55 protein-coding genes and 2 tRNA genes (1 of these 57 cut by a window edge) are annotated in these 56,469 nt (G+C 68.6%); 34 read left to right on the top strand and 23 right to left on the bottom strand.

Annotated elements, in window-relative coordinates:
- The 4 genes from HT102_RS03900 to HT102_RS03885 form a co-directional block, all read right to left on the bottom strand.
- Positions 1-875: the 5' portion of a sulfate adenylyltransferase subunit 1 gene (locus HT102_RS03900; RefSeq protein ID WP_192038114.1), read on the bottom strand. 418 nt of this gene lie to the left of the window's left edge; only the first 875 of its 1,293 coding nucleotides appear in the window; the start codon lies at positions 873-875; its stop codon lies off the left edge, out of view.
- Positions 876-877: 2 nt separating this feature from the next.
- The gene (gene cysD / locus HT102_RS03895) at positions 878-1,903 is read right to left on the bottom strand and encodes a sulfate adenylyltransferase subunit CysD (protein WP_408611299.1); all 1,026 of its coding nucleotides are present in this window, start codon (positions 1,901-1,903) and stop codon (positions 878-880) included.
- Positions 1,882-2,583: a phosphoadenylyl-sulfate reductase gene (locus tag HT102_RS03890; RefSeq protein WP_192038113.1), complete on the bottom strand. Its 702-nt coding sequence runs from the start codon at positions 2,581-2,583 to the stop codon at positions 1,882-1,884. Before HT102_RS03890 ends, cysD begins: the two co-directional genes overlap by 22 nt.
- A 227-nt stretch (positions 2,584-2,810) precedes the next feature.
- Positions 2,811-4,526: a nitrite/sulfite reductase gene (locus tag HT102_RS03885; RefSeq protein WP_192038112.1), complete on the bottom strand. Its 1,716-nt coding sequence runs from the start codon at positions 4,524-4,526 to the stop codon at positions 2,811-2,813.
- A 410-nt stretch (positions 4,527-4,936) separates the two neighbouring features.
- Between HT102_RS03885 and hemW the strand changes: the two genes are divergently transcribed.
- From hemW to HT102_RS03805, 16 genes are all read left to right on the top strand, one after another.
- Positions 4,937-6,136, top strand: a complete 1,200-nt coding sequence (gene hemW, locus HT102_RS03880) for a radical SAM family heme chaperone HemW (protein WP_192038111.1) — start codon at positions 4,937-4,939, stop codon at positions 6,134-6,136.
- Positions 6,137-6,322: 186 nt separating this feature from the next.
- The gene (gene hrcA / locus HT102_RS03875) at positions 6,323-7,357 is read left to right on the top strand and encodes a heat-inducible transcriptional repressor HrcA (protein ID WP_192038110.1); all 1,035 of its coding nucleotides are present in this window, start codon (positions 6,323-6,325) and stop codon (positions 7,355-7,357) included.
- 117 nt (positions 7,358-7,474) lie between these two features.
- Positions 7,475-8,629, top strand: a complete 1,155-nt coding sequence (gene dnaJ, locus HT102_RS03870; protein WP_192038109.1) for a molecular chaperone DnaJ — start codon at positions 7,475-7,477, stop codon at positions 8,627-8,629.
- Positions 8,630-8,633: 4 nt separating this feature from the next.
- Positions 8,634-9,398, top strand: a complete 765-nt coding sequence (locus HT102_RS03865; RefSeq protein ID WP_192038415.1) for a 16S rRNA (uracil(1498)-N(3))-methyltransferase — start codon at positions 8,634-8,636, stop codon at positions 9,396-9,398.
- Between the two features lie 205 nt (positions 9,399-9,603).
- Positions 9,604-10,635: a PhoH family protein gene (locus HT102_RS03860; RefSeq protein WP_192038414.1), complete on the top strand. Its 1,032-nt coding sequence runs from the start codon at positions 9,604-9,606 to the stop codon at positions 10,633-10,635.
- A gap of 101 nt (positions 10,636-10,736) precedes the next feature.
- Complete coding sequence (ybeY, locus tag HT102_RS03855) at positions 10,737-11,282, top strand: rRNA maturation RNase YbeY (protein ID WP_192038108.1); 546 nt, start codon at positions 10,737-10,739, stop codon at positions 11,280-11,282.
- Positions 11,283-11,311: 29 nt separating this feature from the next.
- Complete coding sequence (locus HT102_RS03850) at positions 11,312-12,667, top strand: hemolysin family protein (protein WP_192038413.1); 1,356 nt, start codon at positions 11,312-11,314, stop codon at positions 12,665-12,667.
- A complete protein-coding gene (gene era, locus HT102_RS03845) occupies positions 12,657-13,565 on the top strand; it encodes a GTPase Era (RefSeq protein WP_192038107.1) in 909 nt (302 codons plus the stop codon). Before HT102_RS03850 ends, era begins: the two co-directional genes overlap by 11 nt.
- Before the next feature lie 184 nt (positions 13,566-13,749).
- Positions 13,750-14,820 carry a phosphate ABC transporter substrate-binding protein PstS gene (pstS, locus tag HT102_RS03840; protein WP_192038106.1) on the top strand — a complete coding sequence of 357 codons (1,071 nt, stop codon included), beginning with the start codon at positions 13,750-13,752 and terminating at the stop codon, positions 14,818-14,820.
- A gap of 130 nt (positions 14,821-14,950) precedes the next feature.
- Positions 14,951-15,940, top strand: coding sequence for a phosphate ABC transporter permease subunit PstC (gene pstC / locus HT102_RS03835; RefSeq protein WP_192038105.1), 990 nt, complete (start codon positions 14,951-14,953; stop codon positions 15,938-15,940).
- Entirely contained in the window at positions 15,937-16,848 is a 912-nt protein-coding gene (pstA, locus tag HT102_RS03830) for a phosphate ABC transporter permease PstA (RefSeq protein WP_192038104.1), read from the top strand. Before pstC ends, pstA begins: the two co-directional genes overlap by 4 nt.
- A 5-nt stretch (positions 16,849-16,853) precedes the next feature.
- Positions 16,854-17,678 (top strand): phosphate ABC transporter ATP-binding protein PstB, encoded by an 825-nt coding sequence (gene pstB / locus HT102_RS03825; RefSeq protein WP_192038103.1) that lies wholly within the window; start codon positions 16,854-16,856, stop codon positions 17,676-17,678.
- 76 nt (positions 17,679-17,754) lie between these two features.
- Positions 17,755-18,648 carry a phosphate ABC transporter ATP-binding protein PstB gene (gene pstB, locus HT102_RS03820; RefSeq protein WP_225443212.1) on the top strand — a complete coding sequence of 298 codons (894 nt, stop codon included), beginning with the start codon at positions 17,755-17,757 and terminating at the stop codon, positions 18,646-18,648.
- Positions 18,649-18,714: 66 nt separating this feature from the next.
- Positions 18,715-19,524 (top strand): response regulator transcription factor, encoded by an 810-nt coding sequence (locus HT102_RS03815; RefSeq protein WP_192038102.1) that lies wholly within the window; start codon positions 18,715-18,717, stop codon positions 19,522-19,524.
- A gap of 31 nt (positions 19,525-19,555) precedes the next feature.
- A complete protein-coding gene (gene recO / locus HT102_RS03810; RefSeq protein WP_192038101.1) occupies positions 19,556-20,332 on the top strand; it encodes a DNA repair protein RecO in 777 nt (258 codons plus the stop codon).
- A gap of 59 nt (positions 20,333-20,391) precedes the next feature.
- A complete protein-coding gene (locus HT102_RS03805; RefSeq protein ID WP_192038100.1) occupies positions 20,392-21,216 on the top strand; it encodes an isoprenyl transferase in 825 nt (274 codons plus the stop codon).
- A 223-nt stretch (positions 21,217-21,439) separates the two neighbouring features.
- On the opposite strand, the gene HT102_RS03800 is transcribed toward HT102_RS03805, so the two are convergent.
- Together HT102_RS03800 and HT102_RS03795 are read right to left on the bottom strand one after the other, a co-directional pair.
- Positions 21,440-21,877: a Fur family transcriptional regulator gene (locus tag HT102_RS03800; protein WP_192038099.1), complete on the bottom strand. Its 438-nt coding sequence runs from the start codon at positions 21,875-21,877 to the stop codon at positions 21,440-21,442.
- On the bottom strand, positions 21,874-22,299 hold the full coding sequence (locus HT102_RS03795) for an ArsR/SmtB family transcription factor (RefSeq protein ID WP_225443211.1): 426 nt from the start codon (positions 22,297-22,299) through the stop codon (positions 21,874-21,876). The genes HT102_RS03800 and HT102_RS03795 overlap by 4 nt, the downstream gene beginning before the upstream one ends.
- A 156-nt stretch (positions 22,300-22,455) precedes the next feature.
- On the opposite strand from HT102_RS03795, the gene HT102_RS03790 reads away from it, so the two are divergent.
- A complete protein-coding gene (locus HT102_RS03790) occupies positions 22,456-23,844 on the top strand; it encodes a glycine--tRNA ligase (protein WP_192038098.1) in 1,389 nt (462 codons plus the stop codon).
- 252 nt (positions 23,845-24,096) lie between these two features.
- Here HT102_RS03790 and HT102_RS03785 read toward each other — a convergent pair whose 3' ends face one another.
- Genes HT102_RS03785 through HT102_RS03760 form a run of 6 tightly spaced genes read right to left on the bottom strand, consistent with a single transcriptional unit; the run spans position 24,097 to position 29,495 of the window.
- The gene (locus HT102_RS03785; protein WP_192038097.1) at positions 24,097-24,747 is read right to left on the bottom strand and encodes a DNA-3-methyladenine glycosylase I; all 651 of its coding nucleotides are present in this window, start codon (positions 24,745-24,747) and stop codon (positions 24,097-24,099) included.
- Positions 24,744-25,406 (bottom strand): alpha-ketoglutarate-dependent dioxygenase AlkB, encoded by a 663-nt coding sequence (locus HT102_RS03780; protein WP_192038096.1) that lies wholly within the window; start codon positions 25,404-25,406, stop codon positions 24,744-24,746. The genes HT102_RS03785 and HT102_RS03780 overlap by 4 nt, the downstream gene beginning before the upstream one ends.
- Positions 25,399-26,016: a methylated-DNA--[protein]-cysteine S-methyltransferase gene (locus tag HT102_RS03775; RefSeq protein WP_192038095.1), complete on the bottom strand. Its 618-nt coding sequence runs from the start codon at positions 26,014-26,016 to the stop codon at positions 25,399-25,401. The genes HT102_RS03780 and HT102_RS03775 overlap by 8 nt, the downstream gene beginning before the upstream one ends.
- Entirely contained in the window at positions 26,013-26,513 is a 501-nt protein-coding gene (locus HT102_RS03770) for an RNA polymerase sigma factor (RefSeq protein ID WP_192038094.1), read from the bottom strand. Before HT102_RS03770 ends, HT102_RS03775 begins: the two co-directional genes overlap by 4 nt.
- Before the next feature lie 46 nt (positions 26,514-26,559).
- Complete coding sequence (locus HT102_RS03765; RefSeq protein WP_192038093.1) at positions 26,560-27,396, bottom strand: GumC domain-containing protein; 837 nt, start codon at positions 27,394-27,396, stop codon at positions 26,560-26,562.
- Positions 27,397-27,425: 29 nt separating this feature from the next.
- The gene (locus HT102_RS03760; RefSeq protein ID WP_192038092.1) at positions 27,426-29,495 is read right to left on the bottom strand and encodes a TPM domain-containing protein; all 2,070 of its coding nucleotides are present in this window, start codon (positions 29,493-29,495) and stop codon (positions 27,426-27,428) included.
- Between the two features lie 84 nt (positions 29,496-29,579).
- On the opposite strand from HT102_RS03760, the gene HT102_RS03755 reads away from it, so the two are divergent.
- The 3 genes from HT102_RS03755 to dnaG are packed head-to-tail and all read left to right on the top strand — an operon-like array spanning position 29,580 to position 33,538.
- Complete coding sequence (locus tag HT102_RS03755; RefSeq protein ID WP_192038091.1) at positions 29,580-30,254, top strand: YdcF family protein; 675 nt, start codon at positions 29,580-29,582, stop codon at positions 30,252-30,254.
- Positions 30,255-30,289: 35 nt separating this feature from the next.
- Positions 30,290-31,576: a deoxyguanosinetriphosphate triphosphohydrolase gene (locus tag HT102_RS03750; protein ID WP_192038090.1), complete on the top strand. Its 1,287-nt coding sequence runs from the start codon at positions 30,290-30,292 to the stop codon at positions 31,574-31,576.
- A 45-nt stretch (positions 31,577-31,621) separates the two neighbouring features.
- Positions 31,622-33,538, top strand: a complete 1,917-nt coding sequence (gene dnaG / locus HT102_RS03745; RefSeq protein ID WP_192038089.1) for a DNA primase — start codon at positions 31,622-31,624, stop codon at positions 33,536-33,538.
- Positions 33,539-33,872: 334 nt separating this feature from the next.
- Here the strand turns inward: dnaG and HT102_RS03740 are convergent, their stop codons facing one another.
- Positions 33,873-34,160: a hypothetical protein gene (locus HT102_RS03740; RefSeq protein ID WP_192038088.1), complete on the bottom strand. Its 288-nt coding sequence runs from the start codon at positions 34,158-34,160 to the stop codon at positions 33,873-33,875.
- A gap of 182 nt (positions 34,161-34,342) precedes the next feature.
- Between HT102_RS03740 and HT102_RS03735 the strand changes: the two genes are divergently transcribed.
- Positions 34,343-34,415: transfer RNA gene (locus HT102_RS03735), tRNA-Asn, on the top strand.
- Between the two features lie 66 nt (positions 34,416-34,481).
- Positions 34,482-34,555 (top strand) — tRNA-Ile (locus HT102_RS03730).
- Positions 34,556-34,570: 15 nt separating this feature from the next.
- Here the strand turns inward: HT102_RS03730 and HT102_RS03725 are convergent.
- From HT102_RS03725 to HT102_RS03715, 3 genes are read right to left on the bottom strand one after another with little or no spacing between them, the layout of a single operon-like run.
- The gene (locus HT102_RS03725; RefSeq protein ID WP_192038087.1) at positions 34,571-35,626 is read right to left on the bottom strand and encodes a sulfate/molybdate ABC transporter ATP-binding protein; all 1,056 of its coding nucleotides are present in this window, start codon (positions 35,624-35,626) and stop codon (positions 34,571-34,573) included.
- Complete coding sequence (locus HT102_RS03720) at positions 35,623-36,381, bottom strand: ABC transporter permease (protein WP_192038086.1); 759 nt, start codon at positions 36,379-36,381, stop codon at positions 35,623-35,625. Before HT102_RS03720 ends, HT102_RS03725 begins: the two co-directional genes overlap by 4 nt.
- The gene (locus HT102_RS03715) at positions 36,381-36,779 is read right to left on the bottom strand and encodes a TOBE domain-containing protein (protein WP_192038085.1); all 399 of its coding nucleotides are present in this window, start codon (positions 36,777-36,779) and stop codon (positions 36,381-36,383) included. The genes HT102_RS03720 and HT102_RS03715 overlap by 1 nt, the downstream gene beginning before the upstream one ends.
- A gap of 36 nt (positions 36,780-36,815) precedes the next feature.
- Between HT102_RS03715 and modA the strand changes: the two genes are divergently transcribed.
- Entirely contained in the window at positions 36,816-37,616 is an 801-nt protein-coding gene (gene modA, locus HT102_RS03710; RefSeq protein ID WP_192038084.1) for a molybdate ABC transporter substrate-binding protein, read from the top strand.
- Here modA and HT102_RS03705 read toward each other — a convergent pair.
- Positions 37,613-38,296, bottom strand: a complete 684-nt coding sequence (locus tag HT102_RS03705) for a TetR/AcrR family transcriptional regulator (protein ID WP_192038083.1) — start codon at positions 38,294-38,296, stop codon at positions 37,613-37,615. The genes modA and HT102_RS03705 overlap by 4 nt on opposite strands.
- A gap of 151 nt (positions 38,297-38,447) precedes the next feature.
- Here HT102_RS03705 and HT102_RS03700 point away from each other — a divergent pair, with 151 nt between their 5' ends.
- From HT102_RS03700 to HT102_RS03660, 9 genes are all read left to right on the top strand, one after another.
- Positions 38,448-39,305 carry a GNAT family N-acetyltransferase gene (locus tag HT102_RS03700; RefSeq protein ID WP_225443209.1) on the top strand — a complete coding sequence of 286 codons (858 nt, stop codon included), beginning with the start codon at positions 38,448-38,450 and terminating at the stop codon, positions 39,303-39,305.
- 290 nt (positions 39,306-39,595) lie between these two features.
- The gene (locus HT102_RS03695; protein ID WP_192038082.1) at positions 39,596-40,450 is read left to right on the top strand and encodes an SDR family oxidoreductase; all 855 of its coding nucleotides are present in this window, start codon (positions 39,596-39,598) and stop codon (positions 40,448-40,450) included.
- Complete coding sequence (locus HT102_RS03690) at positions 40,447-41,388, top strand: patatin-like phospholipase family protein (protein WP_192038081.1); 942 nt, start codon at positions 40,447-40,449, stop codon at positions 41,386-41,388. Before HT102_RS03695 ends, HT102_RS03690 begins: the two co-directional genes overlap by 4 nt.
- Positions 41,385-42,839, top strand: a complete 1,455-nt coding sequence (locus tag HT102_RS03685; protein WP_192038080.1) for a flavin-containing monooxygenase — start codon at positions 41,385-41,387, stop codon at positions 42,837-42,839. Before HT102_RS03690 ends, HT102_RS03685 begins: the two co-directional genes overlap by 4 nt.
- Positions 42,840-43,031: 192 nt before the next feature.
- Positions 43,032-44,117 (top strand): S-(hydroxymethyl)mycothiol dehydrogenase, encoded by a 1,086-nt coding sequence (locus HT102_RS03680; protein WP_192038079.1) that lies wholly within the window; start codon positions 43,032-43,034, stop codon positions 44,115-44,117.
- Positions 44,114-44,746 (top strand): MBL fold metallo-hydrolase, encoded by a 633-nt coding sequence (locus tag HT102_RS03675; protein WP_192038078.1) that lies wholly within the window; start codon positions 44,114-44,116, stop codon positions 44,744-44,746. Before HT102_RS03680 ends, HT102_RS03675 begins: the two co-directional genes overlap by 4 nt.
- Before the next feature lie 162 nt (positions 44,747-44,908).
- A complete protein-coding gene (locus tag HT102_RS03670) occupies positions 44,909-45,340 on the top strand; it encodes a very short patch repair endonuclease (protein ID WP_333473269.1) in 432 nt (143 codons plus the stop codon).
- A 154-nt stretch (positions 45,341-45,494) separates the two neighbouring features.
- Complete coding sequence (locus HT102_RS03665; protein ID WP_192038408.1) at positions 45,495-46,310, top strand: serine hydrolase domain-containing protein; 816 nt, start codon at positions 45,495-45,497, stop codon at positions 46,308-46,310.
- 273 nt (positions 46,311-46,583) lie between these two features.
- Positions 46,584-47,084 carry a DUF3145 domain-containing protein gene (locus tag HT102_RS03660; protein ID WP_225443245.1) on the top strand — a complete coding sequence of 167 codons (501 nt, stop codon included), beginning with the start codon at positions 46,584-46,586 and terminating at the stop codon, positions 47,082-47,084.
- Here the strand turns inward: HT102_RS03660 and HT102_RS03655 are convergent, their stop codons facing one another.
- The 6 genes from HT102_RS03655 to aceE form a co-directional block, all read right to left on the bottom strand.
- A complete protein-coding gene (locus tag HT102_RS03655; protein WP_192038076.1) occupies positions 47,085-48,536 on the bottom strand; it encodes an acyl-CoA carboxylase subunit beta in 1,452 nt (483 codons plus the stop codon).
- A 133-nt stretch (positions 48,537-48,669) separates the two neighbouring features.
- Entirely contained in the window at positions 48,670-49,941 is a 1,272-nt protein-coding gene (locus HT102_RS03650; protein WP_192038075.1) for a KasA/KasB family beta-ketoacyl-ACP synthase, read from the bottom strand.
- Between the two features lie 2 nt (positions 49,942-49,943).
- The gene (acpM, locus tag HT102_RS03645; protein WP_149361367.1) at positions 49,944-50,243 is read right to left on the bottom strand and encodes a meromycolate extension acyl carrier protein AcpM; all 300 of its coding nucleotides are present in this window, start codon (positions 50,241-50,243) and stop codon (positions 49,944-49,946) included.
- A gap of 55 nt (positions 50,244-50,298) precedes the next feature.
- Entirely contained in the window at positions 50,299-51,231 is a 933-nt protein-coding gene (locus tag HT102_RS03640; protein WP_192038074.1) for an ACP S-malonyltransferase, read from the bottom strand.
- 143 nt (positions 51,232-51,374) lie between these two features.
- Positions 51,375-52,619, bottom strand: coding sequence for a PucR family transcriptional regulator (locus HT102_RS03635; protein WP_192038073.1), 1,245 nt, complete (start codon positions 52,617-52,619; stop codon positions 51,375-51,377).
- Positions 52,616-55,411 (bottom strand): pyruvate dehydrogenase (acetyl-transferring), homodimeric type, encoded by a 2,796-nt coding sequence (gene aceE / locus HT102_RS03630; RefSeq protein WP_192038072.1) that lies wholly within the window; start codon positions 55,409-55,411, stop codon positions 52,616-52,618. The genes HT102_RS03635 and aceE overlap by 4 nt, the downstream gene beginning before the upstream one ends.
- A gap of 436 nt (positions 55,412-55,847) precedes the next feature.
- On the opposite strand from aceE, the gene HT102_RS03625 reads away from it, so the two are divergent.
- Both HT102_RS03625 and HT102_RS15815 read left to right on the top strand, forming a co-directional pair.
- Positions 55,848-56,237, top strand: a complete 390-nt coding sequence (locus HT102_RS03625) for a DUF3052 domain-containing protein (protein ID WP_225443243.1) — start codon at positions 55,848-55,850, stop codon at positions 56,235-56,237.
- The coding region (locus HT102_RS15815) for a redoxin domain-containing protein (protein WP_225443208.1) at positions 56,234-56,469 on the top strand (236 nt) is incomplete at its 3' end. The genes HT102_RS03625 and HT102_RS15815, both read left to right, overlap by 4 nt.

Genomic DNA, 56,469 nt, shown 5'->3' with positions numbered 1-56,469 from the left:
AGCAGGAGGGTGACGGACCGGCCCGCCTCGGCGTGGTCGAGCTCGCCATCCATGGTGTCGATCTTCGCGATGGTGCTGCGGATCCCCGCGGGCAGCACGAGCACCTCATCGCCGGGGCGGACTTCTCCAGCGGCGATCTGGCCGGCGTAGCCGCGGTAGTCGGGGTGCTCGGCGGTGCGGGGGCGGATGACGTATTGCACGGGGAAGCGCAGGCCCACGTTGTGCGGCTCGGCATCGACGGGCACGGACTCGAGGTGCTCGATGAGGGTGGGGCCGCTGTAGTAGGGGGTGCGGTCGGACGGGCTGGCGATGTTGTCGCCGTGCAGGGCGGAGACGGGGATCTCTTGCACGTTCTCCGGCGCCCATCCGAGCTGGGTGGTCAGCGCGGTGAACTCGGTGCAGATCTGGATGAAGACCTCGCCAGGATTGTCCACGAGGTCGATCTTGTTGACCGCGAGCACGAGGCGGGGCACCCCGAGGAGCGCCATCACCGCGGCGTGGCGGCGCGTCTGCTCGATGACGCCCTTGCGCGCGTCGACGAGGAGGATCACGAGCTGCGCGGTGGATGCGCCAGAAACGGTGTTGCGCGTGTACTGGACGTGGCCGGGTGTGTCGGCGAGCACGAAGGAACGACGCGGGGTGGCGAAGTAGCGGTAGGCAACGTCGATGGTGATGCCTTGCTCCCGCTCGGCGCGCAGGCCGTCGACGAGCAGCGACAGGTCGGGCGTGGAGAGGCCGCGATCCACGGACGCGCGGGTGACGGCGTCGATCTGGTCGGCGAGCACGGACTTGGTGTCGTAGAGCAGCCGCCCGACGAGCGTGGACTTGCCGTCATCGACGCTGCCGGCGGTGGCGAGGCGAAGTAGGTCGCTCATGCTCAGAAATATCCCTCTCGCTTGCGGTCTTCCATGGCGGCCTCGGAGACGCGGTCGTCGCCGCGGGTCGCGCCTCGCTCGGTGAGCCGGGACGCGGCCACCGCGGCGAGGATCGCGAAGTTATCGGTGGCGCCCGAAAGCACCGCGCCGGTAGTGGATCCGTCGCCCACGGTGCGGTAGCGCACCGAGAGGTGCTGGAGCTGCTCGCCGTCGGCGGGCCCGCCCCAGGGGCCGGGAGCGAGCCACATGCCGTCGCGCTGGTAGACCTCGCGCTCGTGCGCGTAGTAGATCGGGCAGAGCTCGACGTTGTCGCGCGCGATGTAGCGCCAGATGTCGAGCTCGGTCCAGTTGGAGAGGGGGAATACCCGGACGTGCTCGCCGGGGGAGTGGCGGCCGTTGTAGAGGTTCCATAGCTCGGGGCGCTGCTTCTTGGGATCCCACTGGCCGAAGGCGTTGCGGAGGCTGAAGATGCGCTCCTTGGCGCGGGAGCGCTCCTCGTCACGGCGGCCGCCACCGAACACGGCGTCGAAGCGGTGCTCGCTGATCGCGTCGAGCAGGGGAACGGTTTGCAGCGGGTTGCGGATGCCGTCGGCGCGCTCCTCGAGGCGCCCGTCGGCGATGTACTCCTCGACGCTGGCGACGTGCAGGCGCAGGTTGTACCGCTCGACCATGCGATCGCGGAAGTCGAGCACCTCCTGGAAGTTGTGCCCGGTGTCGACATGGAGGACGGGGAAGGGCAGCGGTGCTGGCCAGAACGCCTTGATGGCGAGGTGCAGCAGCACGGTGGAGTCCTTGCCACCGGAGAAGAGGATGACGGGGCGCTCGAACTCGCCCGCTACCTCGCGGAAGACGTGGATCGCTTCTGATTCGAGGGCGGTCAACGTGTCGAAGTCCGTTGCTGCCGCGTGGTGCTGTGGTGAATCTTCGTCAGCGCTGTGCGTGCCCACGTCAGGCAACACCCCGTTCATCTCTCGTGCGGACGCCAGTCCGGTGGTCTGTGATGGTGTCATGATGCGTGCAGGCCGCATTCGATCTTGTTCTTGCCCGCCCAGCGCCCGCTGCGCGGGTCGGTGCCAGGCGCGGGCTTTGCCGTGCACGGCGCGCAGCCGATCGAAGGGTAGCCTTCGTCGACCAGTGGGTTCACCAGTATGCCGTGCGTGTCGATGTAGTCCTGCATCTGCTCGTCGGTCCAGGCCGCCAGCGGGTTGATCTTCACGAGTCCGAAGCCCTCGTCGTAGGACACCAGCGGCGCATTGGCACGGGTGGGCGCCTCGACGCGGCGGATCCCGGTGACCCAGGCATCATAGCCCGCGAGGTTCTCGCGCAGCGGCATGACCTTGCGCAGGAAGCAGCACCGGTTGGGCTCGCGCGCGAACAGGTCCTTGCCCTCGATGCTGTCCTGCTCGGCGACCGTGTGCTCGGGCGTGGCGTTGATGATGTTCACGCCGTAGACCTGCTCGACAGCATCGCGGGTGCCGAGGGTCTCGGCGAAGTGGTAGCCCGTATCGAGGAATAGCACGTCGACGCCGGGGTGGATCTTCGCGGCCAGATGCACGAGCACGGCATCCTGCATGTTGGAGGCCACGATGTAGCGGGATCCGAAGGTGTCCTCGGTCCACTGGAGCAGTTCCTCGGCGGAGGCGCCGTCGAGATCGGCAGCGCCGCGCTCCGCGATGCGGCGCAGCTCGCTCTCGGTCGCGATACTCATGATCTCACCTTTCGGTCGGGAACGGGCCCGTGGCCGACGGTGCCGGCCGCATGACCCTGTTCCGGGTGCCGGCCAGCGGGGCTGCGCTGCCGGCCACGTGCGTTCGAGGGGCGCGGGAGGGGGCAATACGTTGGAACGGCGCGGGGGCGGGTTCTGTTCCCGCCGCCCCGCTGCCGGGGGCCGCCGCTATCCGTTCTCATGCGTGCCTCTTCCTCGATCGTTCCTGCTCAGCGCAGCTTGTCCTCGCCGGCCCGCAATACCCAGTCAGCGAATCGCTCGCCCTGGTGGCGGTCGTCGATGAACTGTCGCACCACGCGGTCGACGTAGTCACCGAGCTCGTCGGTGGTGACCTTGTGCTGGCGCAGCTTGCGACCGAAGTCCGCAGCGAGGCCGAGGTGGCCACCGAGGTGCACCTGGAAGCCCTCGACCTGGTTCTCGTCCTCGTCGAGCACGAGCTGGCCCTTGAAGCCGATATCGGCGACCTGGGCGCGCGCGCACGAGTTGGGGCAGCCGTTGATGTTGATCGTCACCGGCACGTCGAGCTGGTCGTTGAGGTCCTTGAGCCGTTCCTCGAGCTCGGGGACGAGATCCTGCGAGCGCTTGCGCGTCTCGACGAACGAGAGCTTGCAGAACTCGATGCCGGTGCAGGCCATGAGGTTCTTGCGCCACAGCGACGGCCGGGCGGGCAGTCCGAGCTCGGCGAGCTCCGCGACGAGCGCCTCGACCTTGTCCTCGGGCACATCAACGATGATCAGCTTCTGGTAGGGCGTGAGCCGCACCGCATCCGAGCCGGCCCGCTCGGCGGCATCCGCGACCGCGAGCAGCTTGGTGCCCGAGACGCGGCCGGCGATCGGGGCCACGCCCACCGAGTAGTTGCCGTTCTTGAGCTTCTGGATGCCGACGTGGTCGCGCGGCATGGTCTGTTCCTCGGGCGCGGGGCCGTCGAGGAGCTTGCGCCCGAGGTACTCGTCCTCGAGGACCTGGCGGAACTTCTCCACGCCCCAGTCCTTGACCAGGAACTTCAGGCGTGCCTTGCCGCGCAGCCGCCGGTAGCCGTAGTCGCGGAAGATCGCGACGATGCCCTCCCACACGTCCGGAACCTCGTCGAGGGGCACCCAGGCGCCGAGGCGCTGCGCGAACATCGGGTTCGTGGAAAGGCCGCCGCCGACCCACACATCGAGGCCGGGCCCGTGCTCGGGGTGGTCCACTCCGATGAACGCGCAATCGTTGATCTCGTGCGCGACGTCCTGCAGGCCCGAGATGGCGGTCTTGAACTTGCGGGGGAGGTTCGAGTAGCGCGGGTCACCGACGTAGCGGCGGGTGATCTCCTTGATCGCCGGGGTGGGATCGATCACCTCGTCGACGGCGAGCCCGGCGAGCGGGGAGCCGAGGATGATGCGCGGGGTGTCGCCGCACGCCTCGGTGGTGGTCAGGCCGACGCCCTCGATGCGCCGCCAGATCTCGGGCATGTCCTCGACGCGGATCCAGTGGCACTGCACGTTCTGGCGATCGGACAGGTCCGCGGTGTCGCGGCCGAACTCCTTGGAGATCCCGCCGATCACGCGCAGTTGCGCGAGGTCGAGCAGGCCGCCATCGCAGCGGATGCGCAGCATGAAGTGGCTGTCCTCGAGCACATCGATGTTCTCGTCGCCCGTCCACGTGCCGTCGTAGCCCTGGGCGCGCTGGGTGTAGAGGCCGTACCAGCGGAACCTGCCGCGAAGGTCGGCCTTGTCGATGCTGTCGAATCCGCGCACCGCGTAGATGTTCTCGATGCGCTGGCGGACGTTGAGGGGGTTGTCGTCCTTCTTGGACTGCTCGTTGGCATTGAGCGGCTCGCGGTAGCCGAGCTTCCACTGGCCCTCGGACTTGCGGCGGCGCGGCCGCGTCGAGCGGGCACGGCCGCCACGGTCACTGCGCGCGGTGGCGTCGTGGGCTGACGACATTCAAGTCTCCTGGGAAATGGTGTGCTGGGGACGATGCCACGGGGCGGTGCAGGGCATGCACGGCACTCCCTGGCAGCAAGCGGAAAACTGCGGGGCCAAGGGCCAGGCGCGCGGGCTCGGCCAGCCACGCAAGGGGGAGCGGACGCGCGTTCAGGCAGGCATGCTGCGACAGCAGCAGCTGCAAACACGCTTGAAATCGATATGGCGGCGCTGCACCAGGTGCATCCCTGCCAGCCATTCTCGTGGTCCACTCACGCGTTCATTGTGCCATGAACACCGACGACCACCACAACGTGCAGCTAGAACACCGATTTCCAAGCAGGGTCGCGGGCGGGCACACTGGCACGAGGGGCCCGCAGCGAGCCCCGGCAGGCCCGGCCAGAACGACAGCCCAGAACGACAGCGAGGACATGCCCGTGAGCAGCGACGCCCGATCCGTCTTTCCCGAGCGGGCGCGCGCCAGCCTGCCGGACCGGCCGCTCGGGATCTATGTGCACGTGCCGTTCTGCGCCACGCGCTGCGGGTACTGCGACTTCAACACCTACACCGCGGGCGAGCTCGGCACCAGCGCCTCGCCGGAGTCCTGGTTCGGCGCGCTGGCCCACGAGCTCGAGCTCGCAGCGACGGCGTGCGCGCCGGATGCCCCGGCGGCGAGCACGGTGTTCATCGGTGGCGGGACCCCGTCGCTGATCGGCGCGGACATGCTCGGAGACGTCCTCGGCGTGATCCGTCGCACCCTGGGGCTCGCCGAGGGAGCCGAGGTCACCACTGAATCCAACCCCGAGTCGCCCCCGCCGGAGTTCTTTGGCTCGCTGCGCGAGGCAGGATTCACCAGGGTCTCGCTGGGCATGCAATCGGTCGCCCCGCACGTCCTTGCCGTTCTCGACCGCACGCACACGCCGGGGCGGGCGGTGGCCGCGGCCCGGGAGGCGCGGGCAGCGGGATTCGAGCACATCAACCTCGACATGATCTATGGCACGCCGGGGGAGACCGATGCGGACCTCGCGGCCACCCTCGATGCGGTGCTCGACGCGGGGGTCGACCACGTCTCCGCGTACGCGCTGATCGTCGAGGAGGGCACGGCGCTGGCCCGGCGCGTCCGCAAGGGCGTGGTGCCCGCGCCCGATGATGACGTGCTCGCCGCCCGCTACGAGCTGATCGACGAGCGGCTGTCCGGCGCGGGGCTCGAGTGGTACGAGGTCTCCAACTGGGCCTCGGGCCCGGATGCCCAGTGCCGGCACAACCTGGGCTACTGGAACGGCGACAACTGGTGGGGCGCGGGCCCGGGGGCGCACGGTCACCTCGGGGGCGTCCGCTGGTGGAACGCCAAGCATCCGGCGCGCTATGCCGAATCCCTCGCCAGTGGCGCGCTGCCCATCGCCGGGCGGGAGGAGCTCACCACGGACGATCAGCATCTCGAGCAGATCATGCTGCAGGTCCGCATGCGGCGCGGCCTCGATCTGTCGTTGCTCGGGGCCCACGAGCTCGCGGTCGCGCGGGCGTGCATCGACGAGGGCCTGGGCGTCGAGGACGGCGACCGGCTGGTGCTCACCGGCCGGGGGCGCTTGCTCGCCGATGCCGTGGTGCGGCGCATCGCGAGCGCAGGCTGAGCCGCGGCGGGGGCGGGTGTGTCCGAGGCAACCCCGGCAGCATCGTCGGTGGCGCTAAAATAGGAGGTCGACCACGGATCGCTCGGCGACAACGCCGGAGCCTCCCTCGCAGGGGTGCCCGGCCAGGGCGATCCGGATGTTAGCGAGGCCGAGGCAGACCAAGGAAAACGGGGAGGTGGTGGACGCATGCCAAGCCCGGAGGACAGGCGATTTGCCGTGCTGCAGGCGATCGTGTCCGACTACATTTCCACGCATGAGCCCGTGGGCTCGAAGACGCTCGTGGACCGGCACAGCCTGGGGGTGTCCTCGGCGACGGTGCGCAACGACATGGCCGTGCTCGAGGCCGAGGGCTACATCCGGCAGCCCCACACCTCCTCGGGGCGCGTGCCGACCGACCGGGGCTACCGCCAGTTCGTCGACCGGCTCGCCGAGATCAAGCCGCTCTCGCCGCCGGAGCGCCGCGCCATCATGGAGTTCCTCGAGGGCGGCGTGGACCTCGATGACGTGCTGCACCGCGCCGTCCGGCTGCTCGCGCAGCTCACCCGGCAGGTAGCGGTGATGCAGTACCCGCGATTGACCTCCTCCACGGTGCGCCATATCGAGGTGGTGCCGCTGAACCCGGCGCGGCTGCTGCTCGTGGTCATCATGGACACCGGGCGCGTGGACCAGCGCCTGGTCGAGCTGGGCGATGTCATCAACGACGAGCAGGTCTCCCGGCTGCGCTCGCTGCTCGGCACCGCGCTGGAGGGCAAGCGGCTCGCCGCGGCATCCGTGGCGGTGGCGGAGCTCGCCTCGCAGGCGCCGCACGACGTGCGCGATGCGGTCGTGCGCTCGGCAACGGTGCTGGTGGAGACGCTCGTGGAGCGCAGCGAGGACCGGCTGGTGCTCGGCGGCACCGCGAACCTCACCGCGAACGCCGCGGACTTCGGCGGCACGCCGACCGGAATGCTCACGGTGCTCGAGGCCCTCGAGGAGCAGGCCGTGGTGCTCAAGCTGCTCGCGGCGGTGCAGCAACCAGGCATGGTGACCGTTCGCATCGGCGAGGAGATGGAGGACGAGCAGATCCGGAGCGCGTCCATGATCACCACGGGCTATGGGTCCGCGGGCACCACCTTCGGTGGCGTGGGCGTGCTGGGACCAACCCGGATGGACTATCCGTGGGGCATCGCGGCGGTCTCCGCGGTGGCCCGATACGTCGGCGAGGTGCTGTCAGCGCGATGACGGAGCGCTGGCGATGTGGCAACTCGGGCATGAGCGAGTACCGTCGGTCAATGGCCGTCGTCCGCTGCGGCGGCAGGCCAAACGATCCGCAGAGCGAGAACAGGACGAGACACAGACGTGGCACGTGACTACTACGGGACGCTGGGACTGACTAAGTCGGCGACCGAGCAGGAGATCAAGCGCGCGTATCGCAAGCTCGCGCGCGAGTATCACCCGGACGTCAACCCTGACCCAGCCGCGCAGGACCGCTTCAAGGAAGCCACCACGGCCTACGAGGTGCTCAGCGACCCCCAGAAGCGCAAGATCGTGGACATGGGCGGCGACCCGCTCGAGGGACCCGCCGGCGCGGGCGCTGGCGGCGGCTTCAACGGCCAGGGATTCGGCGGCCTCGGCGACGTGTTCGAGGCGTTCTTCGGCGGCCAGGGAATGGGTTCGCGCGGGCCTCGCAGCCGTGTGCAGCCCGGTGCCGATGCCCTGATCAAGGTTCGCCTCGATCTCGCGGAGTGCGCGCGCGGCGTCACCAAGCAGGTCACCGTCGATACCGCCATCCTGTGCGACACCTGCCACGGCTCCGGCTCCAACGGCGACTCCAAGCCCGTGCAGTGCGATACGTGCCGTGGTGCGGGCGAGATCCAGTCGGTGCAGCGCAGCTTCCTCGGCCAGGTCATGACCAGCCGGCCCTGCCCCACGTGCAACGGGTTTGGCAGCATCATCCCTGATCCTTGCCGCAAGTGCAGTGGCGATGGGCGCGTGCGGGCCCGCCGCGACATCAGCGTGCGCATTCCCGCCGGGGTGGCCAATGGCATGCGGGTCCGGCTCGCCAGCCAGGGCGAGGTCGGCACGGGCGGCGGCCCCGCTGGTGATCTCTACGTCGAGGTCGTCGAGCAGCCCCATGACACCTTCGTCCGTGATGGCGATGCCCTGCACTGCACCGCGCGCGTGCCCATGGTCGATGCCGCGCTCGGCACCACCGTCACCCTCGAGAGCCTCATTGATGGGCCGATCGAGATCGATGTCGAGGCCGGCACCCAGCCGGGCGCGGTGGCCACTGTCCCGCGCCAGGGAATGCCCCGGCTGCGTACCGATAGCCGCGGCGATCTCTACGTGCATCTCGAGGTGGTCGTGCCGACCAAGCTCGATCACAAGCAGGCTGACCTGCTGCGATCGTTCCGTGATTCCCGCCACCGTGATACTGCCGAGGTCGTGACCAGCGGCTCCCACCATGGGAGCAAGATCTTCTCGAAGCTGCGCGACTTCGTGAGTGGTCACTAGCACCGTGGCCGCATCGATCTTTCACCTTGATGTCCTGCCCGAGCACAATGGCGGGCTCGTGGTGCTCGCGGGCCCGGAGGGCCACCACGCGGCCACCGTTCGCCGCATGCGCGTGGGCGAGGAGCTCGTGCTCACCGACGGGACGGGCGGCACCGCGCGGGGCATCGTGGAGCGCACCGCGAAGGATCTCGTCGAGATCCGCGTGACCGAGCGCGCGCAGGTGCCGCCGCACGGTCCGCGCATCACCATCGTGCAGGCCCTGCCCAAGTCGGAGCGATCCGAGCTCGCGGTAGAGCTCGTCACCGAGGCCGGGGCCGATGTGATCGTGCCGTGGTCGGCATCGCGCTGCGTGGCCCGGTGGGACGGCCTGAAGATGAAGAAGGGCGTGGACAAGTGGCGCAAGACCGCGTTCGCCGCGGCCAAGCAGGCCCGCCGCACCCACTTCCCCGAGGTCCGCGACCAGCACTCGTCGCGGCAGGTCGTTGAGCTCATCGAGGCCACCGTCGGCGCGGGCGGCATCGCCCTGGTCCTGCATGAGTCCTCCATGCGCCACATCAATGACATCCCGCTCGCGGAGGCTTCCGAGCTGCTGCTCGTCATCGGCCCCGAGGGCGGGGTCGCGCCGGAGGAGCTCGACCTGTTCGTGGGCGCGGGCGCGCGCTGCGCGCTGCTCGGGCCGACGGTCCTGCGCACCTCCACCGCGGGGGCGGTCGCGCTCGGTGCGCTCGGCGTGCTGACCTCCAAGTGGAGCACCACGCCCATCGACTGATTCTGCTCGCGACATGGGCGCGCGGGGATTCTCGCGCGACGCCGGGCGGCAACCCGGCATAGACTGATTCCATCCGATCACGCGCCCCGCGTGGTCCCCGTATCGCTACCAGGAAGCAGGTTCGCGACCCATCGTGTCGGCCCAGGACGATGACCAGAACGCGTCGACCCCTTCGGCGTCCCTCCAGTCGGCGGCGCGCGCTGCCATGGAGCGCTCGGTGCGCTCGAGCGTGCAGCTCCCGCCCCACACAGTGCTCCCGCTGCTCGGCTCGGCCGACGAGAACCTTCGCCTGCTCGAGCGCTTGCTCCACGCCGATATCCATGTGCGTGGCAACGAGGTGACCCTCACGGGCCACGCCTCGGACGTGGCGCTCGCCGAGCGCGTGCTCGATGAGCTGCTCACCATCGTGGGGAGGGACCAGGCGCTCACCCTCGATGCCGTGGAGCGCAGCGTGGCGATGCTTACTGAGGGCACGCATGATTCGCCCGCCGAGGTGCTCAGCCTCGATATCGTCTCCCGCCGCGGCAAGACGATCCGCCCGAAGACCGTCAACCAGAAGACCTATGTCGATGCGATCGACGAGTCCACGATCGTCTTCGGGGTCGGGCCGGCGGGCACGGGCAAGACGTACCTTGCCATGGCCAAGGCCGTGCAGGCGCTGCAGGCCAAGAACGTCACGCGCATCATCCTCACCCGTCCCGCGGTGGAGGCGGGGGAGCGGCTCGGGTTCCTGCCGGGCACCCTCAACGAGAAGATCGACCCCTACCTGCGTCCCCTCTACGACGCGCTGCATGACATGCTCGATCCCGCTGCGATCCCCAAGCTCATGCAGGCAGGGGTGATCGAGGTGGCGCCGCTGGCCTACATGCGCGGCCGCACCCTCAACGATGCTTTCATCATCCTCGACGAGGCACAGAACACGACCCCCGAGCAGATGAAGATGTTCCTCACCCGCCTCGGCTTCGGCTCGAAGATCGTCGTCACCGGGGACGTCACGCAGGTGGACCTGCCCTCGGGCACGCGGTCTGGCCTGCACGTGGCCTCGGAGATCCTCGACGGCATCGATGGCATCGCTCGCATCCACCTCACCAGCAAGGATGTGGTGCGCCACCGGCTCGTCTCTGACATCGTCGACGCCTACGCGCGGTTCGAGGATGCCGAGCGCTCCACCGGGCCGCGGCCGGTCGGGGATGGTCCGCGCCGTCGTGGTCCTGATCACCGGTTGCCGCGCAGGTAGGAGCCGCCCCCGGCGGGCGGTAGGGTATGAGCACCGTCGGCAGCGCATCGCGCGCGGCACGGGCATTGGGCCAGCAGAACCATGAAAGGTAGCACCGCAGGGTGAGCATCGAAGTCAGCAACGAGAGCGGCACGGCAGTACCGGCGAAACGCCTCATGGCGGTGGCCCGGTACGTCCTCGACCGCCTTGATGTGCACCCGGCGGCGGAGTTGTCGATGGTGTTCGTGGACAAGGACACGATGGCCGAGCTGCACGTCCAGTGGATGGACCTGCCCGGGCCGACGGACGTGATGTCCTTCCCGATGGACGAGCTGACCCCGGGCGGGCGCCCCGACGCCGCGGATCCCGGTCCAGCGATGCTCGGCGACATCATCATCTGCCCCCAGGTGGCGGCGGAGCAGGCCGAGCAGGCTGGCCATTCGCCGGAGCACGAGCTCGCGGTCCTCACCGTGCACGGGGTGCTGCACCTGCTCGGCTATGACCATGCCGAGCCGGACGAGGAGAAAGAGATGTTCGGGCTGCAGAACCAGTTGCTCGCGGACTGGGTCGCGGCGCAGGAGGAGAAGGCCCGCAAGGCCGCGCAGGTCGAGCGGGACCGGCGGCTGCTTGGCAAGGTCGGCCTGCTCGACGACTCCTCGGATCGGTGACGGGACCAGCCACGGAAAGCCTCGACGTCATGCTGCTCGCCACCATTGTCCTTCTTGTCCTCCTCGGCGGGGTCTTCGCCGCCATCGATGCCGGTCTCAATACGTTGTCCGTGGCTCGCGTTCAGGAGCTCGCCGAGACGGGCGCCACCGGTTCCCGGGCGCTGCGCCGCCTCGTCGATGATCGCGCGCAGTACGTCAACCTCGCGGTGCTTCTCCGGGTGGTCTGCGAGATCGCCTCGACAGTGCTCCTCGCCTCCCTTCTTCTCGACCAGCTCGAGACGCATTGGGCGCTCGTGCTCAGCGCGATCATCATGGTCGTGGTGTCCTACGTGCTCATCGGCGTGGGGCCGCGCACCCTGGGCAGGCAGCACGCCTACATGGTCTCGGTGGCGGTCGCGATCCCCCTGCGCATCCTGGGCACGCTGCTCGGCCCACTGATGCGAGGCATGATCCTGCTAGGCAATGCCGTCACGCCGGGCAAGGGCTTCCGGCATGGCCCGTTCACCTCCGAGATCGAGCTCCGCGAGCTCGTGGACCTCGCGCAGGAGCGGGGAGTCGTCGCGGACGACGAGCATCGCATGATCCAGTCCGTGTTCGAGCTGGGTGACACGATCGCGCGCGAGGTGATGGTGCCGCGCACCGAGATGGTGTGGATCGAGCAGGACAAGCATGCGGGCCAGGCGACCTCGCTGGCGATCCGCAGCGGTCACTCGCGCATCCCTGTGGTCGGCTCGAACATCGACGACATCACCGGTGTCGTCTACCTGAAGGACCTCGTGACCAAGACTTACACGGCCGTCGATGGCGGGCGCAGCGTCCTGGTGCGCGAGCTCATGAGGCCCGCGGTGTTCGTCCCGGACACCAAGCCGCTCGATATCCTGCTCGCTGACATGCAGCGCGATCGCAACCATATGGTCGTGCTGGTCGATGAGTATGGTGGCGTGGCGGGCATCGTGACGATCGAGGACATCCTCGAGGAGATCGTGGGCGAGATCGCCGACGAGTACGATACGGACGAGACGCCGCCCGTGGTCCCGCTCGAGGACGGCATGTTCCGTGTATCGGCGCGCATCTCCATCGACGACCTCGGCGAGCTGTTCGACGGGCGGATCGAGGAGGATGTCGAGACCGTGGGCGGGCTGCTCGCGCACGAGCTCGGACGTGTCCCGCTGCCCGGTTCCGAGGTGCGGATCAACGGCATCAAGCTGGTGGCCGAGGGCGGCAAGGATCTACGCGGGAGGGTCCGGATCCATACCGTGCTCGCGAGCCGGGACCTCGACGATGAGCTCGAGGCTGCCGAGCGCGACGAAGCTCTCCCGCGCGATGCCACGGCTAGCGTGGGCCCGCACCTGGACGAAACGAAGGAACACCACCATGACCACTGACTTCCGATCCGGGTTCGTGTGCCTCGTGGGCCGCCCCAACACGGGCAAGTCAACGCTCACCAATGCGCTCGTGGGCGCCAAGATCGCGATCACCTCCTCGCGCCCGCAGACCACCCGGCACACCATCCGCGGCATCATCCATCGCGAGGACGGGCAGATCGTGATGGTCGACACCCCCGGCCTGCATCGCCCCCGCACGCTGCTCGGCCAGCGGCTCAATGACCTCGTGCGCGATACCTATGCAGAGGTCGATGCCGTGGGCGTGTGCATCCCGGCGAACGAGAAGATCGGCCCGGGCGATCGCTGGATCCTCGAGCAGCTCCGGTCGGTGGCCCCCCGCACGCCCGTGCTCGGGGTGGTCACCAAGATCGACAAGGTGTCGAGGAACGAGGTCCTCGAGCAACTGGTCGCTGTGTCCAAGGAGCTCGGGGACAAGGCCGCGGTCATCCCGGTCTCGGCGAAGACCGGCGAGAACGTCGAGCGCTTCACCGAGCTGCTGCGCACGATGATGCCCGAGGGCCCGGCTCTGTATCCCGAGGGCGAGCTGACCGACGAGCCCGAGACGGTGCTCATGGCGGAGCTGATCCGCGAGGCCGCCCTCGAGGGCGTGCGCGAGGAGCTGCCCCACTCCCTCGCGGTGGTCATCGAGGAGCTCAAGGACAGCACCAACAAGAAGGGCCAGCCGGTGCTGACGATCTTCGCGAACCTGTATGTCGAGCGGCCCAGCCAGAAGTCCATCATCATTGGCAAGGGCGGCACCCGGCTGCGTGCCGTGGGAAGCGCGGCGCGGGCGCAGCTCGAGCGGATCTTTGGCACCAAGGTGTTCCTCGATATGCATGTCAAGGTGGCAAAGGATTGGCAACGGGATCCCAAACAGCTCGGAAAACTGGGCTTCTAGGACTATTGGGATGAGCCTGTCCTAGTGTTCCAGGACACGTCCCGAGCAGGGGTTCATGACGGCGATCAGCTCTGTTCACCTTTCGTTTGCCTACAGGCACTCCTCGTTCATGCGAACCGGATACGTTCACGTTGGTTGGCGAAACCGCCGAAACCGAGAACGAACTCTTCCAAGGAGAAAAAGCATGGGCAAGTGGCGTTCCCTGGTCGCCCTCGGCGCGACCGTGCCGGTCGTTGCATTCGGCGCGGCCTGCGGCAGTGATAACGGCGGGGGCGAGGGCTCGCTCAACGGCACCCTGACTGGTGCCGGCGCATCCTTCCCGAACCCGGTCTTCCAGGAGTGGGCTGCTTCCTACCAGCAGACCCAGCCTGGTGTGCGCATCAACTACCAGAGCATCGGCTCCGGCGGCGGCATCGAGCAGTTCCTGCGCCAGACGGTCGACTTCGGCTCCTCCGAGCGATTCCTCACCGACGAGGCCCTCCAGGAGGCCTCCGACGGCCGCGGCTGCGAGGCCATCCAGTTCCCCGTCATCTTCGGTTCCGTTGCCATGGTGTTCAACGATCCCGCGCTCGATGGCCTGGTGCTCACCCCCGCGGTGATCGCTGACATCTACGCACGTGACATCACCAACTACAACGACCAGGCGATCCAGGAACTGAACCCAGACATGGATCTGCCTGACCTCGACATCATCCCCGTGCACCGGTCCGACGGCTCCGGCACGACCTTCGTGTTCACCCACTTCCTCACCACCGAGGACGAGGACTGGGCCAGCGATTTCGGCGAGGGCACCGAGGTCCAGTGGGCCAACGGCACCATCGGTGGACAGGGCAACGAGGGCGTCTCCGGACAGGTCGAGCAGAACAATGGCGCGATCGGCTACGTGAACCAGGCGTACGCGCTCGAGCTGGGCCTGCCGCAGGCTGCTGTCGTCAACTCGGATGGCAACGAGATCTACCCGACCCTCGAGGCCACCACCGCGGCCTCCGAGGAAGCGGAGATCCCCGAGTCGTTCCAGTTCACCATCGATGGCATCGGTGGCGAGGGCTACCCGATCACCGGCACCAACTGGATCTTCGCGTACGAGTGCGGCTACGACGACAACACCGCTGAGATGCTCAAGGACTACTGGACCTGGGTGCTCACCGACCAGGAAGCGGATGACCTCGCCCTCGAGCTTGGCTACGCCCCGATGGGCGACGGCCTCAAGGATCGCGTCCTTGAGCAGGTCGAGCGCATCAACTCGCAGAACTGACGTCCTCGAGACCTGAGCGCAGTGACTGCTAGGCGGTAGAACCCCAGCGCGGTCGGTGATCGCCGGCCGCGCTGGACCGCGTCCCCAGCACCACCCTTGCCCCGACGCAGACATACGGAGACAAGACCCCATGTCGGTACTCACACCACCTAGTGGTCCCGAATTGCGAAACCGCTCCCGCGGCCGATTCGCAGACCCCATCTTCCGCTGGACGATGGCCATCGCGGCCACCACCGTCCTGATCATCCTGGCGCTGATGGTCATCCGCACCACCCAGGACGCAATGCCGATCTTCCAGAAGGAAGGCTTCTTCGGCTTCCTCTTCGGCCAGGACTGGGAAGCCGGGTACTCCCGCAACGAGATCACCGGCACCTATGGTGCCTGGCCGTTCATCTACGGAACGCTGGTCACCTCGCTGATCGCCATCGTCATCGCGCTGCCGCTCGCCATCGCGGTCGCGCTGTACCTCACCCAGCTCGCCCCGAACAGGCTTCGTGGCCCGCTCTCCTACAGCGTCGAGCTGCTCGCCGCGGTGCCGTCCATCATCTTCGGCATGTGGGGCTTCTTCTGGTTCATGCCCAACGTGCTCCGGCCCTACGTGCTCGAGCCGCTCGCGGATGTGTTCGGCTGGTTCTTCCTCCTCGACGGGCCTGTCTTCGGTACTAGCTACCTCAGCGCTGGCATCGTGCTCGCCATCATGATCCTGCCGATCATGACCGCGATCTTCCGCGAGGTATTCCTCGTCAATCCGATCGAACAGCAGCACGCCGCCTACGGCCTCGGGGCGACCCGCTTCGAGGTCATCCGCAAGGTCATCCTGCCCTCGAGCTTGTCCGGCATCGTCGGTGGAAGCATGCTCGGGCTTGGCCGCGCGCTCGGCGAGACCGTCGCCGTCCTGTTCCTCATTGGCAGTACCCAGAAGGTCAGTTCCAGCCTGGTCCAGGGCGGTGACTCCATGGCGGCGCACATCGCCGCGACCTTCCAGGACGCTGCCCCCGAGGCCATCCGGGGCCTGATGGCGATCGGTGTCGCACTGTTCGTCGTCACCATGATCGTCAACGTTGTCGCTCGCCTCATTGTGTGGCGGCTCGGTCGCATGACGGGAGACTCAGCAGTATGACCACCCAGCTTGATAGACCTACCCCCCGTGCGGAGCATCGCAGCCTGCGCAACCGGGCCGGCAATGCCGGTCGGCGCACCGTATCGAACAAGGCATTCAGCAGCCTGCTCACCGTGGGCATGGCGATCGCGGTGATCCCGCTGTTCCTCATCATCGCCTATGTCGTCTACCGCGGCGCGGGCGTGATCGGCATCGAGTTCTTCACCGAGAACGAGCCTCCCTACACCCGCGAGGGCGGCGGCTACCTGGCCGGCTTCTTCGGTACCCTCTACATCATGGCCCTCGCCATCCTCATGGCTGTGCCACTGGGCATCGCCACTGCGATCTACCTGGTGGAATACGGCACGGGCAAGCTGTCCACGGTGGTCCGGTTCTTCACTGACGTCATGACCGGCATCCCCTCGATCTTCGTGGGCCTGTTCGTCTATGGCCTCATGGTCTCGGGCTGGATCTCGCTCGGCTTCGGTACCTTCGCTGCCGCCGTCGCCATCGCCATCATCATGCTGCCGATCGTCACCCGCTCGGCCGAGGAAATGCTCAAGCTCGTCCCCGACGAGTGGCGCAACGCCTCCTACGGCCTCGGTGCGGGCAAGGCGCAGACCATCATGCGGACCGTGCTGCCCGCTGCGGCACCGGGACTCATCACCGGCTCCATGCTGGCGGTTGCGCGAGGCATCGGCGAGACCGCGCCGCTGATCCTCACCGCGCTCGGCTCCGTGTTCCTCGTCACAGCCTTCCAGGGCGATCCCCAGGCCGCCGTGCCGCTGCAGATCTACAACGGTGCCCGGCAGCCCTTCGAGGCGGGCCTCGAGCGTGCCTTCGGTGGTGCACTGAGCCTGTTCGGGCTTGTCCTGTTCATGATCATCGCCGCCCGCGTCATCGGTGCCCGGGCCAACAAGCGGAAGTGATAGCCATGACAGTGCAGGAATCCACCGGCTCGACCGTCTCGCCCGCGGGCGCTGACGATGCCGTGTTCGAGATCGACCAGGTATCGGTCAAGTACGGCAGCTTCACAGCGCTCCGCGATGTGAGCTTCGCCATTGCCCGCAACGAGGTCACCGCGTTCATCGGCCCCTCGGGCTGCGGCAAGTCCACGTTGCTCCGGTCGCTCAACCGCATGAACGATCTTGTGCCCGGCGCCAGCGTCGACGGCGAGATCCGGTTCAATGGCGAGAACATCTATGAGTCCGATATCGACGGGGGAGAGGTGCGCCGCCGCATCGGCATGGTCTTCCAGCGCCCCAACCCATTCCAGATGTCGATCTACGACAACGTCGCCTTCGGCCCCCGCCTCAATGGCTACAAGGGCAACATGGATGACCTCGTCGAGCAGTCGCTGCGGCGCGCTGGCCTCTGGGACGAGGTGTACAAGAAGCTCAAGGAAAGCGGCACCGCCATCTCCGGCGGGCAGCAGCAGCGCCTGTGCATCGCGCGCGCGATCGCGGTGGAGCCGGAAGTGCTGCTCATGGACGAGCCCTGTTCAGCGCTCGATCCGATCGCTACCCTGAAGATCGAGGATCTCATCCGGGAGCTCGCGGGATCCTTCAGCATCGTGATCGTGACGCACAACATGCAGCAGGCGGCGCGCGTATCCGACAAGACCGCCTTCTTCAGCGTCGAGGATGGCGATGGCGACCGCCGCGCGGGAGAGCTCGTGGAGTTCGCTAGCACCGACTACATCTTCACCAAGACCACCAACAAGCGGACCGAGGACTACATCAGTGGCCGCTTCGGCTGATGCCGCGTCACCGGACGGGCAGGGGACCCCTACCGTCCGGACCGACGAGAACCCCACCACCCGAGGAGCAAACCCCATGGCCCACGTGACGTCATCCGGCAAGGACCTGTCCCAATCCACCGACGCTGGCGAGAAGCCTGGCGTCCGTCTTGACCTGGGGCATGCACGCCCGGCGCGCTCCGCGAGCCGCAGCGGCCCCGCCATCACCTGCGACGACGTCCGGGTCTTCTACAAGAAGCACCTTGCCGTGCGCGACGTGAACATGACCTTCGCGCGCAACGAGGTCTCCGCGCTCATCGGCCCCTCGGGCTGCGGCAAGTCCACCGTGCTCCGGGCGCTCAACCGCATGAACGACCTCATCCCCGGCGCCCGCGTCGAGGGCATGATCCGCTTCGAGGGCACCGACATCTACGGCGAGGGCGTCGACGCCACCGAGGTGCGCCGCCGCATCGGCATGGTCTTCCAGAAGCCCAACCCGTTCCCCAAGTCGATCTACGAGAACGTCGCCTACGGCCCCCGGGTGACCAACATGCAGGTCGACAACATGGATGACCTCGTCGAGGAGGCGCTCCGCAAGGCCGCCATCTGGGACGAGGTGAAGACGATGCTCAAGGACAGTGCCCTCGCGCTCTCCGGCGGGCAGCAGCAGCGCCTGTGCATCGCTCGGGCCATCGCCACCAAGCCCGAGGTCATCCTCATGGATGAGCCTTGCTCCGCGCTCGATCCCATCGCCACCCTCAAGATCGAGGACCTGATGGCCGATCTCGCCGAGGAGTTCACCATCGTCATCGTCACCCACAACATGCAGCAGGCCGCGCGCGTCTCGCAGCGCACTGCCTTCTTCACCGCCGAGGCCGATGAGCATGGTGATCGCACCGGTCGCCTCGTCGAGTACGACGACACCGCCAAGATGTTCTCCAACCCCAGTGACCAGCGGACCGAGGACTACATCTCCGGTCGCTTCGGCTGATGGTCCGCTCCCTCGCCGTTCGCTACAGGCAGGGCCCCGAGCAGAAAGTGAAGTGACAACGCGGTGGTGGCGAACATCGATGTCGCGTTCGTGGGCGCGCGCAAGCTTTCCGAGCTCAGTGATCCGGCAACCGTCCGCCACCATCCGATGGTCCTCGTCGTCGACGATGACAAGGACGCCGTCACCGCGCTCGCCGAGGGCCTGCGCGGGCAGTCCTACACCGTTCACGCGTGCCTCGAGCCCGCCGAGGCGCTCCTCATCGTCGGCAGGCTCCGGCCCGACCTCGTGGTCCTCGCCCCCGTCGGCGGCCTGATCAGTTCCCTGGAGTTCCTCGACCTCGTGCGCCAGGGCGACCCGGACCTGCCGATCCTTGTCGCCGCGGCACCCAGCGACGGGGACTTCGTCGCCCGGGCCTCCGCCGCGGCGAACATCGTGGTGCCCAAGCCGTACCGCACCCAGGAGCTCGCGGTGATCGTGCAGTCCTACCTCAACAACGTCGTTGCCCACGAGGCCCGGCGGAGCACCATAGATCTCGGCAGGCTCCGCATCGATGGCGCGGCGCCCCAGATGTGGATCGACGGTGACTGCCTCCGCCTGCCACCGCGCGAGTATTTGCTGCTGCGCTACCTCGCCGAGCGGCCCGGCATGGTGGTGCCCCGCACCGAGCTCGTTCACGCCGTGTGGGGGAGCAGCGCCACCAACAGCAATACCCTTACCGTGCACATCGCGCGGCTGCGCAAGCGCTTCGGCGATGACGAGCATGATCCGCAGTGGCTGCGCGCCATCCGCGGGCTCGGCTACCAGTTCCAGGTGCCCGAGCGGCACCCCTCATCCCCGGCGAGCCACGCGATCCCCGCCCAGCGCGAGCCGCGCTGAACATGTCCGACCACGGTGGCACACTAGGGACGTGAGGTTATACCGGGAACGCGCGATCGTGCTTCGCCAGCACAAGCTGGGCGAGGCTGACCGTATTCTCACCCTGCTCACCCGCGAGCACGGCATTGTCCGTGCCGTCGCCAAGGGGATCCGCCGCACCCGCTCCAAGTTCGGCGCGCGGCTGGAGCCCGGCAACCACGTCGATGTGCTGCTCTACCCCGGCCGCAACCTCGACATCGTCACCCAGGTGCAGGTGCTCGACGGGTTCGCCGCCGAGACCGTCACCGACTACGGCATCTACACCACCGCCTGCGCGATCCTCGAGACCGCTGAGCGCCTCGCCGGGGAGGAGCATGCCCCCGCTCCGCGACTCTTCCACCTCACCGTCGGCGCGCTGCGTGCCCTCGTCGCCGAGGAGCGCCCCACCGAGCTGATCCTCGACGCCTACCTCCTGCGCGCCATGGGCCTCGCCGGATGGGCGCCCGCACTGTGGGACTGCGCGCGCTGCGGCACCAGTGGCCCGCACCGCGCCTTCCACGTCGCCGCGGGCGGCATGGTGTGCGTGGCCTGCCGCCCCGCCGGTGCTGCCACGCCCAGCGCGGACGTGCTCGCCCTGATGACCGCGCTGGTGCACGGCCACTGGGAACAGGCCATCGCCACGACGCCCGCGGTGCGCAGCCAGGCCAGTGGACTCACCGCCGCGCACCTGCAATGGCACCTCGAGCGGCAACTGCGCACGCTGCCCCTCATCGAGCGGTCCCGCCCCCACGCGGGTCCCGCGCCGGATCCGGTCGGCGCGCCCGCCTAGACGGCGCGGGCTCGGCCGCGGTGGTGCCCGTTCCCGGGCCGCAGCGACCGTCAGGCAAGATGAGAACCGTGGCACAGCGACGATCCTCCTGGCGTAGGACAGCAGCAATCGACGAGCGCGAGATCCGGCCCCCGGACCCGCACCCCTCCGGCGCGACACCGCCCCGCCTGCCCGCCGAGCTCGTGCCCCACCACGTCGCCCTCGTCATGGAAGGCAACGGCCGCTGGGCCGAGGAACGTGGACTGCCCCGCACCGAGGGCCACAAGCGCGGCGAATCCGTTCTCATGGACGTCGTGTGCGGATCCCTCGAGATCGGTGTCCAATGGCTCTCCGCGTACGCCTTCTCCACCGAGAACTGGCGCCGCAGTCCCGAGGAGGTCCGCTTCCTCATGGGCTTCAACCGCGATGTCATCCGCAACCGCCGCGACGAGATGCACGAGATGGGCGTGCGCGTGCGCTGGGCCGGGCGCAGGCCGAGGCTGTGGCGCAGCGTCATCCGCGAGCTCGAGATCGCGGAGGAGATGACCAAGGACAACACCCGGCTCACCCTCACCATGTGCGTCAACTACGGGGGGCGCGCGGAGATCGTCGACGCCGCCCGCGAGCTCGCCCGCAAGGCCGCCGCGGGGCAGCTCAACCCCGACCGCATCACCGAGGCCATGCTCGCCCGCCACCTCGACGAGCCCGACATGCCGGACGTCGACCTCTTCCTGCGGCCGTCCGGCGAGATGCGCACCTCCAACTTCCTGCTGTGGCAGTCCGCCTACGCCGAGTTCGTGTTCCAGCAGACCCTGTTCCCGGACTTCGACCGCCGCGACCTCTGGGCTGCCTGCGTCGAGTACGCCAAGCGGGATCGCCGCTACGGCGGGGTCAACACCAGCTAGTGGCTTCGGCCTCGGTGGCTGGGTGCTTCGGCCTCGGTACTTCGGCCTCGGTGGCTGGGTGCGCCCGTTTCGGCCTCGAGTGTGCGAAAAGCGACACCTCTAGCGCGAAAAGCTGCCGTTCTTCGCACACTCGCCGGGCAGGGCAGGGCCGCTGCGCGCTGGCCGGGCCGCTGCGCGCTGGCCGGGCCGCCGCACGTGCTCGAGCCCACCCGCGGGCGGGCGCCTACCCCTTGCGCTGGCATTCCCCGCACACGCCGAAGATTTCCACGATATGAGAGACGTCCGCGAACCCGTTCGCCTTGGCCACCGACGCGGTCCATTTCTCGACGACGTCGCCGTGCACCTCCACGGTGTACCCGCATTCGCGGCACACCACGTGATGGTGATGCGAGCTCGAGCAGCGGCGGTACATCGCCTCGCCGGTGTCGGTGCGCAGGACATCGACCGCGCCGGTGTCGGCCATGGATTGCAAGGTGCGGTAGACGGTGGTGAGGCCGATGGTCTCGCCGCGCTGGCGTAGCACGTCGTGGAGTTCCTGGGCGGAGCGGAACTCGTCGACATCGTCGAGCAGGGCGGTGATGGTGCTGCGCTGGCGGGTAGACCGGACCCCGATGGTGGGCGCAGCGCGCTTGCCGGTGCTGGTGGGGGGATTAGTGCTCATCGGGTTTCCTCCGAGTGTGCGATGGCGTCGGCGACGATGTGAGCGAGATGGTCGTCGACGAGGCGGTACAGGACCTCGCGGCCGGAGCGCTCGCCCTCTACGACGCCTGCGGACTTCAGCACGCGCAGGTGCTGGCTGATCAGTGGCTGGGTGACACCGAGCGCGTCCTTGAGCTCGTGCACGCAGCGCTCGGACTCGCGCAGTTGCAGGACGATTCCGATGCGCACGGGAGCGGCGAGAGCGCGGAGGAGCTCGCCGGCGGCGATGAGGGTGCGCTGCGGGGGCAGCGGGGCCGCGGGCGTGGTCGGCTTGGTGTGCTCGACCTCGCTGCTGTCGTCGAAGATGCCGGTGCCGGTCAGGGTAAGCTCCTCACGATTAATGGAAATAATAACCATGATTATATGCATGGACGTGCATGTCAAGGGTCAAGCCTAGCGCAGCAGGCCGGGCCGGTTTAGCGTTCGTCCCCGCGTTGCCTAGACTGACCGGGACTGAGAAGTCTCCCGGCTGGCCCCACAGTGCTGGCCGGCAGCGCTGAAGAGATCAGTGACCTCGCGACAAGATGGAGTGCACCCCCAGTGGCAGGCAAGTCCAACCGTATCGACACGGTCGTCAACCTATGCAAGCGCCGCGGCCTCGTATACCCCTGCGGCGAGATCTACGGCGGCACCCGGTCCGCCTGGGACTATGGCCCCCTCGGTGTCGAGCTCAAGGACAACATCAAGAAGCAGTGGTGGCGCAACATCGTCACGAGCCGCGATGACGTCGTCGGCCTCGATTCCTCGGTCATCCTGCCCCGCCAGGTCTGGGAAGCCTCCGGCCACGTCGCTGTGTTCACCGACCCGCTCGTCGAGTCGCTGCCCACCCACAAGCGCTACCGCGCCGACCATCTCATCGAGGCGTACGAGGCCAAGCATGGCCATCCGCCCGAGAATGGCCTCGCCGACATCAACGATCCCGATACCGGCCAACCTGGCAAGTGGACCGAGCCGCGCGCCTTCTCCGGGCTCCTCAAGACCTTCCTTGGTCCTGTCGACGACGAGGAAGGCCTGCACTACCTGCGGCCCGAGACCGCCCAGGGCATCTTCGTCAACTTCGCCAACGTGATGACCTCCGCGCGCAAGAAGCCCCCGTTCGGCATCGGGCAGATCGGCAAGAGCTTCCGCAACGAGATCACCCCCGGCAACTTCATCTTCCGCACCCGCGAGTTCGAGCAGATGGAGATGGAGTTCTTCGTCGAGCCCGGAACCGACGAGGAATGGCACCAGTACTGGATCGACTACCGCCTCAAGTGGTACACCGCCCTCGGCATCAACCCCGAGAACCTGCGCCTGTTCGAGCACCCGAAGGACAAGCTCTCGCACTACTCGAAGCGCACCGTCGACATCGAGTACCTCTTCGGCTTCTCCGGCAGCGGCTGGGGCGAGCTCGAGGGCGTCGCCAACCGCACCGACTACGACCTCTCCACCCACGCCAAGCACTCCGGCGTGGACCTGTCGTACTACGACCAGGCCACCGGGACGCGCTACACCCCGTTCGTCATCGAGCCCGCGGCCGGGCTCACCCGCTCGCTCATGGCGTTCCTCGTCGACGCCTATAGCGAGGACGAGGCACCCAACTCGAAGGGTGGCGTGGACACCCGCGTCGTGCTGCGCCTCGACCGGCGCCTCGCCCCCGTCAAGGCCGCGGTGCTGCCCCTGAGCCGCAACGCTGACCTCACGCCCAAGGCCAAGGATCTCGCCGCGCAGCTGCGCCAGCACTGGAACGTCGAGTTCGACGACGCCGGGGCCATCGGTCGCCGCTACCGCCGCCAGGACGAGATCGGTACCCCGTTCTGCATCACCGTCGACTTCGACACCCTCGACGATCACGCCGTCACCATCCGCGAGCGCGACACCATGGCGCAGGAGCGGATCGCCCTCGACAAGGTCGAGGAGTCCCTCGCCCAGCGCTTGATCGGCGCCTGAGCGGCGTCCCGGTCGCCAGCTAGCGGAAGTCCCCGCGCGGAGCCCATTTCCTCGGCCCCGCGCGGGGACTTCTCGCTTGTCCGGGTGAGGGTGCCAAACGCACCGGCCAAACGCACCGGAAACTGGCCGACACGCCGGGGTGACACGCCGTTGGGCGGAGGGCTTCTATCGCGTTTGCCTGGCCGGGCCGGCGCAGCGGGGTCGCAGCAGGGCCAGCCCCCGCCAGCCCCCGCCAGCCCCGGCCGAGGCCTATCACCCCCACACCCCGGAGCTGCCGCGGCGGTGGCTGCCCACCAGATGGGTATCGATCACCCCGATCGCTTCCATGAGCGCATGCATCGTGGTGGGGCCGACGAACCGGAACCCGCGACGCTTCAGCTCCCGGCTCAATGCCACGGACTCGGGCGAGGTGGTCGGGATCTCGGCGAGGGCGCGCGGGGCGGGAGTCCGCGAGGGCTGGAACGACCACACCAGGACTGGCAGCCCGCGCTCGAGCACGGGAGCGCGCACCGAACGCGTGGCGAGCGCACGCAGCACCGGATCGTCGCGAAGCGCGAGGGTGGCGCGAGCGTTGGTGATGGTGGCCTCGATCTTGCGGCGGTTCCGCACGATCCGCGCGTCGCCCATGAGCCGGTCGGCATCGCGTTCCCCGAATCCAGCGAGAGCTTCGGGCTCGAAGCCAGCGAAGGCGTCCCGGAAGGCAGGGCGCTTGCGCAGGATCGTGGCCCAGGACAGGCCGGCCTGGAATCCTTCGAGGCATAGCCGCTCGAGGACGCCCCGCTCGGTGGTGACGGGCATGCCCCACTCGGTGTCGTAGTAGTCGCGCAGCAGCGCGTCGCTGGCGGCCCAAGGTGGACGAGCGAGGCCGTCGGCGCCGATGACGAGGTCGCTGGGCCGTGTCATCCGGGTAGCCCTGTCATGCGGAAGGTCATGCTGATGCGTCCGCTGTCGAGGCCGCAGCCTGGGGGAGCGGTGCCGGGATGGATGCGGGTGACGCCGTGGTAGGCAAGCCGCGCGGGCCCCTCGAAGACGAATGCGTCTCCCGAGGCAAGCGGGATGTCCGCGTAGGGGCGGGCGCGAGTACGGGTGTTGCCGAACCGGAAGGTGCAGGTATCGCCGATGGAGAGGGACACGACGGGCGCGTCGGCTTGCTCGTCCTTGTCCTGGTGCATGCCCATGCGGGCCTCGGCCGAGTAGTAGTTCGCGAGGATGACATCGGGCTGGTAATCGGGGGCAGGCGCGCCCCGGGCGGCAGCGACGGCAGCCCGGCCAAGCCGCTGTGCCCATTCCGGCACGGCGAGCACCCGCTGCCCGTTGACGTCGCTGGCCTCGCGGCGGTATCCCGTGGCGGTCCAGTGCCAGCCCAGGCACACCATGCGGGTGGACATGCGGTTGCCGTGGATCAGCGGCGAGGAGGCCGGGACGGGTCCGGCGGCCCAGGCGCGGAACTGGTCGGCCAACCATCGTTGCTGGGCCGGGGCGAGCCATCCGGGCAGCCAGGTAGCACCATCCGCGACGGGGACGGGGCTGGCGCCGAGCAGGTCGGGGATCTCGTCAGCCACGCTCGAGCTCCAGCAGCAAAGTCTTGGAGTCGAGCCCCCCGAGATAACCGCCGAGCGAGCCGTCGCTGCGCAGCACGCGGTGGCAGGGCACCACGATGGGCAGGGGATTGGTGGCGCAGGCGGTGCCGACGGCGCGAATGGCGCGCGCGTTGCCGACGGCGTCGGCGACGTCCTTGTAGGAGCTGGTGCGCCCGTAGGCGATGCGGGGGAGGTACTCCTGCACGGTGCGGCGGAACCCGTGCGTGAGCGACCAGTCCAGCGGAATGGTGAAGCTGGTGCGGCTGCGGGCGAAGTACTCGTCGAGCTCGCGCCGTGCCTGGTCCAGGGCTCGGGGGCTGGTGAGGATGCGCGGGCCGAGAACGCGGGAGAGCTGCTCGAGGACATGGTCGCGGTCCTCGTTGGCGAAGGCGATCCGGGCGAGCCCGGTGGTCGTGGCGGCGAGGAGCAGCTCGCCCACGGGGGTGTCGGTGGTGCAGATCGCGACGTCGAGCAGTTCCTCGCGGGCGGCCTGCTGGCCAGGGCGGTCGCGCAGCGTGGCGAGGTGGGCCGGACTGCTCGCGGCGAGCGATCGCAGAAGGTCAGGAGGCAAGGTCTCGAGAGGCTGGTTCATCGGGATTCCTCGGAGGTGCTGAGCGTACGGCGGAGGGCGGCGATCCCGTCGGCGGCGGCGCGGCGGGCCGCGGCAGCAGTGCCTCCGGTGATGGCGGCGATATCGGAGTAGGGGAGGCCGGCGAGGTACCGGTAGGCGATCACCTGCCGCTGTCGGGGCGGCAGCGCGGCTACCTGCTGCCAGATGCCGGTGCCCGCGGCTTCTGGTGCATCGTGCCGGGGCGGCTCGGGCACGTCCGGAACGGGAACAGGCCGCCGTTGCCGGGCGCGGACCACGTCGATGGCCTTGCGGTGCGCGATGGTCACCAGCCACGCCTCGGTGTTCGCCCCGGCGGGCAGCGCGGGGTAGGCGCGCAGCGCGGAGAGGAACGTCTCGGACCAGGCATCATCGGCATCTGGACTGGGTCCGAGGAGGGCGCGGCACACGCGCAGCACCATCGGGCCATGTTGCTCCACGACGCTCTCGAAAGGCGGGGCATCGCGCGATCGGGTGGACATCACCAAGGTAGACGCGCGTGGGGCGCGCGATGTGAGGTCGGGCAGGTCATGGTTCTGGCCACCATCGGGCGATGCGGGCGAGCGCCCGATCGGTGCCGAGCTCGGCCCGGTCGGGGGCGGCCATCGCGTAGTGGGCGAGGCAGGCGGCCAGCACGTCCGGCGGGATGCGGAATCGCCGGGTGTCGAGGTCGATGATCGGGACCAGGGCAACGCGGTCGATGCGCCACAGCCGCACGGTGTAGGCGTGCTCCCACTTCTTGCCGGGATCGCCGATCAACTGGATGCCGTGGTGCCGGTCCTCGAAGACGGGCTGGGCGACGAGCAGGGTGCGCCAGGGCATGGTGGCCTCGAAGCTCCAGCCGCGGTGATGCACGCTGTGCGCGGAGAGGTCGAGGTGCCCAGGTGCCAGGGCGCCGGTGGTGGCGGCGAGCACGTAGGAGCCGAAGAACCCGGCGAGCAGCACGTAGATCAGGACCCCGAGCAGGCCCTCGCTGCCGGTGCTCGCGTAGTGGTCGATCGCGGAGATGGCAAAGGCGAGAGCGAGCGCGGCAATGATCGCGGTGCGCAGGTGGAACAAGAGCGCGGACTGGCGGATGCGGGTCACCGGGGTGCCATCCCGGTCGGTCGTGGTGAGAATATCGCTGCGCCGGAACCGGGGCCGGATGCTGCGCGCCACGAGGTACGCCGCGGTCAGTCCGAGCGCGATCCCGAAGAGCAGGCCGATCACCAGGACCACGGGCGTGCCGTCTGCGAGCCCGGTGATTCCCGCGGCGAGCGCGCCGACGGCGAGCAGGGCCAGCACGACGATGCCGAGCCACGTCCTGCCTAGCGGTGCGGTGCGCGGCCATTCCGGTGGCCAGGGTGCTCGTGATCTGGTGTGCACGGGGCTCCTTCGGGTCGGTGCCACCGATCTTAGAAGCGACCACCGGTGCCGCGCCGACCGGAAGTGCGGGGTCCCCCGAACGAGCGGGTCTGCGCGGTGCGTCCGTGCCGGCGCGCGGGGCGGGCGGCCCTGCTTGGCCTGCTGCGGTTCTGCATCCCGTGCGCGAGGGCGCCTCCGAGCACGCCGCCAAGGACGGCACCGGTCGCGGGGTTGCGGGTGTTCCGATAGGTGGAGCCGCCGCCCGGGGCATAGCCGAACGCGCGCTGCTGCTGGCCTTCCCAGGTGCGCACCTCGTTCTGCGCTTCGGCGAGGGCTTGCTGGGCCAGTTGCATCGCGGCCCGCGCGAGGTTCAGCGCCGCGACCGGGTCGGCGGCGGACTTCGCCTCGGCATCGGCGAGGTGCCGCATGGCCTCGGAGAGCTTGGTGCGCGGCTGCGCGCTCACGGCTCCGCGCCGGGTGGAGATGTAGTCCCGCGTCGCGCTGGCGTGCGCCTTGGCGGCGGCGAGATCGTTCGCGAGGGCGCGGGCGGCATGCTGGCGGCGCCGCTCGTTCTCGGTGGCCTCGGCGAGCACGTCGTCGAGGGCGTCGTCGGCGAGCACGATGTGCTTCATGCTGCCGAGGGGGTCGCTGCCCTGGGCGCGGCGGGCGTGCGCGAGGGCTGCTTCGGCTCGGGCGCGGGCCTCCGCGAGGCGGGTGCCGCCGCGCGAGCCGAGGCGGTGCGCCTCGGCGATGTCCTGGTCGAGATCTGCCATGGCGGCGGGCAGCTTGTCGATCGCGGCGCGGATATCGTTCTCGGCGTTCTCCACTCCAGCGATCAGGGCGTTGGCGTGGCTGACGGCGGACTCGGCGGCACGCACCTGGGAGACGGCGGCCTCCGCGTCGCCGCGGCCGAGGGCCTCGTGGGCCTTGCTGCTCGCGGATTCCGCGAGCTGCACGTGGTCCCGGGCGAGGCCGGGATTGGTGATGATCGTGGCGAGGGCCTCGGGGGCGAACTGTTCCTTCAGGGTGGCGAGGGTCTTTTCCGCCTCGGGGAGGCGGACGTTGATCGTGACGATGTCGCGCGCCACGGCATCGAGGGTGTCGGGGGCATGCACGAGCAGGTCGCGCTTGGCGTCGAACGCCTCGACCTGCTCGTCGAGCGCGGCGTCGGCGCGCGCGCAGAGCGTCACGAGATCGACGAGCATGGCGTGGCGCTGGAGCATCGGGATGCCGGTGCCGGTATCGAGCTGCTGGCGTATTTGGAACGCTCGCGCGAGATCGTTGCGGGCGGCATCGACGGCGGCGCGGAAGCCTGCCGCGCCTCGGTCGCCGAACTCGTCGGCGGCGCGCGCGAGCTCCTCGGCGCTGGAGCTGATGGCGTTGTCGGTGTCGACGAGCATGGTGCGCGAGAGCGGCTCGAGGGCGGTCACGGGCTGCTGGGCCACCACCGCTCGATTGGTCAGGTCGAGCGCAGCGAGCCGCGCCGCCTGCTGATCGGCACGGGACCTGCGCCGGCGCACTAGCAGCACGACGAGGACCGCGCCGCCGGCGATGATCGCGACCAGGACGATGATCCCGGCCGCGCCGCTGCCCGTGGAGGGCGCCACGGCCCGCTCGAGGCCCTCCACCGCCCCCAGTGCCGCGGCTGCCCACCGGTCCGCGGCCAGGTGGGGCTCGATATCGTCGCGGGCGATCGACTGCTCCTCGGCGCTGCTCACGCTGGTCAGTGCCGATGCCAGGCCCAGGTAGTACTCGCGATCGCCCACCGCCACCGCCAGCACGACATCCTGGTCGCCGAGCCTGCTCAGCTCGGCCACGCTGTCCGTCCAGGTGGCCGCGTCGATGCCGGAGAAGCTATCGGTGAAGACCACCCACAACCGGATTCCATGCGCGTCGGAGAGCCCGTTCATCGCTTCCCGCACCGACTCGGCCTCCTCGGGGGCGAGCACGCCTGCATTGTCGGTGATGCGATCGCGGAGCTCGAAGGGCTGCTCGGCCTGGGCCACCGGGAGTCCCGGCGCGAGGACGAGGCCCGGGGCGATCACGAGCAGGAGCGCGAGCAGCGTGGCCCATGCTGCGCGGCGAGGACCGGTGCGAGGGGCGGGGCGCGGGCGATGCATGGCGTTGAATCTAGCCGATTCGCCCCGACGGTGAACGACGTCACTCTCCGGAGCCGGGGCAAGCTGGCACACTGGTGAGCACGGATGCAGCAGCGGGCGCGCTGGCATCGCGAGCCAGGCAGGAGGAATGCGGCGGTGATCCTACGGTGGATCGGGCGGTTCGTGATCGGGGCGATCCTGATCGCGCTGGTCGTCGTGCTCGGCACCGCGGGGCGGGTGTGGCAGGTTGCCCGCATGAGCGACAACGGGCCGGCGGATGCGATCGTCGTCCTCGGGGCCGCCCAGTACAACGGGGTTCCCACCGATGTGTTCCAGGCGCGCCTCGACCAGGCCGCATCGCTCTACCGCGATGGCGCCGCGGCCCTCATCGTCACGGTCGGGGGGAAGCAGGAGGGCGATGCCTTCACCGAGGCCGCGGCCGGTCGCACCTACCTGATCGGGCAGGATGTCCCGGCTGCTCATATCCTCGCCGTGGAGGAGGGCAGCGACACCATCGAGAGCGTTGACGCCGTGGCCAGGGAGCTCGCCGAGCGGGGCCTCGGCTCGATCATCATCACCACCGATCCGTGGCACAGCCTCCGCACCCGCATCATGGCCCGCGATGCCGGGCTCGACGCGACGACTGCCCCGGTGCGGTCCGGTCCCGCGGTGTGGACCCGCGAGTCCCAGTTCAAGGGAATAGCGCGGGAGACCGCCGCCCTGCTCTACTACCAGGTGACGCACTCTTCGCAGGACCTGCCGTACGCGCCCAGCCTGTAGGAGCGCGAGCTCCCCGAGACCGAGGACGGTGCATCATGACGCAACGCCGGTACATCTATGCCGAGCACGACCTCGAGCGCCGGGTCGACGAGGCGCCGAAGCGCTCGGCCCTTCCCGGGGCAACCTCGACGCACCGGGGTCAGTTCAGCCGCGACCGCGCGCGCGTGCTGCATTCCGCGGCGCTGCGCCGGCTCGCCGACAAGACCCAGGTCGTCGGCCCCGGGGAGGGCGATACACCGCGCACCCGCTTGACCCATTCGATGGAGGTCGCGCAGATCGGCCGCAGCATCGCTGAGGGTCTCGGTGCCGACCCGGACCTCGTGGATCTCGCTGGCCTCGCTCACGATCTGGGCCACCCCCCGTACGGGCACAACGGCGAGCGGGCCCTCGAGGAAGTCGCTGCCGGGTGCGGGGGGTTCGAGGGCAATGCCCAGAGCCTTCGCATCCTTGCCCGGCTCGAGCCGAAGGTGCTCGATGACGAGGGGCGCAGCGTGGGCCTCAACCTGACGCGGGCCTCGCTCGACGCGGCGACGAAGTATCCGTGGACGGCCTCGGCTGCCCCGGGCGGCTCCCGAAAGTTCGGTGCCTATGATGACGACGCCGCCACCCTGGCATGGCTGCGCGATGGCGCTCCGGATGCCGAGCGGGCGCTCGAGGCGCAGATCATGGACTGGTCCGACGATGTCGCCTACTCGGTGCATGACGTGGAGGATGGGGTGATCGAGGGCAGGCTGGACCTGCGGGCGCTCACCGACCCCACCGAGCAGCGCGACCTTGCCGAGGTCGGCTGCCGCGAGTTCGGGTTCGCCGACCCCGCTGTGCTCGTCGAGGCGGCCAATCGGCTCGCGGCGCTCCCGGTGGTCGAAGCGGTCGGCAAATATGACGGCACGCTCGCCTGCTCGGTCGCGATGAAGACCATGACCAGCGAGCTCGTGGGCCGTTTCGCCTCCGCCGCGATCCTCGCCACCCGCTCGGCCGCGGGGGACGGGCCGATCGGCCGCTACGCCAGCGGCCTGCGCATCCCTCCCGTCGTGGAGGCCGAGGTGATCCTGCTCAAGACGATGGCCCTGCGCTACGTCATGACCAACCCGCAGCACCGGGCCGGGCAGGAGCGCGAGCGCGACCGCATCCACCGGGTCGCGCAGTACCTCCTGCACACCGCGCCGGTGGGGCTCGATGCGCTGTTCGTCCCCTCCTGGGAGAACGCGACGAGCGACGCTGCCCGGATGCGCGTCATCGTCGACCAGATCGCCTCCTACACCGAGCACCGGCTCGAGCGGGTAGACAAGTCGAGCCGCGGCGCACAGGCAGCCTGGGGCTAGCCGCAGCCGGTCGGCAATCCCCGCGCCGGGCCGTACACTCGTCGCGTGGCCGGCCGTATCCCTGACAGAGACATCGCGGCGATCCGCGAGCGCATAGCGATCGACGAGCTCATCGGCGAATACGTGTCCCTGCGTCGCGCCGGAACGTCGATGAAGGGACTCTGCCCGTTCCACGACGAGAAGACCCCGTCGTTCCACGTGCGCCCCAGCCACGGGCACTTCCACTGCTTCGGCTGCGGCGAGGGCGGCGATGTCTACTCCTTCCTGCAGAAGATCGAGCACGTCAGCTTCACCGAGGCCGTCGAGCAGCTCGCGGACCGGGTGGGCTACCGCATCAGCTACGAGGGGGGCGGGCCCTCCGTGCAGCGCGACCGCGGCACCCGCGCCCGGCTCGTCGCCGCCAACGCAGCCGCGCAGGAGTTCTACGCGCAGCAGCTCGTCTCACCGGAGGCCGAGACCGCCCGCCGCTACCTCACCGAGCGCGATTTCGACCAGGCCGCGGCGGCACGCTTCGGGTGCGGGTACGCGCCATCGGGCTGGGACACCCTCACCAAGCACCTGCTGCGCAATGGCTTCGAGTTCAAGGAGCTCGAGGCGGCGGGGCTGTCCCGCGAGGGCAAGCGCGGCCCCATGGACCGCTTCCACCGGCGCCTCGTGTGGCCCATCCGCACCCTCTCGGGCGACGTCATCGGTTTCGGCGCGCGCAAGATCTTCGACGACGACCCACAGGCCAAGTACCTGAACACCCCCGAGACGATGCTGTACAAGAAGTCCAACGTGCTGTTCGGGCTCGACCTCGCCAAGCGCGACATCGCCCGCCAGCACCAGGCCGTGATCGTCGAGGGCTACACCGATGTGATGGCGCTGCATCTCGCCGGCATCACCACAGCCGTGGCGGCGTGCGGGACCGCGTTCGGCGATGAGCACACCTCGGTGCTGCGTCGCCTGCTGATGGACGACGACTACTTCCGCGGCGAGATGATCTTCACCTTCGACGGTGATGACGCGGGTCGCAACGCCGCCCTGAAGGCATTCGACGGCGACCAGAAGATCACCGGGCGGACGTTTGTCGCCATCGCCCCCGATGGCATGGACCCGTGCGACCTCCGCAAGGAGCGCGGCGACGCCGCCGTGCGTGACCTGATCGCCCGGCGCACCCCGATGTTCGCGTTCGCCGTGCAATCCATCCTCGCCGAGCATGACCTCGACACCCCGGAAGGCCGCGTCGAGGCCCTGCGCCGCACCGTGCCCATCGTCGCCCGCATCAAGGACAGCGCCCTGCGCGACGACTACGCCCGCCAGCTTGCTGAATGGGTCGGCTGGGACAAGGTGGCGCAAGTCCGCAAGCGCGTTCGCGAGGAAGCGCAGCACGCCCGATCCACCGCCGCGACCACCCCCGCCAAGAGTCCTGCGGCATCGCCTGCGGAGGAGGCCACCAGCGCTCCCGCCGCCCCGCGCATGCCAGCCCCGCGCGACCCAGCCTTCTGGCCCGAGCGGGAAGCGCTCAAGGCCGCTCTGCAATACCCCGCGATCGCCGGAACGATCTTCGCCGCCCTGCCCGACGAGACGTTCACCCATCCGGCTTACCACGCCGTGCACGAAGCTATTCTCCGCGCGGGAGGCACCACCGCCGGGATGAGCGGCGCCGACTGGATCAGCGCGGTGACCGCCAGCCTCGACGCTCCCCACATCCGGCTGGTCTCCGAGCTCGCCATCGAGAACATGCCCGTCGACGAGGATGCCGTGCCGCGCTACATCGGCGGAGTCCTCGCCCGGCTCCAGGAAGTATGGGTAGGCGGGCAGATCGCCGAGCTCAAGTCGCGGCTGCAGCGCATGTCCCCCACCGAGGACCCGGACGCTTACCACGGGTTGTTCGGTGACCTCGTGGCGCTCGAGGAGTACCGGCGGAGCCTGTTGACCAAGGCTGTGGGCGACGCCGACCCCGCCATCAGCGGCTACTGAGGCCACGGGGCAACGGGTCGGCCGCTCTGCTGGGCGGGCTCTGCTGGCTGGGCGGGCTCGCTCGCCGCGAGCTGCCACCCAAAGAGGCCAGCTGCCACGTCTGCGGGAAGCAGCCACCCATATATCGGTGGTCGGAGCGCCGCTACGGTAGCCGGAATGCTGTACAGGTGGCGGGAGCGCGCCAGCTAGCTCGTCGGACACCAGCCTCGGCCACCGACCCAGCCCGGAGAACCCAGCCCGGAGAACCCAGCCCGGAGAACCCAGCCCGGAGAACCCAGCCCGGAGAACCCAGCCTCGGCCACCGACCCAGCCCGGAAGATTCAGCCCGAAAAACCTAGCCGCGCGGGCTCCGCGCAGCGCCATCACGATCCGCCATCCCATTTCTGGTGGCACCCTGCGGGGCGTACACCGAGGTGGTCTCGTCGATCTCCGCCACCCGCTCGAGCTGTGGCGCCGTCGAGAGTGCCTCGGAGAGCTTCTGGCGTCCCACGGCTACGGCCTTCTTGGTCGCGGGGCTCGTCGCGATCGTGCGGGCGACGCGGTTGAGCTGCTCGTACCGCTCGCGCCCCGCTCGGGTACCCAGCACGTAGCCGGCAGCCACGCCTACAACAACACCAATCATCTGCCAAGCCTCCCGGGGCTCCCGTTGCTCGTTGATCCGACCGCCCCCATCTTGCCCTAGCGAGCGCCCATAGTCCGGTCGGGACACAACTTCGCAGCTCATCGACTACATCACGAACCGGTTGGCGCAACCGCCCCCCGATGCGCTATTGTCGTCAAGGCCTACAAGCAGGCAATGAACGGTCCTCCGTAGCTCAATTGGCAGAGCATCCGACTGTTAATCGGACGGTTGCTGGTTCGAGTCCAGCCGGAGGAGCACGCCATCAGGCCCCTCAATGCACTGAGGGGCCTGATCTTGTGTGTAAGGTAGGTCTGCCTTCGAGGGGCGGTAGCTCAGTCGGTTAGAGCCGCGGACTCATAATCCGCTGGTCGCGGGTTCGAGCCCCGCCCGCCCCACTTTCAACCCTCGCTTCACGCCGGATAGATCCGCGTCTCGGTCGCTTTGACCACGAGCTGCACTTCCGCGCCGGGCGCGAGGTCGAGCTCTGCCGCGGCGGCGGGGGTGATGTCGGCCATGAGCCCGGGCTGTTCGTCACTGTCCTGGCCGGTGATGCGAATGAGGCTGCCGCGATGCTCCTGCCCGGAGACGGTGACGGTGAAGTGGTTGCGGGGGCTGCCGTGGGGCGCCTGGGCGTAGACCGCGACCGCGGTGGGCGAGAATATCGCGACCGCGTTGCTGCCGGTGGGCAGAGGTTCCGCCGCTATCCCGTGGACATGCTGGCCTGTCACAGTGCGTAGGCAACCGGGCTCGACGACGCGGCCGAAACAGATGTTGACTCCCGCGATGCGCGCCCCGAAGCTGCTGCGGGGGTGCGAGAGGACGGTGTGGACGCTTCCGTCCTCGACGATGCGGCCGTTGTCGACGATGATCGCCCGGTCAGCAAGGCCGAGCGCGTCGAGCGGATCGTGGGTGACGAGGATGGCCGTTTCTCCCGCCTCGCGAAGGACCCTGCGCAGCAGTGACCGCAACGCGGGCGCGGCCGCGACGTCGAGCGCGGCCATGGGTTCGTCGAGCAGCAGCAGCTCGGGACCGGCAGCGAGCGCGCGAGCGACCGCGATCCGCTGTGCTTGGCCCCCGGAGATCTGGTGCGGCTTGCGCGCCGCGAGCTCGGTGGCTTCGACCTCTTCGAGCCACTGGGCGGCGATCGTGCGTGACTCGGACCTGCTCGCGCCTGCGCTGCGGGGTGCGAAGGCGACATTCTCGAGCACGGTCATGTGCGGGAACAACAGTGGCTGCTGCGCGAGCAACGCGACACGGCGCCGATGCGGCGGGATGCCTTCGAGGTTCCTGCCACCGAGCTCGATGTGGGCAACCGGGGGATGGTGCAGCCCGGCGATCGTGGTGAGAAGGGTCGATTTGCCAGCCCCGTTCGGCCCGAGGATGGCCGTCACTGTTTCCGCTTCGACAGCCAGCTCAGCGTCGATGCCGCGGTCGGGGTCGGTGACCCGCGCGTGCAGGCTGCTCATGCGGCCCGCCGGTACACCGAGGCCACGATCACGACCGCCACTGCCACGAGGACGAGCGACAGCGCGACCGCCGCATCAGGGTCGGTCTCGCGCTGCAAGTAGATCTCCAGAGGCAGGGTGCGGGTGACGCCCTGCAGGCTGCCGGCGAAGGTGAGCGTGGCGCCGAACTCGCCGAGCGCCCGCGCGAATGCCAGCACGGTGCCGGAGAGGAAGCCGGGCAGGACGAGCGGCACCGTGACGCGCCGCAGCACGGTGGTGGGCCGGGCCCCGAGGGTGGCGGCGACTGCCTCGTAGCGCGTGCCTGCGGTCCGTAGCGCACCCTCGATGCTGAGCACGAGGAACGGCATCGCAACGAAGGCCTGGGCGAGCACGACCGCGGTGGTGCTGAAGGCAATGCGGATGCCCAATGCCTCGAGGTGCTCGCCGAGCAGCCCCTGGCGGCCGAAGGCGTAGAGCAGCGCGATGCCTCCCACGACCGGGGGCAGCACCAGCGGCAGCAGGATCAATGCTCGGACCAGGCGCAGGCCGGGGAACGAGCCGCGTGCCAGCACCAGAGCCATCGGGGTGCCGAGGATGAGGCACAACAGGGTGCTCGCGGTGGCGGTGCGCAGGCTCAGCCCCAGCGCGGCGAGCGACGATTCGGAGGTGATGAGGCTGATGAACCGGGGCCAGTCGACCACACCGGTGAGCGCGACGATCGGAACGAGGATGAAGAGTGCGCCCGCGGCGGCCGGGAGGAGTATCCAGCGCGGCATCACGGGCGAGGAGTCTCCACGATCACGGTTGTTGCCTTGACCACGGCTACCGCGATGCTGCCCGGTTCGAGACCGAGATCGTGGACGGAGTCGGTGCTCATCAGCGAGACGATGGTGAAGGGCCCGCACTGCATCTCCACCTGGGACATGACGGTGTCGGAGGTGACGCGCGTGACGAGGCCGGTGAGGCGGTTGCGCGCGGAGCTGCCGATGCCGATCGGATCGGTGGGGGCCGCGGCGTGCGAGCGCGCGAACTCGGCGAGGTCGCGCCCGTCGATCACCTTGCGCCCGGATTTGTCCTTGTGGCTCGGCAGGGTGCCGCTATCGATCCAGCGACGCACGGTGTCGTCGCTGACGCCCAGGAGCTCGGCCGCTTGCCGGATTCGCACTGCCACCATACGCACGATCCTAGTCGCAACGGGCTATCCTGACGCATGCACGGGGAAAAACGGCTTTTGGGTCCGTTTCTGCGGAAGGGGTACGGGGTGAGGGGAGCGCTAGCGGGGTTGCTCGCGGTCGCGGCGGTGGTTGTCAGTGGATGCGCGGACCAACCCAGGTCAGGGGAGCGGATCACCGTATACGCGGCGGCATCCCTGCAAGCATCCTTCACCGAGCTTGCCGGGATCTTCGAGGCCCGCAATCCCGGGATCGATGTCGAGCTGAGCTTCGCGGGCTCCTCGGATCTCGCCGCCCAGCTGATCGCCGGCGCCTCGGCGGATGTGTTCGCCTCCGCGAACGAGGCGAACATGCAGAAGGTCGTTGACGCCGGCCTCGTTGCTAGCGATCCGGTGGATTTCGCCGCGAACGTGCTGACGATCATCACCGCGCCCGGCAACCCGGAAGGAATCAGTTCGCTTGCTGACCTCACGGATCCTTCATTGCTCGTCGTGACGTGCGCGCCCCAGGTTCCCTGCGGCGCGGCCGCCCAGGCTGCAGCGAGCCAGGCGGGAGTCACCCTCAGTCCGCTGAGTGAGGAATCCTCGGTGGCAGGGGTTCTCGCCAAAGTGAGCTCCGGCCAGGCGGATGCTGGGCTCGTCTACGTCACCGACGCTCGTGCCGTTGGGGATAGGGTCAGCGCAGTGGCATTTCCCGAGGCGGCGCGAGCCGTGAACACCTACCCGGTGGCGCTGCTCGGCCTCGCCGGGGAGAGCCCGGCCGCCCGGAAGTTCGTTGAACTGCTCACCAGTCAGGACGGGCAGCGAGTGATGGCCGAGGCCGGGTTCCGCGTGCCCTAGCGGGGAGCCTCGTGTCTCGGCGCGGTGACTCCGAGGATGAGGTGGGTGACGTCCTCGGTGAGGTCGGCGATGGTACCGGGCTCGTGGTGGACGAGGTGATCGACGATCATCTCCATGCCCCCACCGACGAGGCCGCGCACGAGGATTGCATCGAGGGGCGGCAGGCCGGGATCGAGGCTCGCGCGGAGGTGCTGCAAGGGCAGCCCGAGGACATCGGTGAACTGGGTGATCGCGGCAGCGCGGCGCCGCCGCACATCATCGCCCGCGCCAAGGACCTCGAGGAAGAACATGCGCGCCCCAGCGGGATAGGCACCGAGGAGGGTGAGCAGTGCTCGCACGAGCTCGCGCAGTTGCTCGGGCGTGGTGAGGGAGGTGTTGTTGCTCGCCGTCATGCCAGCGTCGCGGAGGAAGGTATCGAAGGCGCGGTAGGCGGCGACGATCACGGCTTCCTTGGTGTCGAATAGCTCGTAGAACGTCTTGCGGGATACCCCGGCGCGCTTGACGATGTCGAGAACCGTGGTGGCGGCATAGCCGCGGGAGGCGAACAGCTCGATGGCCGCGTTGATGATCCGCGCCGATTGGCTCTGCTTGACCTGCTCGCGCGTGAGGTTGTGCCGGTGGCGAGGGAGGTGCCCGTCGAACTCGTCGGGGACGAGGGAGCGTTGCCGGCTGTCGGGCACGATGCTCCCTTCGGTCCTGGTTGGCGCGGTACTGGTTGGCGCGGTCCTGGTTGGCGCGGTCTCGGATGGTCGAACGACAGTGTAGTGCGTGGTGATCGCCGGTCCCGGGGCCTTGTCGCGCGCAGCGGCGCGGCAATATCCTGGGAAGCGAATGGCGGGAGGCCGGATGGGCGGGTATGCCAGCAGGATCCTCGACATCGGCGGGGTGCGGACGGCCGTCGAGTGGGCGGCAGCGGAGGGCTGGAACCCCGGCCTGCATGATGCTGACGCGTTCGCAGCGGCGGATACCACGGGGTTTCGTGGCGCTTGGTGGGGCGATGAACTGGTCGCGACGATCTCCGCGGTGCGCTACGGCGCGGAGCTCGGGTTCATCGGCTTCTACATCGTGAGCCCGCACTGGCGAGGCCGTGGCATCGGCTACCGCCTGTGGGGCGAGGCGATGGCATCGCTCGCGGACGTTCCCACAGTGGGCCTCGACGCGGTGGTCGAGCAGCAGGAGGCTTACGCGCGCTCCGGCTTCGTTCGCGCCTTCTCCTCGTTCCGGCATGGCGGCGTCCTCGAGGGGCGCGCCTCCGCGCGGGCACGATCGGTCACCGGGGCCGTGCGCGACGCTCTCGTCGCCCATGACCGGCAGCATTTCCCGGCGGGGCGCCGGGCCTTCCTCGAGGCGTGGTGGTCGCTGCCGGATTCGCACACCCGGTTCATCGCGGTCGAGGGCGCGGTAGTGGCATCCGGAACGATCCGGCGTTGCCGCGACGGCTGGAAGGTGGGGCCCCTTTTCGCGGATTCTCCTGGCCTCGCGGAGGAATTGCTCGATGACCTCGTGGCGTGCGCGGGCGGCAGGGCACGGGTTTTCCTGGATGCGCCCGAGCCCAACGGCGCCGCGGGGCGACTGGCGGCCGAGCGTGGAATGGAGGTCGTGTTCGAGACGGGCCGGATGTATCGGGGCCCGGATCCCGGTTTGCCGTTGCCTCGGATCTTCGGGGTCACCTCGTTCGAGCTCGGCTGATCGGGCTGGGTTCCGGCGGCACCTGCGCGGGCGGCACCTGCTCCCGGCGGCACCTGCGCGGGGAGTGGAAACTTTTTCCGCTGGGAGGGGGAAAAGCTTCCACTGAGGCGGGGCTGGTGGGCCAGGGCTGCTTCCGCCCGTGCCGCCACCGACGCCGGTCGCACGCGTCATGCCTGGGCGCCGCCACCACGACAGCAAGCCCTATCGCCGCCCATTGACATCCGAGAAACACTCTGTACTCTCATCTGCGAGAAGCGAGAAACGTTGTGTATCTGGATCGGAGCCTCCCCATGCCTCGCTACCCCGCAATACGCCTCGACGGCGCCACGGTCATCGTGACGGGCGGCGCACGAGGCATCGGTGCCGCCACCGCCCGCGCCTTCAGCGAGCGTGGCGCCACCGTCTGGATCGGCGATCTCGACACCCGCCTCGCCGAGGAGACCGCAGCCACCCTGGACAACGCCCACGCCGCGCACCTCGACGTCACCAAGCCTGGGTCGTGGATAGACTTCGTCGCAGCGGTCACCGAGCACACCGGTGGCATCGACGTGCTCGTCAACAATGCCGGGATCATGCCGCTGGGTCCGTTCCTCGACCAGCCCGACGCGCTCTCCCGCCTCATGATCGACATCAACGTGCACGGTCCCGCGCATGGCACGCGCGCTGTCCTGCCCGGGATGCTCGAGCGCCGTAGCGGCCATATCGTCACTGTCGCCTCGATGGCGGGCAAGCTCCCGATCCCCGGCATGGCGATGTACAACGCCAGCAAGTTCGCCGCCGTCGGACTCTCCAGCGCGCTGCGGGCCGAGAACGCGCGAACCGGCGTCAGCTTCAGCTGCGTCATGCCCAGTGCCGTGCGCACCGAGCTGTCCTCCGGCGCCCAGCTCGGTGGAGCGCTGCCCACCGTCGATCCCGAGGACGTCGCCCGGGCGATCGTCCGCACCGTCCGGACCCGTGCCGCCGAGGTCTCCGTGCCCCGCTTCGTCCATCCCGCGGTAGCACTGATGAATGCCCTGGTGCCCGAGCTGATCGAGCGCATCGGGCGCGCGCTCATCAACGACCGGCGCGCCCTCGACCAGCTCGACCATCACGCCCGCCGCCCCTACGAGGACCGTATCGCCAGCCAGCTCGGAGGCAACGAATGAGCATCACGACACGACGCGCGCTCGTCCTCGGCTGCGGCGGGACCCTCGGCGGGGCCTGGACCATCGCTGCGCTCAAGGCGCTCGCCGACCACCTCGAGTGGGACCCGCGCACCGCCGACGTCATCCAGGGAACGTCCGCGGGAGCGGAGCTCGCCACCATGCTCGGCAGTGGCATCAGCGTCGACCAACTCGTCGCGATGCAACTCGGCACCACCGACGACAAGCGGCTGCGTGCTCATCTCGCCGACGCTCCCGGCCGCTTCCCGCCCCTGCCACGTGCCCGCCTGGGCTCCCTCGGGCTGCTGCGCCGCGCTCGCGGACTCGCGGCACTGTCGGGGATCGCGCCCCGCGGCAGTGGTGATCCCGCCTGGCTCGAGCGACTCGCCATCTCCCTCAACCCTCGCGCTAGCTGGCCCGACCATGCCGGGCTGCGCCTGGTCGCCATGGACTACGACACCGGCGAGCGCGTCGCGTTCGGCGCCCCTGGAAGCCCGTCGGCCTCCGTCGGCGAGGCACTGCAGGCGTCGTGGGCGATCCCTGGCTGGTTCCCGCCCGTGGAGATCGACGGGCGGCGCTACATCGATGGCGGGGCAGCGTCCACCGCATCCGTTGACCTGCTCGCGGACGATCCCGTCGGTAACAGGATCGATGAAGCCATCGTGATCGCGCCGATGGCCTCGCTGTCGGGGGATCGAGCGCCCGGCCTGCTCGGCCGCGGCGAGGACCGGCTGCTGCGCCGCGGCATGACCCGTGGCCTGCGCGCCGAGATCACGCGCCTGGAGCAGGCGGCAACCCGCGTCGTCGTGCTCGATGCCATCGCGAGCGATCTCGAGGTGAGGGGCGGCAACCTCATGGACCACCGGCGCCGCGAAGCCGTATCCGAGCATGCTCTCGCCACGCTCCCGCAGCGCGTCGCGACCCTGGAAGGACTGCGATGAGCCACCGAGTTCTTGCCGTCATCATCGGCGCGGGAATGTCCGGCATCGCCATGGGCACGACATTGCGCCAGGCCGGGATCGAGGACTTCCTGATCCTCGAGAAGGGCACCGACGTCGGGGGAGTGTGGCACTGGAACCGCTACCCCGGGCTCACGTGTGACGTGCCCTCCCACCTGTACCAATACTCGTTCGCCCCGAAGCCGGACTGGAAGCGCGTCTTCGCCACCGGACCCGAGATCCAGCAGTACCACCGCGATGTGGTCGAGCAGTTCGGCCTCGGCCCCCGCCTCCGCACCGGCACGACCGTCACCTCGGCGCGCTACACCGATCCCGGGTGGGTCGTCGAGACCGCCAGCGGGGATCGCTACGAGTGCGATTTCCTCATCGCCGCCACCGGCGTCCTGCACCACCCCAGCATCCCCGCCATCGACGGGCTCGACACGTTCGCCGGACCGGTCGTGCATACCGCGCGATGGGACGACACGGTCACCACGCGCGGCCAGCGGGTAGCGCTCATCGGCACCGGATCGACCGGGGTGCAAGTGGTCTCGGCGCTGCAGCCAGAGGCGCGGCAGGTCACCCAGTTCGCGCGCACCCCGCAATGGGTGCTGTGGGGCCCCACCGGGCTCCGCCAGAGCGCTGCGATCAGCAAGGCGCTCGCCCGCATGCCCTCGGTCAACCGCCGCGTCTACGGCACCGCGCTCTGGGCGTCGGGCATCCTCGCCGACATCACCACCCGGCCGAGCTGGCGGAGAAGCCTCGTGCAATCCCTCGCGCGCCTGCACTTGCGCAGCGTCCGTGACCCCGCGCTGCGGGCACAGCTCACCCCCGGGTACGAGCCGCTCTGCAAGCGGCAAGTCGTCTCCGGCAGCTACTACAAGGCCGTGCAGCAGCCCAACGTCGACATCGTCAGCGCCGGCATCGAGCGCGTCACCGAGACGTCGATCATCACCACCGATGGCATCGAGCGGGAGTTCGACGTCATCATCCTCGCGACCGGCTTCGAGGCCCACCACTACATGCGCCCCATGCAGCTGACCGGCCGCGACGGCATCACCCTCGACGAGGCGTGGGTCAAAGGCCCCCGCGCCTACCGCATGACCGCCATGCCGGGATTCCCGAACTTCTTCACCCTGCTCGGCCCCAACTCGCCCATCGGATCGATCTCGCTGCAATACACCGCGGAACTGACGTCCCGCTACATCCTGCAGTTCATCCAGCGGTTCCGCGCCGGCGAGCTCACCGCCGCCGAGCCCACGGAGGAAGCCACCCGCGAGTTCAACGAGCAGGTGCGCGAGGCCATCGGGCCGACCATCTGGAACACCGGCGGCTGCAACTCCTGGTACCAGAACGAGGACGGCACCATCGACCTGTGGCCGTTCGACCGCAAGACCCTGACCGCGATGCTCAGCACGCCCGACGACCGCCACTTCCGGATCACGCGCGGGTAGGCGGCTGGCTAGGGCATGCGAGTGTGCGAAAAACGACCGATTTCGGGCGTTCGGGCGTCGTTTCGCGCACACTCGCGCGGGAGTGCCGCGCCTGTCGGGCAGGATCCTCGCCGGGGCCAGCCGATGCCGCTAGCGTGGGGACCATGCGTTCATGCGCATGAATGCCAAGCCGGTGGAAGGAAGGGAACGACCATGCCGCAACAGGTGCGGGGCGTGATCGCTCGCGCGAAAGGCTCTCCCGTGGAGCTCGTGGACATCACCATCCCCGACCCAGGCCCGGGCGAGGTCGTCGTCGACATCGCAGCCTGTGGGGTCTGCCACACCGATCTGGCCTACCGGGACGACGGGATCAACGACGAGTTCCCCTTCCTCCTCGGCCACGAGGCCGCAGGGACCGTCGAGAGCGTCGGCGAGGGAGTGGAATCCGTCGCACCGGGTGATTTCGCGATCCTCAACTGGCGCGCCGTCTGCGGCCAATGCCGGGCGTGCAAGCGCGGGCGCCCCCAGTACTGCTTCGACACGTTCAACGCGGAGCAGCCCATGACGCTCGCCGACGGCACCGAGCTCACCCCGGCGCTGGGCATCGGCGCGTTCGCTGACAAGACACTCGTCCACGCCGGCCAGTGCACCAAGGTCGATCCCGCTGCCGATCCTGCCGTGGCGGGGCTACTTGGCTGCGGAGTGATGGCTGGTCTCGGAGCAGCCGTCAACACCGGCGGGGTGGCACGCGGGGACACCGTCGCCGTCATCGGCTGTGGTGGCGTGGGGGATGCCGCGATCATGGGCGCCTGGCTCGCTGGGGCACGCACCATCATCGCGGTGGACCGAGACCGACGGAAGCTCGACTGGGCGCGCGAGCTCGGCGCCACCCACGTCGTTGATGCGGGCTCCGCCGACGTCGTGGAAGCGGTGCAGCAGCTCACCGGAGGCTTCGGCGCGGACGTCGTGATCGATGCCGTGGGCCGGCCCGAGACCTGGAAGCAAGCCTTCTACGCGCGCGACCTCGCCGGGACAGTGGTGCTGGTGGGCGTGCCCACCCCGGACATGCGGCTGGAGATGCCGATGCTCGACTTCTTCTCCCACGGCGGCGCGCTGAAGTCATCCTGGTACGGCGACTGCCTGCCCGAGCGGGATTTCCCCGCGCTCGTCGACCTCTACCTGCAGGGGCGCCTGCCGCTGGAGAAGTTCGTCACCGAGCGCATCAGCCTTGATTCGGTCGAGAAAGCCTTCCACGCCATGCACGAGGGTGCAGTCCTGCGCTCGGTGGTGATCCTGTGAGCGGCACACTGCGGATCGACCACGTGACCACGTCCGGCACCTTCGAGCTCGACGGCGGCGCGTGGGACGTCGACAACAACATCTGGCTCGTCGGCGATGACGACGAGGTGATCATCATCGATGCGGCACATGTGGCCGCGCCCATCATCGACTCCGTGGATGGACGGCACGTGCGGGCGGTGATCTGCACCCACGGGCACAACGACCACGTCACCGTCGCCCCGGAGCTCTCCCGGAGGCTCGACGCGCCCATCCTGCTGCATCCCGGCGACGATCCGCTATGGCGGATGACTCATCCCGAGGAGCCCTACCGCGCCCTCGAGGACGAGCAGCGCATCGCGATCGCCGGCACCGACCTCGAAGTCATTCGCACTCCAGGGCACTCGCCCGGCTCGATCTGCCTCTACCTGCCCGAGGCTCGCACCCTCTTCTCGGGCGACACGCTGTTCTCCGGCGGACCTGGCGCCACCGGGCGATCATTCTCCGACTTCCCGACGATCATCCGCTCCCTCCGCGAACGCATCCTCACCCTGCCCGGCGAGACACGCGTGCACACCGGCCACGGCGAGGCCACCACTGTCGGCGGAGAAGCACCACACCTCGAGGAGTGGATCGCGCGCGGGCACTAGCTGGCCGCGGATTGGCTGCGCGAGTGTGCTCCGCTGGTTGGCTGCGCGAGTGTGCGATCTACGACACGGTTTCCGCGTGCGGGCGGCGTTTTTCGCACACTCGCGGGGTGGCGGGGTGCACCGGAGCGCACCCGAGACGCTTGCACGAGTGACACTGGAGGCGTGGCGGATTTCCTGACCCCGGCGGAACGCTCGGAGCGCATGGCGCGCATCCGTGGCAAGGATACGGGTCCGGAGCTCGCGCTGCGCCGCGCCCTGTTCGCCGAGGGCCTGCGCTACCGGGTGCGGTACCGCCCGTTCCCGGAAAATCGCCGCATGTCGGTCGATGTCGCGTTCACGCGGCTCCGGATCGCGGTTGAGGTGCGGGGCTGCTACTGGCACGGGTGCCCCGACCACTATCGGCAGGCCTCGAGCAACGTCACGTACTGGTCGGGCAAGATCGCGGGCAACGTGGCGCGCGATGAGCGCAAGGAGCGGCTGCTCGAGGAGCGCGGTTGGTCGCTGATCGTCGTGTGGGAGCACGAGCGGCTCGGCGATGCGGTGGAGCGCGTGCTCGGAGCGGTGCGGGAGGCGCGCGGCGCCGTCGAGAGCTAGCTCGTCCGCCAGTGGAAACTTTTCCCGCTTGGAGGGGGAAAAGTTTCCACCAGTGGTGGACCGCCCGCCCGCCAACCGCCCGCCCGCCAACCGCCCGCCCGCCAACCGCCCGCGACCCAACCAGGCGACGCAGCAACTGGCTACCCTGGTGGGCGTGGAGAGTCTTGCGCTGATCGAGGAATGGCCAGTGGATTTCGCGGCCGCTGCGGTGGTCTCCGATGATGGCATGGTGGGTTCGGTGGGCGATCCGGATCGTGTGGTGCCGTTGGCTTCGGTGACGAAACTGCTCGTGGCGTATGGGGTCCTGCTAGCAGTGGAGGAGGGCGCGATCGCCCTCGACCAGCCTGCGGGACCGCCGGGAGCGACGGTGCGGCACCTGCTGTCGCATGCCTCGGGGCTGGCTTTCGGGGAGCGGAATAGCGTCGCGGAGCCGGGTGCGAAGCGAATCTATTCGAGCGCGGGATTCGAGGTTCTCGCCGAATTGATTGAGAATGAGACGAATATCCGGTTCGCGGATTACTTGTCCGAGGGCGTGCTCGCCCCGCTGGGCATGGAGAGCACTCGCTTGGCCGGCCCAGCGGGACATGGGGCGGAGTCAACGCTGGCGGACCTGTCGGCGTTCGCGGGGGAGTTGCTCGCTCCACGATTGCTGGCTAGCGAGACTCTTAGCGCGGCAACACAAGTGGTGTTCCCTGAGCTCGATGGGATTGTCCCAGGATATGGGATGCAGCGGCCGTGCGACTGGGGGCTGGGCTTCGAGCTTCGCGGGGCCAAGCGCCCGCACTGGACCGGCTCTCGCAACACTTCGGCAACATTCGGGCATTTCGGTCAATCGGGAACGTTCCTCTGGGCCGATCCGCAGCCGCGAATTTCTCTCATCGTGTTGACTAATCGGGACTTCGGTGATTGGGCCAAGCCGAGGTGGCCGGAGCTGTCCGATGCCGTAGTTGAAGAAATCGCGAAGAAGTAACAAAAATCAGTCGAAACGCTAGCGAGACCGGCGACACGTGTGCACACTATCTTGCAACAGCAAGCGCTGTGCTAACGGGAAGCCCGGATTCACGGGTGGATCAGGCCGCGTTCGCTGGGGCCGCGCCGACGCGCGGTCCACGCAGCGGCACCAGTCCGGCATCGTCCGGGCCCGTGTCGTTGAGCATGCCACCGGATACTGGTGCGAGAGCCGTTTGGGGAAGACGTTTCTCGTCTGTTCCAGATACCGGAGGTGTTTTGAGTGTCGGCATTGATGCAGACCGCTGATGCGACTACGGGCGTTGTGCACGTCCACTCGTCGCCGACCGCCTTGTGCCCGCATGTGGACTGGGCGATCGCCGCGACCCTGGGCTGCCGCTCGCGCGTGCGCTGGTCGGCACAACCGGCCGCGGGCGGCGAGCTGCGCGCGACCATCAACTGGGTTGGCCCCGTGGGGACCGGCGCACGGATTGCCATGTCCTTGTCCGTCTGGGAGGACCTTCGCTTCGAGGTCACCGAGGACGCGAGCGAGGGCATCGATGGCGAGCGCTTCTGCCACACCCCTGCGCTGGGGCTGTGGCGCGGCACGATGAGCGCTAACGGCGACACGGTGATCGGCGAGATGCGCCTGCGCGCCCTCATGGCCGAGCGGGCCCACGACCTAGCGGCTGCGCTGGATGAAGCGATGGGCACGGACTGGGATGACGAGCTCGAGCCCTACCGGTTCGCTGGTGATGGCGCCGAGGTGACCTGGATCAGTCGCCGCGTTGGCTGATCACAACGGGATGTTCTTGTGGCGGCCCCGCTTGATCGGGGTCTCCGCGATGGCCTGCGCGATACGGCTGCGGGTCACGGATGGATCGATCTGCTCGTCAACGACACCGATGTCCATCGCGCGGCCGACACCGCCGGTGATGGCCTCGTGCTCCTCGGCGAGGCGCTGGTGCAGGGCCTCGCGCTCCTCCTCGGTGCCAGCGGCCGCGAGGGCGCGCTTGTGGAGGATGCCTACCGCGGCCTTGGCGCCCATGACGGCGACCTCGCCGCCCGGCCACGCGAACACCTTGGTCGCGCCGAGAGCGCGGGAGTTCATGGCGATGTAGGCGCCGCCGTAGGCCTTGCGCAGGACGAGCGTCACCCGGGGCACCGAGGCATCGGCGAAGGCATGCAGCAGCTTGGCGCCGCGGCGCACCACGCCCTCCCACTCCTGGCTCACTCCGGGCAGGTATCCGGGAACATCAACGAGGACGACGAGCGGCACACCGAACTGGTCGCAGATGCGCACGAAGCGCGCGGCCTTCTCGGCGCTCTCGGAGTTGAGGCAACCGCCAAGACGGAGCGGGTTGTTCGCGAGAACACCTACGGTGCGGCCACCGAGGCGACCGAATCCCACGACCACATTGGGCGCCCACTTGGCCTGCAGCTCGATGAAGCTCGACATCTGCTGGCCGTCGCCGGCATCGACCTGATCGAGCAGCTGGCGCACGATGGGATGGATGTCGTAGGCACGGCGGTTGGACTCGGGCAGCAGGGCGCGCAGGTCGGAATCGCCCCGGCGCGCGGCGTCGAGGTCCATCTCGCCCTGGTCGGCGAGCAGCGAGACGAGGCTGCGCGCCTGGTGCATCGCATCCATCTCGTCGGCTGCGGCGATGTGCGCGACCCCGGACTTGCGGGTGTGGGTGGCCGGGCCACCGAGGGCCTCCATGTCGACCTGCTCGCCGGTGACCGAGCGCACCACGTCCGGCCCGGTGACGAAGACGCGGCTATCCGGCGCCATGATGACGACGTCGGTCAGCGCGGGCCCGTAGGCGGCACCGCCGGCAGCGAATCCCAGCACCACGGAGATCTGGGGGATCACGCCGGAGGCGCGCACCATGGCCTCGAACATCAGGCCCACGGCGTGCAGTGCCTCGACTCCCTCGGCGAGGCGTGCACCACCGGAGTGCCACAGCCCTACGATGGGCACTTCCTCCTCGAGGGCGGTGTTGATCGCGTTGACGATGTGCGCGCAGCCATCCACGCCCATGGCGCCACCCATGATGGTGCCGTCGGTGCAGAAGGCGATGGTGCGCACCCCATCGACGCGGCCAGCGGCCGCGAGCACGCCGGAGTTGTCCCGGGCGTGGAGCAGGGTGATCGAACCGGGATCGAAGAATCGCTGCAAGCGGCCCATCGGGTCGCGCGGGTCGGGTGTGGTATCCCGTGTGGTCCTCGGCGCCAAGACGGTCATCGCTCCTCCAAATCCCAGTCCGGTCGAACTGCTTCGTTAGTTATGTCTGTTCTGTCTCGATATGTGTTACGTGGTGCTGCTCGTGCTGTTCGCTGACGCCGTTGGCAGCGAACGTCCGGGTGCGTGCCCGCGCCTAGGCGCGGCCAAACACGATCGAGACGTTGTGCCCGCCGAAGCCGAACGAGTTCTTGATGGCGATGTCGAACTGGCCGTAGCGGGGCTCGCCCGCGACCACATCGAGATCGACATCGGGGTCCTGGTTGTCGAGGTTGAGGGTCGGAGGAATCACTCCGTCCCGGATTGCCAGGATGGTCAGGATCGATTCGAGAGCGCCCACCGCTCCGATGGAGTGGCCGAGCGCTGACTTCGCCGCGTAGATGGCGGCGTGGTTGCCGACCGCGGAGTTGATCGCGCGTGCCTCGGCCACGTCGCCGACGGGCGTGGCAGTGGCGTGGGCATTGACGTGGCTCACGTCGCTGGCCTCCACGCCCGCGAGCGCCATCGCCTTGCGCATGGCCCTAGCGGCTCCGGTGCCCTCGGGCTCGGGCGCCACGATGTGGAACCCGTCCGAGGTGATGCCCGCGCCGAGCACGCGCGCGTGGATCGTTGCTCCTCGCGCCCGGGCGAAGTCCTCCCGCTCGAGGATGAGGACCGCGCCGGCCTCGCCGAAGACGAACCCGTCCCGGTCCTTGTCGAACGGGCGCGAGGCACCCTTGGGATCGTCGTTGCGCGTGCTCATGGCACGCATCATCGCGAACCCGGCGATCGCCATGGGCTGTAGCTGCGACTCGACGCCACCGGTGATGATGACATCGGCCTCGCCGTCCCGGATCATGCGCCAGGCCTGCGCGATGGCCTCGCTGCCGGATGCGCAGGCGGAGACCGGCGTGTGGACGCCTGCCTGGGCGCCGTACTCGAGAGCGATGGTGGCGGCGGGCCCGTTCGGCATCATCATCGGCACGGCCATCGGGGAGACCTTGCGGGCCCCGCCCTCCAGCATGGCGACGTGCGAGTTGACGATCGTGTCGTAGCCACCGATGCCGGTGCCGAGCACGACAGCGAGGCGCTCCTTGTCGACCTCCGGGCTGCCCGCGTGCGCCCAGGCATTACGGCCCTGGACGAGCGCGAGCTGCTCGACGAAGTCCATCCGGCGCACCTGCACCTTGGTCAGTGACTCCTCGGGCCGGACCTTGAGCCGCCCACCGATCGTTACTGGCATGCCGAGTTTCTCGACCCAGGGATCGGTGAGCGTCTCGATGCCGCTCTCGCCCGCGAGCAGGCTCTTCCAGGTGCCATCGATATCGCCAGCGAGCGACGTGGTCGCGGCGATGCCGGTGACGACAACGGAAGGCCGGGTGGAGCTGGTGGACCCGGTGCTTGTGGACGTAGTAGCGGAATCAGTCACGGTCAGTTCTCGCTAGCACCCTTGAGGGCATCGGTGTTGACGCCTTCAACACCCTCGGCCTCGAGCTTCTGGATGTAGGAGACGGCATCGCCGACGGTGCGCAGCGAGGCGAGGTCCTCGTCGGGGATCTTGATGCCGTACTTGTCCTCGGTCTGAACGGCGATCTCCACCATCGACAGGGAGTCGATATCAAGGTCGTCAACGAAGGACTTCTCGATCGTCACCTCGGACGGCTCGATGCCCGTGACCTCTTCGATGATCGAGGCAAGGCCGGTGACGATATCTTCCTGGGTTGCGGCCATGGAATATGGCTCCCTTCTCATTTTTCTTCTCGTTGGAGTTGGCGATATTGAGTTGTCAGTCGGCGAGATCGAAGCGGGCTTCGATCTCGTCGAGGTCCTGTGGGGTGTTGATGGCCAGCTGGGGCACGCCGCGCATGGTGCGCTTCGCGATCCCGGCGAGCGTGCCCGCCGGGGCCAGCTCGGCCAGGCCTGCCGCGCCGCTATCGCGGATCGTGTCACTGCACAGGTCCCAGCGCACGGGACGTGTGATCTGGGCGACGATCCGGTCGAGCGCTTCGCTTCCCGACCGCACGGGCTGCCCGTCCGCGTTGGACAGCAGGGTCCGGCGCGGATCCTCGGTGGCGATGTCCGCCGCGGCCTCGGCCACCGCGTCCTGGGCGGGTGCCATGAACTCGGTGTGGAACGCTCCCGCGACAGCGAGGGGGCGCAGCTTGGCGCGCTCGGGCGGGTTCTCCGCCAGCTTGGCGAGCGCCTCCATCGGCCCGGCCGCCACGATCTGCCCGGGGGCATTGCGGTTGGCCGGGGTGAGGCCCAGCTCGGCGAGGCGGGCAAGGACATCGTCCTCCGCGCCACCGAGCACCGCGGTCATGCCGGTCTCGACGGCCGCGCATGCCTTGGCCATCTCGCGGCCGCGCAGGGCAGCGAGGGCGACGGCGTCGTCGCTCGAGATGACCCCGGCCATCGCGGCCGCAGCGAGCTCCCCGACCGAGTGGCCGGCCACGATGCCGCCGAGCTCGGGGAGCTTGTCGAGCAAGCCGCGCTGGGCGATCTCCTCGAACGCGATCAGTGCCGATGCGACTACCAGTGGCTGGGTGACGGCGGTGTCAGTGATCTCGTCGGCCTCGGCGACGGTGCCGAGGCGCACGAGATCGAGCCCAGCGGCCTTGGACCACTGGGCAACCCGGTCATGCACCGAGGGCAGCTCGAGCCATGGCGCGAGCATGCCTGGCTTCTGCGAGCCTTGTCCTGGGGCGAGTAGTGCTATCACGTGCTCCAGGGAACACCCTCGAGGCCTGTTTCTCAGGTGTTTTTAAGCACCAACCTTGGGGCAATAGTTTGTGGGAACCCTACAAACGGGTCCTGTAAGGCCAGGCATCGCCAGCACCGCTGGGAACGTTACAGAGAACTTTTTCACAATGTTACGGAAGTGATGTCTGGGAACTGGAGTAACGGTTCAGCATCAGAGCGCATCAATCGACCCACGGATTCCGCCACGCGAAGTACATACGCATCCCTGGGATTGTTCGGCTCGAGGCCCGTGATCTCCGCGATCTTCTTCAACCGGTACCGCACCGTATTGGGATGAACGAACAAAGCCCGGGCGCATGCTTCCACCGCGCCACCGGCATCGAGGTACACGTCCAGCGTCTCGCTCAGCGAGTTCGCAGCCTTGGCCAGCGGGGTCACGATCTGCGTATTGAGCGCCCGCACCGCATGGGCGTCGCCAAGCAGCGCCCGCTCGGGCAGCAAGTCCGATGCCAGCGCCGGCCGGGGAGCCATCCGCCACCCCGGTGCCGCGCGCAACGCGATGTTCGCCTCGCGCCAGCTCGTGTGCGCTGTCGACAACGAGGGGGCGGTCGGGCCGATCACCACATGGCTGTCCGAGAATGCCTCGAGCAGGTCCGAGATGAATTCCCCGCGCACCGGAACCTCGCCATTGATGATCGCCACCAGGGTCGATCCCTGCACCACCGAGAGCGCCGAGCGGCGGTGCTTCTCCGCCGCCGCGTGCACCGTCGACACCGCCGACACCCCGCTGTCCGGTGGTGGGGTACCTACAATCACCGTCGCGGGGGCGTTCGCCTCCCAGTTCAGCGTCGCGGCCCGTGACAGCATCGACGAATCAGAGTCGCCGCGCACCACCGCATCGACCACGAGGGCCTCGAGCCGGGTGTCCCACGCGCCCCGCGATTCCGCTGCTGTCGCGTAGACCGCCGCGGCCGCGAAGCCGACCTCCACCCGGTAGCGCAGGACCGCCACGGTCAAGGCCTGGAGCTGTTGATCATTGCGGGTGATCCGGGACAAGTAGTTCTCGAAGAACTCCATGGCCACCCGCACCATCTCCACCGTCTGCCGCAGCGTCACCCCGCGCGCCAGATCGTTGGGGACCACGCGGAAGGAGTCCACCGTCTTCCAGATGTCGCGGTCCGGGTCCTTCATCCAGTCCACGAAGTTCGACACCGCGTTCTGCACCAGCAAGTGCACGGTCGAGCGCTGCTCGGCATCAAGATCGGCGAAGAAGTCGAGCTGCTCCTGCATCGACTTGACCGCCTCGGTGGAGAGCCGGCCCGAGTATTGCTTGAGTCGTCGCAGCAGCGCGTCGGAGAGCGGGTTGTCCGCGCTCGGAACGCGCGGCGGCCGTGCCGTGCTCGTCATGCCACCCCAGGATCGGTCGTCTGCTCCGAGACCCCGGCCACGTCGTCGATCCGGTAGCGGCGGGCAGCCTCGGCCGCGCGCTCCCGGTCAAGATCCCCGTTCTCGGCCAGCGCGAGCAGCACGCCGACCACGATCGACTCGGCATCGATGTTGAAGAACCGCCGCGCGGCTGGGCGCGTGTCCGAGAAGCCGAAGCCATCCGCCCCGAGCGTCACGTAGTGCCCCGGGACCCAGGTGCGGATCTGGTCGGGCACCGCGCTCTCGAAGTCCGAGACGCCCACGAAGGGTCCTTCCGAGTCGCCCAGCGCCGCCGTCACGAACGCCCCCGCCTTATCGGTTCCCGGATCCCGCAGCGCGGCGTCCTCGCAGCGGCGACCGTCTCGCCGCAGCTCGGTCCAGGACGTCACCGACCACACGTCCGCGGCAACATCCCACTCGCTCGCGAGGATCTCCTGCGCGCGCAGGGCCCACGGCACCGAGACCCCCGAGGCCAGGATGCTCGCCCGCTTCCCGCCGCTCGTGGCGGGGGAGTAGCAGTGCATGCCCCGTAGCAGCGCCTCCACGTCAAGGCCCTCCGGCTCGGCGGGCTGCACGAACGGCTCGTTGTACAGGGTGATGTAGTAGTAGATGTTCTCCGGCTCGGGCCCGAACATGCGGCGCAGGCCGTCCTTGACGATGTGCGCGATCTCGAACGAGAACGCCGGATCGTAGGTCACCACCGCCGGGTTGGTCGAGGCGAGCGTGAGCGAATGCCCATCCGCGTGCTGCAGGCCCTCGCCCGTCAACGTCGTGCGGCCCGCGGTGGCGCCGAGGATGAAGCCCCTGGTCATCTGGTCGGCTGCCGCCCAGAAGCTGTCACCGGTGCGCTGGAACCCGAACATCGAGTAGAAGATGTAGATCGGGATCATCGGCTCGTCGTGCGTCGCGTACGCGGTGCCAGCGGCGATGAACGACCCGGCCGAGCCCGCCTCATTGATCCCCTCGTGCAGGATCTGCCCGCGCTCCGACTCCTTGTAGGCCAGCATCAGTTCCGCATCCACCGAGGTATACAGCTGCCCATGCCGGTTGTAGATCTTCAAGGTCGGGAACCACGAGTCCATGCCGAAGGTTCGTGCCTCGTCCGGGATGATCGGCACGATCCGCTTGCCGATCTCGTCATCGCGCAGCAGCTCCTTGAACAAGCGCACGACCGCCATCGTCGTGGCCACGTCCTGCTTGCCCGATCCCTTGCGGATCGACGCATACGGCTTGTCGCCCGGCAGCTTCAGCTCCCGCGCCCTGGTGCGCCGCTGCGGCACGAACCCGCCGAGCTGCTCGCGCCGCTCGAGCAGGTACTTGATCTCCGGTGCATCCTCGCCCGGGTGGTAATAGGGCGGCAGGTACGGGTCCTTCTCCAGCTCCTCGTCGCTGATCGGGATGCGCTGCGTATCGCGGAAATGCTTCAGGTCATCGAGCGTCAGCTTCTTCATCTGGTGCGTCGCGTTGCGCGCCTCGAAGTGCTCGCCGAGAGCGTAGCCCTTGATCGTGTGCGCCAGGATCACCGTCGGCTGGCCAGTGTGCTCCGTCGCCGCGCGGTACGCCGCATACACCTTGCGATAGTCATGCCCGCCGCGCTTGAGGTTCCAGATCTCGGCATCGGAGAGATCCTCCACCAGCGCCTTCGTGCGCGGATCACGACCAAAGAAGTGCTCCCGGACGTAGCCGCCATCGTTGGCCTTGTAGGTCTGGAAATCACCGTCGGGCGTGGTGTTCATCAGGTTCACCAGCGCCCCGTCCTTGTCCGCGTAGAACAAGCGGTCCCACTCGCGGCCCCAGATCACCTTGATCACATGCCAGCCCGCTCCCCGGAAGAACGACTCCAGCTCCTGGATGATCTTGCCATTGCCGCGTACCGGGCCATCGAGCCGCTGCAGGTTGCAGTTGATCACGAATGTCAGGTTGTCCAGGCCCTCCATCGCTGCCACATGCACCAGCCCCCGCGACTCCGGCTCATCCATCTCGCCATCGCCGAGGAAGGCCCACACGTGCTGGTCCGAGGTGTCCTTGATGCCGCGGTCCCGCAGGTAGTGGTTGAAGCGTGCCTGGTAGATCGCGTTCATCGGGCCGAGGCCCATCGAGACCGTCGGGAACTCCCAGAAATCCGGCATCAGGCGCGGGTGCGGGTACGACGGCAGGCCGCCGCCCGCGCCGCGATGACTGTGCTCCTGCCGGAATCCGTCGAGCTGCTCGGCGGTCAGCCGGCCCTCGAGGAACGCGCGAGCATAGATCCCCGGCGAGGCATGGCCCTGGATGAAGATGTGGTCGCCGCCGCCCGGGTGGTCCTTCCCGCGGAAGAAATGATTGAAGCCGACCTCGTACAGCGCCGCAGAGGACGCATACGTCGAGATGTGCCCGCCGACGCCGACGCCCGGCCGCTGCGCCCGGTGCACCATGATCGCCGCGTTCCAGCGGATCCATGCCCGGTATCGCCGCTCGACGTCCTCATCACCAGGGAAGGCTGGCTCGAGCTCCGTGGTGATGGTGTTCACGTAATCGGTCGACGTCAGCGCCGGGACCGCGACACGCCGCTCGTTCGCGCGCTCGAGCAGCCTCAGCAGCAAGTACCTGGCCCGATCCGGCGTCGAATGCTCGAGCATCCCATCGAAGGACTCCAGCCACTCCGACGTCTCCTCCGGATCGATATCCGGCAAGTACGATGCGATCCCTTCCCGGATCACCCGCACGCGATCCCGATCCCGTGATACACCATCGCTCGATGACTGCTCAGGCACTCGATCACTCCTTGTGGGCATGTACCTCGTGGACAACCGCGACGCCCCGCGGTTCGCAGCGCGGCCCGGCCTATGACCCACATTACTTTCGCGACCACCCCCGGTGCAGGGCCACAGCGAAAACACCACGCCCAGCGGCCTCCAGCACGCGCCCAGCGGCCCGCCCGCACCGCAAACGACGACAGCACCACCCCCAAGCCGGTAGGGTGACCTCCGTGAAGCAGGAGCACGAACACCATCCCCCCGGCACGCCCCGCCAGGACAGTGCCATCGCGCGACAAGCCGCGCCGCACGCCGCAGCGGGAATCGGTACAGCGGGAACCGGAACAGCGAGCGCACCACGCTGCTGACAAACCAGCCCCCGCACCGCACAATGATCACGGGACCAGCACACCCAGGCACAGAAGCAGGAGGACATACGAACGTGGCCGGGACGGACACTCGGAACTACGCACAAATGCTGGGCATCACCCAGGGAATGATCGTCCAGGAGATCGGCTGGGACGACGATGCCAGCGAGGAGATCCGCGACTCGATCGAGGAGACCTGTGGCGACGAGCTCCTCGACGAGGACACCGACGAGGTAATCGACATCGTCCTCCTGTGGTGGCGCGACGGCGATGGAGACCTCATCGACGAGCTCGTGGATGCCATCGGCCCGCTCTCGGAGGATGGCGCCATCTGGGTGCTCACCCCCAAGACCGGCACCCCCGGATATGTCGAGCCCAGTGAGATCGCGGAGTCCGCGCCCACGGCCGGACTCACCCAGACCTCCACCGTCAACCTCGGAGCCTGGACCGGAGCACGCCTCGAGCAGCCCCGCGCCAAGGCCGGAAAGCGGCAATGAGCCCCAGCTCACCCAGCCAGGGCGAGGAACGCTCGCCCGCTGTGGGGGACCTTGCCCCCGGTTTCGCCCTGCGCGACCAGAACAACCAGCACATCGAGCTCGCCAGCTACCGGGGCCGCAAGAACGTCCTTCTCGTGTTCTTCCCCCTTGCCTACACCGGCACCTGCCAGGGCGAGGTAGGGCAGATCCGCGACAACATCGACACCTTCCGGAACGACACCACCGAGATCCT

It is taken from the genome of Lolliginicoccus lacisalsi, assembly GCF_014841105.1.
In the GTDB taxonomy this organism is placed as follows: Bacteria; Actinomycetota; Actinomycetes; order Mycobacteriales; family Mycobacteriaceae; genus Lolliginicoccus; species Lolliginicoccus lacisalsi.
The sequence above is the reverse complement of the archived record's forward strand: the minus strand, read 5'-3'. Positions and strand labels throughout refer to the sequence as shown.

What these genes read in the sequence shown, in the direction of transcription:
- cysD (WP_408611299.1), bottom strand. Translation starts at nt 1,903, where the DNA reads ATGCGGCCTGCACGCATCATGACACCATCACAGACCACCGGACTGGCG.
- HT102_RS03890 (WP_192038113.1), bottom strand. Translation starts at nt 2,583, where the DNA reads ATGAGTATCGCGACCGAGAGCGAGCTGCGCCGCATCGCGGAGCGCGGC.
- HT102_RS03885 (WP_192038112.1), bottom strand. Translation starts at nt 4,526, where the DNA reads ATGTCGTCAGCCCACGACGCCACCGCGCGCAGTGACCGTGGCGGCCGT.
- hemW (WP_192038111.1), top strand. Translation starts at nt 4,937, where the DNA reads ATGCCCGTGAGCAGCGACGCCCGATCCGTCTTTCCCGAGCGGGCGCGC.
- hrcA (WP_192038110.1), top strand. Translation starts at nt 6,323, where the DNA reads ATGCCAAGCCCGGAGGACAGGCGATTTGCCGTGCTGCAGGCGATCGTG.
- HT102_RS03860 (WP_192038414.1), top strand. Translation starts at nt 9,604, where the DNA reads ATGGAGCGCTCGGTGCGCTCGAGCGTGCAGCTCCCGCCCCACACAGTG.
- HT102_RS03850 (WP_192038413.1), top strand. Translation starts at nt 11,312, where the DNA reads ATGCTGCTCGCCACCATTGTCCTTCTTGTCCTCCTCGGCGGGGTCTTC.
- era (WP_192038107.1), top strand. Translation starts at nt 12,657, where the DNA reads ATGACCACTGACTTCCGATCCGGGTTCGTGTGCCTCGTGGGCCGCCCC.
- pstS (WP_192038106.1), top strand. Translation starts at nt 13,750, where the DNA reads ATGGGCAAGTGGCGTTCCCTGGTCGCCCTCGGCGCGACCGTGCCGGTC.
- pstC (WP_192038105.1), top strand. Translation starts at nt 14,951, where the DNA reads ATGTCGGTACTCACACCACCTAGTGGTCCCGAATTGCGAAACCGCTCC.
- pstA (WP_192038104.1), top strand. Translation starts at nt 15,937, where the DNA reads ATGACCACCCAGCTTGATAGACCTACCCCCCGTGCGGAGCATCGCAGC.
- pstB (WP_192038103.1), top strand. Translation starts at nt 16,854, where the DNA reads ATGACAGTGCAGGAATCCACCGGCTCGACCGTCTCGCCCGCGGGCGCT.
- pstB (WP_225443212.1), top strand. Translation starts at nt 17,755, where the DNA reads ATGGCCCACGTGACGTCATCCGGCAAGGACCTGTCCCAATCCACCGAC.
- HT102_RS03805 (WP_192038100.1), top strand. Translation starts at nt 20,392, where the DNA reads ATGAGAACCGTGGCACAGCGACGATCCTCCTGGCGTAGGACAGCAGCA.
- HT102_RS03800 (WP_192038099.1), bottom strand. Translation starts at nt 21,877, where the DNA reads ATGAGCACTAATCCCCCCACCAGCACCGGCAAGCGCGCTGCGCCCACC.
- HT102_RS03785 (WP_192038097.1), bottom strand. Translation starts at nt 24,747, where the DNA reads ATGACACGGCCCAGCGACCTCGTCATCGGCGCCGACGGCCTCGCTCGT.
- HT102_RS03775 (WP_192038095.1), bottom strand. Translation starts at nt 26,016, where the DNA reads ATGAACCAGCCTCTCGAGACCTTGCCTCCTGACCTTCTGCGATCGCTC.
- HT102_RS03770 (WP_192038094.1), bottom strand. Translation starts at nt 26,513, where the DNA reads ATGTCCACCCGATCGCGCGATGCCCCGCCTTTCGAGAGCGTCGTGGAG.
- HT102_RS03760 (WP_192038092.1), bottom strand. Translation starts at nt 29,495, where the DNA reads ATGCATCGCCCGCGCCCCGCCCCTCGCACCGGTCCTCGCCGCGCAGCA.
- HT102_RS03755 (WP_192038091.1), top strand. Translation starts at nt 29,580, where the DNA reads ATGCAGCAGCGGGCGCGCTGGCATCGCGAGCCAGGCAGGAGGAATGCG.
- HT102_RS03750 (WP_192038090.1), top strand. Translation starts at nt 30,290, where the DNA reads ATGACGCAACGCCGGTACATCTATGCCGAGCACGACCTCGAGCGCCGG.
- HT102_RS03740 (WP_192038088.1), bottom strand. Translation starts at nt 34,160, where the DNA reads ATGATTGGTGTTGTTGTAGGCGTGGCTGCCGGCTACGTGCTGGGTACC.
- HT102_RS03725 (WP_192038087.1), bottom strand. Translation starts at nt 35,626, where the DNA reads ATGAGCAGCCTGCACGCGCGGGTCACCGACCCCGACCGCGGCATCGAC.
- HT102_RS03720 (WP_192038086.1), bottom strand. Translation starts at nt 36,381, where the DNA reads ATGCCGCGCTGGATACTCCTCCCGGCCGCCGCGGGCGCACTCTTCATC.
- HT102_RS03715 (WP_192038085.1), bottom strand. Translation starts at nt 36,779, where the DNA reads ATGGTGGCAGTGCGAATCCGGCAAGCGGCCGAGCTCCTGGGCGTCAGC.
- modA (WP_192038084.1), top strand. Translation starts at nt 36,816, where the DNA reads ATGCACGGGGAAAAACGGCTTTTGGGTCCGTTTCTGCGGAAGGGGTAC.
- HT102_RS03700 (WP_225443209.1), top strand. Translation starts at nt 38,448, where the DNA reads ATGGCGGGAGGCCGGATGGGCGGGTATGCCAGCAGGATCCTCGACATC.
- HT102_RS03695 (WP_192038082.1), top strand. Translation starts at nt 39,596, where the DNA reads ATGCCTCGCTACCCCGCAATACGCCTCGACGGCGCCACGGTCATCGTG.
- HT102_RS03690 (WP_192038081.1), top strand. Translation starts at nt 40,447, where the DNA reads ATGAGCATCACGACACGACGCGCGCTCGTCCTCGGCTGCGGCGGGACC.
- HT102_RS03685 (WP_192038080.1), top strand. Translation starts at nt 41,385, where the DNA reads ATGAGCCACCGAGTTCTTGCCGTCATCATCGGCGCGGGAATGTCCGGC.
- HT102_RS03680 (WP_192038079.1), top strand. Translation starts at nt 43,032, where the DNA reads ATGCCGCAACAGGTGCGGGGCGTGATCGCTCGCGCGAAAGGCTCTCCC.
- HT102_RS03660 (WP_225443245.1), top strand. Translation starts at nt 46,584, where the DNA reads ATGCAGACCGCTGATGCGACTACGGGCGTTGTGCACGTCCACTCGTCG.
- HT102_RS03655 (WP_192038076.1), bottom strand. Translation starts at nt 48,536, where the DNA reads ATGACCGTCTTGGCGCCGAGGACCACACGGGATACCACACCCGACCCG.
- acpM (WP_149361367.1), bottom strand. Translation starts at nt 50,243, where the DNA reads ATGGCCGCAACCCAGGAAGATATCGTCACCGGCCTTGCCTCGATCATC.
- HT102_RS03635 (WP_192038073.1), bottom strand. Translation starts at nt 52,619, where the DNA reads ATGACGAGCACGGCACGGCCGCCGCGCGTTCCGAGCGCGGACAACCCG.
- aceE (WP_192038072.1), bottom strand. Translation starts at nt 55,411, where the DNA reads ATGCCCACAAGGAGTGATCGAGTGCCTGAGCAGTCATCGAGCGATGGT.
- HT102_RS03625 (WP_225443243.1), top strand. Translation starts at nt 55,848, where the DNA reads ATGCTGGGCATCACCCAGGGAATGATCGTCCAGGAGATCGGCTGGGAC.